Source organism: Lentzea waywayandensis (assembly GCF_900115955.1).
In the GTDB taxonomy this organism is placed as follows: Bacteria; Actinomycetota; Actinomycetes; order Mycobacteriales; family Pseudonocardiaceae; genus Lentzea; species Lentzea waywayandensis.
Genome location: NZ_FOYL01000006.1, coordinates 254,284 through 310,755 on the forward strand (window position 1 = coordinate 254,284; position 56,472 = coordinate 310,755).

Consider the following 56,472-nt stretch of genomic DNA (forward strand, 5'->3'; position numbering starts at 1 on the left):
CGAGCAGCGCGACCGACTCGTAGTCCGTGCTCATCGGCGCGTTCGGCGGCGGCACGTCGAGCGGGGGCACGACGAGGACGCGTTCGCCCGGCACGCCCAGCGTCTCGCGGCTGGTGGCGAGGATCGTCAGGCCCGGCGCGCCGTCGAGCAGGTAGGCGGCCAGCTCCGCGACCGCGTCCCGGAGGTGCTCGCAGTTGTCGAGCACCAGCAGCGTCTTGTGCCCGGCGAGGTGCTCGCGCAGCACCTCGGCGATGTCGCGCGCCGACCTGTCCTCGATCTCCAGCACCTCGGCGATCCGGCGCGCCAGCAGCTCCGGCCGGCCGATCGTCGCCAGTTCCACGAAGACCGTGCCGGCGATCTCGGCGGCGAGCCGGGTCTTGCCCGAGCCGCCCGCGCCGGTCAGCGTCACGAGCCGGTGCTCGGCGATCAGGCCGTGCAGGCCGGCCAGCAGCTTCGTGCGGCCGATGAAGCGGGAGAGCATCTACCCGTTGAACGCGACGCTCGGCACTCCCTGGCCGACGCCCGGCAGCACGAGCACGGAGCCGTTGAGCTGCCGGTCCATCAGCGCCTGGTCGGAGAGACCGGAGCGGGCGGACGTGACGTAGAGGTCGGTGAAGTCCTGGCCGCCGAAGCAGCACGCGGTCGGGTTGTCGACCGGCAGTGCGATCTCCCGGTCGAGCTCACCCCGAGGCGTGTAGCGGCGCACGGCGTGGCCGCCCCACAGCGCGACCCAGACGCACCCGTCGGCGTCCACGGTGAGGCCGTCCGGCCAGCCGTCGGTGTTGCCGACGTGGGTGAGCGGGCGGCGGTTCGCGACGGTGCCGGTGGCGTTGTCGAAGTCGAGGACGTCGATGCGGCGGGTCGGGGTGTCGATGTAGTACATGAGCTTCGCGTCCGGGCTCCAGCCGACGCCGTTGCTCGTGTTCACCTTGTCCACCATGACCTTCGCGGCGCCGTCGCCGGTGATCCTGGCGAGCCAGCCCTCGTCGGCGGCCTGGTCGTAGCGCATCGTGCCGGCCCACAGCCGGCCCGACGGGTCGATGCCGGCGTCGTTGCCGCGCACGCCCTCGCGGGCCCAGTAGACGAGCCAGCTCTTGGCCCCGTCGCGGTCGATCAGCGCGATGCCGTCGCGCAGGTTGCAGACGATCCCGCCCTGCGCGCGCGGCTTGGCGGCACCCACGTGCTGCGGCACCACGAGCACCGCGTCGTCGTCCCGCGCGGGTGCGTACCGGTGCACCTCGGAGGCGAGGATGTCCACCCACAGCAACGTGGAACTGCTGTGGTCCCACGTGGGCCCCTCGCCGAGCTGGGCGGACGCGCGTACGGCTACTTCGATCGACACCCAACCACCCTAATCGGCACGTACCCTGGACGAGTGGACCGCACCGCGCTCGCGAAACGGGTAATACCGCCGCATCCAGTGCTGTCGTTGCTCGTCGTGGCGGGGTTCGTCGGGTTCCTCTACCTCGTCGAGGCCTTCGACGTGGCGACCGGCGGCTCGCTGGAGGACGACGGCGTGCGGCCGCGCGACTTCAGCCAGTGGGACAACCTGCTGTGGATGCCGTTGATCCACGGCGACTGGAGTCACCTCACCGGCAACGCCGTTCCGCTGCTGCTGCTCGGGTTCCTCGCGACCTCGGGCGGCCTGAAGCAGTTCTTCCAGGTCACCGCGGTCATCTGGCTGTCGTCGGCGCTCGGCGTCTGGGTGTTCGGCAGCCCCGGTAGCCACATCGGAGCGTCCGGGCTGGTGTTCGGGTTCCTGGCGTTCCTGCTGGTGCGCGGGATCTTCGCGCGCTCGTGGCTGCAACTGGTGATCGCGGTCGGCGTGTTCGCGCTGTACGGCGCCGCGCTGTGGGGCGTGCTGCCGGGCCAGCCAGGGGTGTCCTGGGAAGGCCACCTGTTCGGCGCAATCGGCGGCGTTTTGGCTGCGTGGGGTGTTTCCCGCGACAACCGCCGCACCAGCACACCGGCTACATTCACGGCGTGACGATCGGGATCATGGACTCGGGCGTCGGCGGCCTGACGGTCGCCCGCGCGATCATGGATCAGTTGCCGGGCGAGTCGATCCACTACATCGGCGACACGGCGAACGGTCCCTACGGGCCGCTACCGATCGCGCAGGCGCGCAAGCACGCGCTGGAGATCTGCGACCGGCTCGTGGACGAAGGCGCGAAGATGCTGGTGATCGCGTGCAACACCGCGTCCGCGGCCTGCTTCCGCGACGCCCGTGAGCGCTACGACGTGCCGGTGGTCGAGGTGATCCTTCCTGCCGTGCGCCGTGCGGTCCGGACGACCCACAGCGGCCGCGTCGGCGTGATCGCGACCGTCGGCACGATCAACTCGCACGCCTACCAGGACGCGTTCCAGGCGGCGCGCGACGTGACGGTGACGGCGGCGGCGTGCCCGCGGTTCGTCGACTTCGTGGAGCGCGGCATCACCTCGGGGCGGCAGGTGCTCGGGCTGGCGCAGGCCTACCTGGAACCGTTGCAGCGCGCCCAGGTCGACACGGTCGTGCTGGGCTGCACGCACTACCCGTTGCTGACCGGCGTGATCCAGATCGTCATGGGCGAGCACGTGACGCTGGTGTCGAGCGCCGAGGAGACGGTGAAGGACGTCGTGCGGCTGCTGACCGAGCGCGACGAGTTCGCCGTGTCCGGCCCGGCCGTGCACCGGGTGACGTGCACCGGACCGCCCGAGCGGTTCGCGAAGCTCGCCGCCCGGTTCCTGCCGACCTTCGAACAGTGGGGCTGATGTGCTGCTGACCGTGCTCGGCTGCTCCGGCAGCATCCCCGGACCCGGCGCGGCGGCGTCGGGCTATCTGCTGGAGGCCGACGGGTTCACGCTGGCGCTGGAGTTCGGCAACGGCGTGCTGTCGCGGTTCCAGGAGGAGCGGCCGCTGTTCTCGATGGACGCGCTGGTGCTCTCGCACCTGCATCCCGATCACTGCGTCGACGTGTCTTCTCTTTACGTGGCACGGAAGTACCATCCTCTGCCGCCCACTGGTCCGTTGCCGGTCCACGCACCGGCTGAGGCGCACTCGCGGTTCATCGCGGCCTATGCGCCCAACGAGGCCGAGCGGTCGTCGCTGGACTTCACCGACGTGTTCTCGTTCCACGGCCTGGGGTCGACGGTCCAGATCGGACCGTTCACTGTGGACTCGGCCGTGGTCGCACATCCTTGCGAGGCCTACGGGTTCCGGATCTCCTGCGGTGGGGTCACGCTGGCCTACACCGGGGACAGCGGGCCGTGTCCCGCGTTGGACTCGCTGGCGTCCGGCGTCGACGTGCTGCTGAGCGAGGCCAGCTGGACGCACGCCCCGGACCGGCAGCCCGACCTGCACCTGTCCGGGCGCGAGGCGGGGGAGCTGGCCGAGCGAGCGGGCGCCGGAAGGCTCCTGATCACGCACGTGCCGCCGTGGACGTCGCGTGAGGACGTGCTGGAGGAGGCGCGGTCCGCGTTCGGCGGGCCGAGTGAGCTGGTCGTGCAGGGCGGCCGGTACGAGGTGGGGGAGCGGACATGATCAACCTGGAGCGCGTCGGCGAGCACGAGTTCGTCGCTTCCAACGGGCGCGGCGCGTCGGTGCGGATCGGCCGCAAGGGCCAGGAGGGCTCGTTCAGTCCGGTGGAGCTGCTCGTCGCGGCCGCCGCGGGCTGCGCGATGGTGACGTCGGAGACGTTGATCCTGCGGCGAACAGGCGGCGATCAGCTGACAGCGGAGGCGGACGCGGTGCAGTCCGAGAGCGGCAACGAGGTGATCTCCATCCCGGTGACGCTCTCGTACGACCTGTCCGCCGTGGACGACCCGGAGGCGCTCGAGACCGTAATCCGGCGCGCCGTGGAGCAGTTCTGCACGGTCACGCGGACGTTGAAGCAGTCGGCGACGGCGCCGCTTCAGCTCCCGGTGCCCCTCCAGACGGCGCCCGACCCGCTGTGACCGGCGCGCACGGTCTGCACCGTCGTCCCGACCGCGAGCAGCACGACCAGCACGGACACCACGACTGAGATCACCCGCCACGTCTTCGTGGTGGGTGCCTCCGCCTGCCGTTCGCGGTCCGCGAGCCGGCCCGCGACCAGCAGCGCGATCACCACGACACCGAACCCGAGCGCGATGGGCAGCAGCATGGTGCCGAGGTCGGCGTGCGTCTGGATGGCCGGGTTCTGCACGCCGTTCTTGGCGAGCGCGGCCTGGAAGTCCTCGCCGGCCTGCTTGGCCATCGGAACCGCCGCGACACCGGCCAGCGTGACCCCGAGAACGGGCCACGCGTACCGGCGCCGCCAGGCCGGGACCAGCGCGATCGCGACCGAACTGAGCGCCGCGAGAGGCAACAGCACGACCACCGCGTGCACCAGCAACGGGTGAAGCGGAATACCGTCGATCGTCAGCATGTCTCTCCCTACGCCATGGCGCTCCGCAGGGTTCATTAGGGTAGGCGCCGTGGTGCGAACCGACGGCCGAAACGACGACGTGTTGCGTGACATCCGGATCACGCGTGGATATCAGACCTGGCCCGCGGGCTCGGTCCTGATCGAGTTCGGGAACACCCGCGTGCTGTGCGCCGCGAGTGTCACCGAAGGTGTCCCCCGGTGGCGCCAGGGCTCCGGCCTCGGCTGGGTGACCGCCGAGTACGCGATGCTCCCCTCGGCCACGCACAGCCGCAGCGACCGCGAGTCCGTGAAGGGCCGCATCGGCGGCCGAACGCACGAGATCTCGCGCCTGATCGGCCGCTCCCTGCGGGCCTGCATCGACCTCGCCGCCCTCGGCGAGAACACCATCGTCATCGACTGCGACGTAATCCAGGCCGACGGCGGCACCCGTACCGCCGCGATCACCGGCGCCTACGTCGCGCTGGCCGACGCGGTGACGTACCTGGGCGCGGCCGGCCGCCTGGCCGACCCGTCACCTCTGTCGTGCGCGGTGTCCGCCATCTCCGTGGGTGTCGTGGACGGCCGGGTCCGCTTGGACCTGCCGTACGAGGAGGACTCGCGCGCGGAGGTCGACATGAACGTCGTCGCCACCGACGCGGGCACCCTGATCGAGGTCCAGGGCACCGGCGAGGGCGCGACGTTCGCCCGCTCCACTTTGGACCGCATGCTCGACATCGCCCTCCAGGGCTGCGCCGAGCTCAACCGCCTCCAGGCCGCCGCCCTGGCCCAGCCCTACCCCGGCATCCTGCCGGAGCCCAAGGCGAGCAAGCGATGAAGCTCTTGCTGGCTTCCCGCAACGCGAAGAAGCTCCGCGAACTCCAGCGCATCGTCGTCTCGGAGTCGCTCGACGGCATCGAGGTGCTGTCGCTGTCGGACGTGCCTTCGTTCCCGGAGGCTCCCGAGACCGCGCCGGACTTCGAGGGCAACGCGCTGGCCAAGGCCCGTGACGCCGCTTTGGCCACCGGTCTTGTGTCCGTGGCGGACGACTCCGGGCTCGCCGTGGATGAGTTGAACGGCATGCCTGGCGTGTTGTCTGCTCGCTGGTCTGGGCGTCATGGGGATGACGCCGCCAACCTGGACCTGCTGCTGGGTCAGCTCGGCGACGTGCCGGACGAGCGCCGTGGTGCGGCGTTCGTGTCGGTGGTGGCTCTTGTTGTGCCTGGCGGTGAAGAGGTTGTCGTTCGTGGGGAGTGGCGTGGCACGTTGCTGCGGGCTCGTCGCGGTACCAACGGGTTCGGGTACGACCCGATCTTCGTGCCTGAGGGGTATGAGGTCACCTCGGCCGAGATGACGGCGGAGGAGAAGGACGCGGAGTCCCACCGGGGCCGCGCCCTCAAGCTCCTGGTCCCGTACCTGCGCAAGCTCGGCTAGTAGGTCCAGCTGATCTTCACGTCGGGGCCGAGTTCCTCGACCCCGACGTAGGACTGCTGGCGTTGCAGCTGCAGCTTCAGCGAAAGATCGCGCAACGGCCGGACGTCGATCTGATCGTCACCGCCGAGTACGAGTCTCTTCAGCTCCGGCAGCTCCGCGAAGATCTCCAGCTCGCGCCAGCTGCGCGTGTGGACCTCCTGCAGTCCCGTCACGTCGGTGAGCGGACTCAGGTCACAACCGGGAGCCACCTCGCTGAGGTGCAGCACCACCACGGACTTGCCTCGCAGGAACTCGATGTCGTGCCAGGGTTCCATCTGGTTCAGCCCGAGGGTGAACAGCTCCTGCGGAAACGCGATGTTCGTGTAGCGCCGAGCACCGGACAGGTAGATCATCCGCGGTGCGGTCGCCGCGAGTTCGCTGAGGTCGATCTCCCCTCTCGTCCACGAGTAGAGGAACCTCAGCGGAGGTAGTTCCGCGATGCCGCGGAGGTCCGGCTGGGCCTCGTCGCGCGACAACCAGACGTCCACGCCCGTCAGGTTCCGGAGCCGGAACAGGTGAGGGAAGAGACGGACCGAGTCGACCTTGGCGATTCCGTCGTCGAGCGGTGCATCAGCGAGGACCTCTTCTGCGTACCGCTGGAGGTCGAAGCTGGGCCAGGCCTCCATCAGCGCTTCCTGCACGAGTTCCCGCGGATCGTGCGCGTATCCGGTGAGCTTGGCCATCGCTTCCGGTGACCCGACCAGCGCGGCACTGCGCACCGTCGCGGCGGCCACCGCCTCGGAGAGTTCGTCGAGCGAGGCCGGAAGGTAGCGGAGCACGCGGTGGCCGATCGTCGCCAGCGACATGGTCTCTCTGGCACTGCGCGGCGGGACCAGTCGATCCCGGATGATCGCGTCGATCCGGTCGCACACGCCGGCATCGACGTCCCGCACGGTTTCCAGGCACGCCGCGGCGAGCAGCCGGAGCCTGCGGGCGTTGCGCGGTTCGCGGTCGGCCCTGGCGAGCACGTCGGTCAGCAGTTCCGTCACCTGGGTGCGCTGACCGTGTCCGCAGGCGAGCACGATGGTCTGCGTCCAGGAGTCCTGATGGGCGTGGGCGACCAGGGTCTCGACCTGGCCGTCCTGCATCGCCTCTTCTCCCGCCAGGTACTCCTGGAAGGTCCGGTGCACGAAGTCGACCCGGCCGGGGACGGGTTCGCGGATGACGCCGCTGCGTTCCAGCAGGTGCGCGACGATCACGCCGGGGTCCTCGTCGACGTTGGGCATCGAGCGGACCTTGCGCGTCACGTGTTCGCGCATCTTGTCCGTCGGCAGTTGTGACAGTCCGCCCAGGGTCAGCCGCCACGCCAGGTCCCGCAGCAGCACGGTCTTGTCCGAGGTGGTCAGGATGCGGGCGATCCCGCGTTCCGCGTCGCGCAGGTCCAGCAGCATCGTGAGAGCTGCTGCGTACAGCTCCATGCGGCTGTGCGGGAGTTCCGAGACCCTGCCGAGGTTCAGCGCGCACAACATCGCGCACAGCAGCGGTGAGGAAGCCAGGCCCTGCAGGTGTTGCCGGCTTTCGAGCTGGACGACGAGCCGCCGGTGCGCCTCCTCAGGTGCCCCGGCTGCCTCGTGCCATCGCTGGAGGAACGCCTTCACATCGCTGGGGCTCATCTGCTCCAGCTCGACGGAGGAGAAGTTCAGCTCCGCCAACCACTTCTCGTCCGTGGCGGCCGGGCGCGCCGTCACCACGACCTGGGCGGAGGGAAAGGCCTGCAGCAGTTCGCGCAACCACTCCCGAACCTTCTGCCGCTTGTCCGGCCGGACCTCGTCGACGCCATCCACGAGCAGAAGTCCTTTGCCTGACTGCAGAACGCGGTGGACCCAGCCGGTCGGCATGATGCCCGTGAGCCATCCCGTGACGAACTCCTCCGGCCTGGTGGGCAGGGGATCGTCGGCGTACGCGCGCAGGCGGATCGGAAACGGCACCAGCCCGTTCCAGTCCTGCAGGTGGCCGGTGAACCCGCTGCGGGCGGCCGTGACTGCGAGCCAGTCCAGCAGCGTCGTCTTGCCGGATCCGGCTTCGCCGCGCACATAGGTCCGGTCGACGAGTGCCGACTCGACGCGCACTCCTGAATGCACGCGCTGGTCGGGTTCGCTGAACCAGGTGCCCTGCTGCCGTTTTCTGCCCGACACGGTGAGGCTCAGGTAGGCGACGCTCAGCGCGAGGCGTGGGCGGTCCTTCATGGACAGGCCGAGGAGTTCCAGATGGTCCAGGTTCGCGCCGATGTAGCGCAGGTACTCGTCTCGGAACTCGTCGTCGTTGTCCGTGCCATGCGGTGCGTAGAGCGAGGTGCGCGGGAGGCGGGCCAGGACCTCGTCCAGCAGCGCCGTCTGGACCGTGGCGCGTGAGAGCACCTCGGCCAGGGCACGCGGTTGGAACGACGGCAGGTGCCTGATGACCTGTACGAGGTAGCGGCAGGACTGGTCAAGGGCGATGTCGTAGAACCGGCCGAGGTCTTGGCGCGGCAGTTCGCGGCGGATGCGCTGGGCCAGGACCTCGGGGTCTGCGTCGTCGGCCAGGAGAGCCTCATCGGAGAGATCGATGGACTGCAGGGCTACCTCGACGGCGGCGAGTGAGGGCTCGATCTCGTCTTCGGGGCAGCGTTGCAGGACCGGTTCGAGTTGCTCTGCGATGGTGTTGCTGATGCTTTGCACCAGGTTGTCGAGCTTGGCTCGTTGGATGGGCTTCGCCAGCTCTGCTGCCGCCAGGTCAGTCAGGGAGGAGGTTCGGGCCTTCTCCTTGTTGCGGCCCGTCAGCCACGACTTGGCGGCCTGGGTCGCGATGGTCTGGCCGAGTCTGGCGGCAGCGATTTCTAAGCCCACCCAAACGAGATTAGACGGCCGCCTGGGCGTGGGAGGCCACCGACACGACGCACACGCCCGCGGCGATCAATGCCATGCCGGCGAGCATGGCCAGGTTCAAAGGGTCCGCGAACAGGACTCGGCTCGTGATGGCTACCAGGGCTATGCCTGCGCCTGCCCAGATGGCATAGGTGATGGCGACGGGCACGCCCATTCTGATCACTAGCGATTCGAGGTAGAGGGCCGTCAGGAAGCCGGTTGCCAGGCCGGCCACCGGCCAGGGTTTTGTGAAGCCGTCGGAGTATTTGAGGCAGAGGGTCGCGAAAACCTCCGCGCCTACGGCGAGGGCCAGCAGGATCCACTTGAGCATTGAATTTTCCCAGCACGAAATGCACGCAGCGCTAGGCGTGCGTGTTGAAGAGAACGGGTGACGGTAGGCGAAAAAGCCTGGTCAGCCGCCGCGCGTGGGGAAGTGGACTCGCAAGATGAAATCAGACGGGATGTCGGGGCCGTTAGGTGCCGTCAAACGACACACGGTGTATCACCCTCACCGGAACAGGGGCGGCTTTGTTGCGCGCCCTCGGGCCCAACATACCTGAAAAAAGGGCCGCCGTCGCAACCAAAGCGACGGCGGCCTCATCGTGGTGAAAGGTCAGGCGGGGAGTTCGCGCAGGAGCTTGGCCACGTGGCCGGTGGCGCGGACGTTGTACATGGCCTTGACGATCTTGCCGTCGGGGCCGACGAGGAACGTCGAGCGGATCACGCCCTGGACGGTTTTGCCGTAGTTCTGCTTTTCGCCGAAGGCGCCCCATTCGGTGAGGACCTTCTTGTCCGGGTCGCCTAGCAGCGGGAAGGTCAGGCCTTCGGCGTCGCGGAACTTCGCGAGCTTCTCCTGCTTGTCCGGCGAGATGCCGACGACCTCGTAGCCGGAGTCGGCGAGGACTCCGAGGTTGTCGCGGAAGTCGCAGGCCTGCTTGGTGCAGCCCGGCGTGCTCGCGGCCGGGTAGAAGTACACGACCACGGACTTGCCGAGGTAGTCGGACAGGGACACCGGCTTGCCCTCGCTGTCGGGCAGCGTGAACGCGGGCGCCGTGTCACCAGGTTCGAGACGACTGGTCATGCCCTGAGCCTATTCGGGGGCCTACGCCTGGCCCTCGAAGACGGTGGGCGCGTCCTGGCCCTGTCCGCCCGGCTGGATCGTCAGCTCCATCCGCACGGCCGACTCCGGTACCGCGAACGCCAGCTGGAGCTGCGTGTCACGGCCTGGCTGGAGCTCGGCGACGGCGGCGGCGAGGCCGTTGAGGCCCTGTACGGAGTCGACGAGCTCGGCGGCGGGCTGGCCGTCAGCCAGTGCGCGTACGGCCAGCTGAGAGGAGCGGTAGGGCGACTTGGAGCCGTTGTAGACGGTGATCGTGAAGACCGCCGTGCGCTTGGCCGGGGGGATCGCCGTCGCGGACGGCGCGAGAGAGCGGGGAGCGGACACGACGACGGACAGACCGGAGGCCCACACGCGTTGTGTGCCGAACGCGGCGGCACCGGACGCGCTGGGCGTCTCGGCTCGCTGCTCGACTGTCAGGTTCTCGTTGGGAGTGACGGCGACACTGGGGCCCGCACATCCCGCCACGGCCAGCAACAGGCACAGGCCCGCGGCCGATTTGGCGAACTTCACGAACTCCCCTTTCCCACCCCGGCGGTGGGTGTGAGCGACTCACGTCAACTGTGACGGTGCCGAAGGGGCAGTGAGAACGAAAGTGGCCTGAAGAAGCGGACCTGGTGCCAGGCCGTGGCCGACTCGTGATGGGCGGCGTGGGCGGCGCCACACAGTGCGCCGGCCCCACGCCGTCCGATGCGACCGAGGTCGCTGGTGATGCTAGGGAGCGCGTCGGGGGGCGTGCGCGCTCATACCGATCATCGCCCACTGTGTGCCCCGCGCTACAAGCGGAGCCGTTTATCACCCGTTCAGACCAGTGCCAGTCGTACGAAACGTGAAGGTCACGCCTGACCGACTCACGTATGTGCGGCTGAACGGCCCAGCGATGGCGTCCGTTCGGCCACCTCGCTGAGGAGTTCGAACGAACGCAGGCGGTCTTCGTGCCCGTGCACGATGGTCGTCACCATGAGCTCGTCGGCCGCCGTCGACTCCATCAACTCGTCGAGCCCCGAACGGACCGTCGAGGGGGACCCGATGATCTGGCTGGACATGCGGTCCTCGATCACCAGCTCGTCGATCTCGGTGTACGGGTAGTCCGCCGCCTCCTGCGGCGTGGCCAGCGGCGCCGGGCTGCCCTGCCGCAGCCGCACGAACGAGAGCGCTCCCGGGCCCGCGATGTACCGGGCGTGCTCGTCGGTGTCGGCGACGATCACCGAGGCGCACACCATCGCGTAGGGCTCCTGGAGGACCTCGGACGGACGGAAGTGCCGCCGGTACAGCTCGAGCGCCGGCAGCGTGTTCTGCGCGCTGAAGTGGTGGGCGAACGCGAACGGCAGACCGAGCAGACCCGCGGCCTGCGCGCTGTAGCCCGACGAGCCGAGCAGCCAGATCGGCGGCTTGTTGCCCGCGGCGGGCACGGCGTTGAGGTCCGCGGTGCCCTCGAAGTACTTGATCAGCTCGGTCAGCTCCTGCGGGAAGTTCTCCGCGGAGAGACCGGCCTCGGTGCGGCGCAGCGCCCGCGCCGTCTTCTGGTCGGTGCCGGGCGCGCGGCCGATGCCGAGGTCGATGCGGCCGGGGTGCAGCGCCTCGAGCATGCCGAACTGCTCGGCGACCACGAGCGGCGCGTGGTTGGGCAGCATGACGCCGCCGGAACCGACGCGGATCGTCGACGTGGCGTCCGCGATGTGCCCGATGAGCACGGCCGGTGCGGACGAGGCGATGCCGGGCATGTTGTGGTGCTCGGCGAACCAGTAACGCCGGTAGCCGAGACGTTCGGCCTGCTGAGCGAGTTCCCGCGAGTTCCGCAGCGCGGTCGTCGCGTCCGACCCCGACGTGATGGGCGCGAGGTCGAGTACGGACAGCGGGATCTCACTCAGACGGCTCATGCATCGATCAACACCGATGCTTGGTCACTTCTTCCGTGAGCTGGGTAACTCGTTTCGCCGCCTTTTCGTAGGTGGTGCCCTCGGGGTGCAGCGTCAGCACCACGACGATGCTGAACAGGCACGTTCCGGACGTGTGCAGGGCCGGCGACTTCGTGTCCAGCTCCCACTGGATGCGCGGGCGCGGCCTGTCGACGCACGGCTTCGCCGGGTCGCCGAACCCCGACCAGCCCTGCTTGAACGCGGGCCTCCACGTGGCGGACGGCAGCCCGAACGACTGGTCGAACCCGTCCGACGCGCACTTCTCGGCTCGCTGCAGGTGCCCCATGATCGTCCGCCGCACCTTCGGCTTCGCGTCTTCCAGCAGGTACCGGTAGATCTTCACGACGTCATAGGCGCTCACGGCCGTGTAACCCCACATGCCGCGCTTCTCCGGCGGCCGCGTGTCCTTGAGCTTCAACCGCTCGGCCGTGCGCACGACCAACTGGTCCCAGCCGTTCTCCACCCACAGTTCGCTCGCCGCGTTGTCGTCGCTGACGCGCAGCATGGGCTCGATGCGCGGGTCGTCGCCGCGCGTCTCCAGCTGTTCGATCGCGATCAGGATCTTCACCAGTGAGGCGGATCTGATCGGCTTGTGCACGTCCCGGCCGGTCAACGTGTGCGTGATCCGGTCGTAGACCGCGTAGGAGGCCGTCGTGGTGGGAACGGGTGCCGCGAGCAACGCCATCGTCAGAAGTAGGTGCACGCTGCCGGAAGCTAGCGGCCGCCCGCACCTTTTGCGCGATGTTTTGTAGCTCACAGGTGAGAAGGACCGGCGACCTCCTTCCGTTGACCGAGATGTGACGGATGTGGTGGTGATCGGCGCGGGACAGGCGGGCCTGTCCGCCTCGTACTTCTTGCAGCGGCGCGGTGTCGAGCACGTGGTGCTGGACGCGAACGACTCGCCCGGCGGTGCCTGGCTGCACCGGTGGCCGAGCCTGCGCATGCGGACCGTGCACGGCATCCACGAACTCCCTGGTATGCCGTTCGAGCAGCCCGCACCCGACGAACGCGCGAACGAGGCCATCCCGTCCTACTTCGCCCGCTACGAACAGCTCTTCGACCTGCCCGTCGTCCGTCCGGTGAACGTCACCCAGGTGGTGAACGACGGCGCGCTGCTCAAGGTCGAGACCTCCGACGGCGTCTGGACCACGCGCGGCCTGATCAACGCGACCGGCACGTGGCGCCGCCCGTTCTGGCCGCACTACCCGGGCCAGGAGACGTTCCAGGGCCGCCAGCTGCACACCGCCGACTACGTGGGCCCCGCCGAGTTCGCCGGTAAGCGCGTCGTGGTCGTGGGTGGTGGCGCCTCGGCCACGCAGTTGCTCATGGAACTCGCTCCCTTCGCGGCGGAGACCCGCTGGGTCACGCGGCACGAACCGGTGTGGCGGGAAGGCCCGTTCACCGAGGACTACGGCCGCTGGGTGGTCGGCATGGTCGAGGAACGCGTGCGGGCCGGCCTGATTCCGCGCAGCGTCGTCAGCGTCACCGGGCTGGCGCTGACCGACCAGACGCGTGCCGCCATCGCGTCCGGGGTGCTGGACCGCAGGCCGATGTTCGAGCGGGTCACGCCCTCCGGCGTCGAGTGGGCTTCCGGGGAGCGCTTCGACGCCGACGTCATCCTGTGGGCCACCGGGTTCCGGCACGATCTGGACCACCTCGCCCCGTTGCGCCTGCGGGCTTCCGGCGGCGGGATCCAGGTGGACGGCACCCGCGTGGTGTCCGATCCGCGGATTCACCTCGTGGGGTACGGGCCGTCGGCCAGCACGATCGGGGCGAACCGGGCCGGCCGCAGTGCTGTTCGTGAGCTGATGGGACACCTGGACGGCCTCACAGCCGCGAAGCAGCCCGCTTCTTCGACAGCCGGGTGACCACGAAGACCACCACGGCCAGCACGGCGAGGCCCAGGACGACCTTCGAGCCGATGCCCACGTACTGCTCGACCAGGTGCCAGTTGTCGCCCAGCAGGTAGCCCGCGAGGATCAGCGCCGTGTTCCACAGCAGGCTGCCCGCGGCGGTGTAGGCGAGGAACGGTGCCAGTCGCATGCGTTCGACGCCGGCCGGGATCGAGATCAGGCTGCGGAAGACCGGGATCATGCGGCCGAAGAAGACCGCGCGGTAGCCGTTGCGCAGGAACCAGGCCTCTGTCCTGTCCACATCGGACACCCGGACCAGCGGCATGCGGGACGCGATGCGGCGCACCCGCTCCCGGCCCAGCGCGGCGCCGATCCAGTACAGCAGGACCGCGCCCGCGACGGACCCGAACGTGGTCCAGAGGATGGCGTCGAGGAGCGACATCTTGCCCTGGGCCGCGGTGAAGCCGGCCAGGGGCAGGAAGACCTCGCTGGGCAGCGGCGGGAACAGGTTCTCCAGCGCGATCGCCAAAGCCGCTCCGGGTGCGCCGGCCGTGTCCATCAGGTCGGTGACCCAGTCGACCAAGTTCATGCAGTCCAAGTTACGGACGCGGCGAGCCGGGGACATTGGGGTGAACCACAAGGTTGGGGTGGGGAAAACCCCACCCCAACCTCAGGGACCAGCCCTTAGACGCAGCGAATCCTTGCGTCCGCCCAGGAAGCGTGGTCGTTCTGCGTGCCGTCACCACCGTCCAGAACCCGCAGGGTGAGAGTCCTCACGCCGGTCACGTCCACGGCCAGGTCGCGGGCCGGGGAACGCACGCCGAGCACGTCCGTGCCGGCCAGCACCACGCCGTCGCCGAGCACCTGGAACGCGACGGTGCCGCCGACGCGCTGGCGGGCCACGTCCAAACCGGCCTCGTCGTCGACGCCGACCGAAGCGGCGAAGGCGGTGCAACGTGCGTCCAGTGCGTAGGTGATCTCGGACGACGCGTGCGTGCCGAGCCCCTTGCCATAGGTCACGCGGCGCAGAGCGATGCCGCGTCCGTCGCCGGCAGCGGCACCACCGTTCGTCAGGTCCTTCTCCACCGGGCCGTCACCGCCGACAGCCGACGTCCACGGCCGGTCCGACACGTACGACCAGCCGTCCGGCAGCGGCCGGACCAGGTGCACCCGCGCGGTCTTCTCCGACTCCACCCCCGAGTTGAACGACGCCACGACCGGGATGTCGAAGTAGCCGTAGGCCGAAGGCGAGGAAGGCGGCACGACGGTCCAGGTGCCGGACAAAGCCTGCCCAGGACGCACAACCCTTGCCGTGACCGGGTTTCCGCTCACCGACCATCCCGCGGGCACGCGCGGCGCCAACGTCACACCGCGCACGTCCGAGCGAGTGGTGAAGAGCCCGGTCACCGTGAACCCACGAGCAGAAGCCGACACCGAGGTCGAAGGCACCGCGGACACCGGCCGTTCACACGTGGAAGACCCGGCCCGGCAGGCAATGGCCGCGAAACCACCGTTGGCAGCCACGTCCAACGTCAGCACTTCCCCGGCGCGCACGGTCCGTGACTCACGCACGAGCCCCGCAGGACCGTCCCGCGTGATCTCCACCAGCCAGCGACCGGCAGGCAACGAGAAAGGTACCGACACCGTTCGCGCCGCACCGGCGTACCCGCCGCCGATGAACCACCGGTCGCCGGACCGCCGCGCGAACACCGAGTGGTCCGCGGGACGCCCGGACAGCAGCCGGGTCTCGTCCCACGCGGTCGGCACCTGGTCGACGAAGCGTTCGGCGACGGGCCGCGCGGCGTAGTCCTCCGGACGCCCGGCGAGGTTCGCGAGACCTGACTCGTAGATCACGGTCAACGCCAGCTCGTGCGCGTCCGACGTGGTGCGGGAAGGACGGTGCCAAGCCAACGGCGTGTAGTCCATGCCTCCGACGACACCGCGCGTGAACGGCAAGGCGGTCAGGTGCTGACCTGTCAGGCCAGAGGACTTCTCGCCGCCGTGCACGGCCTCCATCGTCATTACGTGCGGCCACGTGCGGTGAATGCCGTGCGGGATCGTCGAACCGTGGAAGTTCACGAGTAGACGGTGAGCGGCGGTCTCGGCGAGAATCCGGTCGTACCAGCGGTAGCGGTCCTGGCCGTCGGAGTCCATGAAGTCGATCTTCACGCCCGCGATGCCCCACCGTTCGAACAACGCCAGCCGGGCCGCGCTCTCCGCGGGCGTGTCCAGTTCGTCGTAGTGCACCCAGAGATGGATCTTCACGCCTCGTGCGGCGGCGTAGGAGACCAGCGAGGGGATCCACGAGGTCTGCTCCCACGACGGGTCGTAGTCCCAGTTCGGGTCGAAGTACCAGCCCGCGTCGACCAGTGCGTACGGCCAGCCGTGCGCCGCCGCGTAGTCCACGTACTGCTTCTGCATCGCGAGGCTCTGACCGGCCTCGCGGCCACCGGCGAGCCAGCTCCAGAACACCTTGCCGGGCTTGATCCACGACGTGTCGCGCACCTTCGACCGGGGCGCCAGGTCGTCCACGAGGGTCGACTCCGACACGTCCGCCAGCGAACCGACGACAGCGGTGCGCCACGGCGACTGCCACGGTCCGTCCACCGCGACCTGCTCGTCCCAGTACTTGACCGAGTAGACACCGGAACCGGCCGTGTGCGCGAGACGCGCACCGGAGTGCCTTCCGTCCACAGAGGACTCGGTGAGCAGCGCGTACACACCGTTCGTCTCGAACAGTGCCGGATGCAGGTAGTCGGCGGTCTCCGCGGCCGCCGCGTTCGTCTGCACGAACGGGTTTTCGTAGTCGCGCCGGTACTTCGCGATCCAGGCCGTGGCGGCAGCGGGAATGTGGAACGCCGAAGTCTCGCGCAGCACGTTGCCCAGCCCTGCCGGCAGTTCGTACCGATAGGCCACACCGTCGGCGGCGGTCCGCACGACAAGATCCAAACGGGCCGCTCCGGTGAACGAGTACCGCTCTTCTTTGTGGACCGCTGTGCGCTGTCGTTGCTTCCCGGACGACGCCGTGTAGTGCTCGACCACGCGTCGCTCGGTCCGCCCGGTCAGTCGTAGGCCAGTCGAAAGATCCGCTCTTTCCGTCACCACGCCCAGTGGGCCCGGTTCCAGCACCGTGGTGCCGCCACGGCTCACGGACAGGGTCGGAACGCCGTTCGAGAGCGTCACGACCGCTTTCGGCCACGGATCGGTTTGTGCTGCTGCTGTTGGAGTTGTGACGCTCGCTGTCAGCGCGATGACGAGTGCACCCGCCACATGCCATCGCACGGTGGACAACCGCATGCCAGTCCCCTCAGACGTCGGTCGCGGCGGCGACAGATCCGATGTATACGCGGTCGAGGGCCATTGGTCCACAACTCGCCGGTAAGGCCTTTCCGGCGGTTAATCGTTTGACTACGATGGACTTCGATGGCTGACCAGGTGGGGACGTGTGCGATCTGCGGCACCGCGACCGCCACTTCCCGGCGCAGACACGCGCGGTACTGCTCGAACGCCTGCCGGCAACGGGCCTACCGGCAGCGCGTCAACGAACCCGTGATGGCACTGGACAGTTTCATCGGCCGCGATGCGGAACTGCTCCGTCTCACCGGGTTGACCGACACGCGGATGCTCACGCTCGTCGGAGCGGCCGGGGTCGGGAAGACCAGGCTGATCAAGGAGTTCGTCGGAAGCCGGGCGACGCTGGTCGAGCTGGCCTCGGCGACGGACGTGACACGGGCGTGCGCGGCGGCGCTCGGCGAGCCGATCAGGGAGCCCGTCCTGAGCACGCTGGTGCGCGCGCTCGCCGGCCGCGAGACGTTGCTGGTGCTGGACAACTGCGAGCACGTCGCGGCGGAGTGCGCGGCGCTGCTGGAGCCGTTGCTGCTCGGCTGTCCCGGCCTCACGGTCATCGCGACCAGCCGGGAACCGCTGCGGGTGCCGGGCGAGGTGCTGGTCGCGGTGCCGCCGTTGTCGATCACGAACGCCGTGGAGCTGTTCATCGACCGCGCCAGCGCGAACCAGGTGGGTCTGAGGCTCGGCGACAGGGACGTGCTGGCCGCCCTGTGCGCGCGCCTGGACTGCCTCCCGCTGGCGATCGAGCTCGCGGCACGGCTGGTGACCGTGCTGCCCGTCAAGGAGCTTCTGGCGCGGCTGGACGACCGTCTGGAACTGCTCAACCGCGGCAACCGCACCGCCGCCGAACGCCACCAGAGCCTGCGCGCCGCGATCGGCTGGAGCTACGACCACCTGAGCGCCGACGAGCAGCACGTGTTCCGGTGCATCTCGCAGGGCCCTCGCGGCTTCGGGCTCGACGTCGCGGTCCAGGCCTGCGACCTGCCCTCGGACCGGGTGCTGGTGCTGCTGTCGGCGCTCGTGGCCAAGTCGCTGCTGACGTTCACCGCGGCGGGGCGGTTCGAGCAGCTGGAGTCGGTCCGGCTCTACGGCAGGGAGCGGCTCGCGGAGCAGTTCGCTGGGGATGTACCTGGTGGCGCAGCGGCTAACTTGAAGGTGGTTCGCCGCGGGCCAGCCCCTGCGGCGAACCACTAGAAACGGCTGACCCGGGGTGCGGGGTGTCCCCGCATCAGACCCGATCTGACCTGGGCGAACGTGCTCCGTGAGCACGCTTCGCCCAGGAAGATGGTGAGGTCGGGGGGACTCGAACCCCCACTGGCTGGGACCTAAACCCAGTGCCTCTGCCAATTGGGCTACGACCCCTCGCGTGGAAGCCTATCGGCCTTCCATGGACTCGCTCTCGCGGGTCTGACCAGGGTCACGCGAAGCCACGTCATCGACCGTCCACTACGGTTGCGGGCAGAACCGCTGCTAGGAGGACATGTGGCTCGCGATCCCGAGACCATTCAGCGCGAGATCGAGCAGGCTCGCACCGCGCTGGCCGCCACCCTGGACGAGCTCAGCGAGCGCGCCAACCCGCAGAAGCTCGTCGAGCAGGGCAAGTCGTCCGTGCTCGACGTGCTGAGCCAGCCCAAGGTCAAGTACACGTTGATCGCGGTCGGCGTGGTGGTCGGCTTCGCGCTGGTCCGCAAGCTCTTCCGCTAGAACGCTAGGAAACACGCACCAACGGCAGGAGCACCTGCTCGACGACCTTCTCCACGAACGGCTCGTCGAGCGGGTCCCCGGTCAGCATCAGCCGGTAGATCAGGGCGGCGCCCGCGATCTCGACCGCCATGCCGCGCGGGGCGTCGGCCTTGAGCTCGCCCCGTTCGGCTGCCCGGTCCAGGATGCCGCGCAGCACGTCGCGCTGTGAGATCAGGAAGGTCTCCCGGAACGCCGCTGCCAGCTCCGGCTCGTGCGGGAGTTCGCCCACGAGCGCCTGAGCGGCCTTGCCGATCGGTCCTGAGAGGAACGCGGCGAACGACGAGAGGAACTCGCGCAGGTCTCCGGCCAGCGAGCCGGTGTCCGGTGCCGCGAGGTTCTGCGTGGCGAGCTGGGTGCACGTGTCGATCACCAGATCGAGCTTCGACTCCCACCGCCGGTAGATCGTTGCCTTGCCCGCTCTCGCACGGGCCGCCACCGCGTCCATGGTGAGGGCCCGGTACCCGACCTCGGCCATCACCTCGAGCGCTGCCTGACGTAAAGCGTCGTCCCTGCTGGCGTCGCGAGGACGGCCCCGCTGGGGGACCCTGCCCTCGTTGAACGCCGTGGTCGACACGGCCATGGCCACCTCCTCGTACAGGGCACGGCTCATGCGTGTCCTCCCCGCCCCTTTGGCGGCACATCCTAGGCGTCTTACCCATCTCGCAGGGTGAGCAGCACCCGGTTGTTGCATCGTGTTGCGGTTGGTTGGGTCTTGCGCGATGTGCCCCAGAACTCCTACCTTTCGGGTTGTCTGGACCTGGCTGCCTCGCCGCGCAGCTGAACGTGAGCAGTTGTCATGCGCGGGCGAGGAGCGGGTAATGGTCTTGGGTAGAAGGGGTTTCCTCGGGGGAACCACGGCAGCGGTCCTGCTGTCCGGGTCGGGGGTGGCGACCGGGAAAGGGACCGGGCCATCGGAGGTATTCGAGTGCGACGGCATGTCGGAACGCGACTGGGAAGTTTTCGTCGGCGCGCAGGACCTCCTGTGGAGCAGGCCTCCGACCCAGTACGGGCAGGCGCCGTTCCTCGGTGACGGCCGCCTCGGCAGCGTCGTTTACGCAGAAGGAAACGTCGTCAGGTTCACCGTGCAGCACGCCGACGTGCAGGATCACCGCACAACGGGTGGCAGCCAGTTCGGGGTCTGCCGGCTTCCTGTCGGAAACCTGAAGATGACGGCGGCCGGCACCGTCACGGCCGTCGACTGGCGCCTCGACCTGTGGAACGCGGAGCTGCGTGGAACCGTGACCACGTCGCTCGGCGTGCTCACGTTCGCCGCCTACGTCCACTCCGAACGCTCCGTGCTGTCGCTGAACGTCACCGCGACGGGCGCGGAGAAGCCGGTGCTGGAGTTCGTTCCCGCCCAGGCGATTCCGCCTCGCGCGGACTTCAACCCGCTGCCGGAGGGGTACGTCCTCAACCCGGCCCCGGTGACGGCGGCGGACGGCCGCGAGACGCTGGTGACGCAGGCGCTGAACGCGGGCGGGCAGACGGCAACCGCTTTCCGCTTGATCACCCACGGCCGCACGCAACGGTTGCTGCTGTCGGTCGCGCACACCTACCCCGACGCGGCCGCCGACAAGATCGTGTTGAAGGCCGTGCGGGAGGCCGCGGTGCTCGGCGGGCGGCTGACGATGTCGCACCGCAAGTGGTGGAACGCCTTCTACCGCAAGAGCTTCCTGTCGTTCGGCGAGCAGCGGCTGCAGTCGTTCTACTGGATCCAGCTCTACAAGGTCGCGTCGGGTTCACGCGCCGGTAGCCCGGTGATGGCGACGACCGGTCCGTGGCTCGAGAAGACGCCGTGGGCCGCGGCCTGGTGGAACCTCAACGTGCAGCTGGAGTACTGGCTGATCCACGGCTCGAACCACCTGGAGCTGGACTCGATCGCGAGCACCCTGAAGGACAACCAGGAGCAGCTCGTCCGCAACGTCAAGGAGGCGTATCGGCACGACTCGGCGGGCGTCGGCCGCAGCACCGACCGCACGACGTCGAACGCCGGCACGCTGTACGAACCGGGCACTGGCGGCACCGGCGTGAAGGAGCTCGGCAACCTGACGTGGGCGCTGCACAACGTCTGGCTGTCCTACCGGCACAGCATGGACACCCGGATCCTGTCCGACGTCGTGTTCCCGCTGCTGCGCCGGTCGATCAACTACTACCTGCACTTCCTGAAGAAGGGGAGCGACGGCAAGCTCCACCTCGACGTCACCACCTCGCCCGAGTACGGCGACGCACCCGACTGCAACTACGACCTGCAGCTGATCCGCTGGGGCTGCCAGACGTTGATCGACTCCGCGGCCAAGCTCAAGATCAAGGACCCGCTCGAGCCGAAGTGGCGTGAGGTCCTGCGCGACCTGACGCCGTACCCGGTCGACGCCAACGGGTTCATGATCGGCGCAGGGGTGCCGTTCACCGTGTCGCACCGGCACTTCTCGCACCTGCTCGCCACGTTCCCGCTGATGACGGTGAACTGGGACCAGCAGGAGAACCGCGCGCTGATCGAGAAGTCGTTGCACCACTGGATGTCGCTGGAGCCCGCGCACCGCGGCTACAGCTACTCCGGGTCCGGCTCGATCGCCGCGCGCATGTTCCGCGGCGACGAGGCCTACGCGTACTTCGTGAAGATGTTCGACACCACCAAGCGCTTCCCGGTGCTCGAGAACACCATGTACACCGAGGCCGGCCCGGTCGTGGAGACCCCGCTGTCCGGTGCGCAGACGATCCACGACTTCGTGTGCCAGAGCTGGGGCGGGATCGTCCGGGTGTTCCCCGCCGTGCCGTCCGCGTGGCCCGACGTCATGATCGCCGATCACTCGGCAGAGGGCGGGTTCTCCGTCACCGCGAGGCGTGCGAAGGGCAAGACCGAGTTCGTGCTGGTCCGCAGCCGCGCGGGCGAGCCACTGGTGCTCCGGCACGGCATCGAGGGCCCGGTGTCAGTGGTGGCGCCGGTCCGCTACCACGACCGCGGTGACGGGACGCTGGAGATCCCGTTGCGCCGCGGGCAGGAAGTCCTGGTGCACCCCAGGGGCCGCCGCCCTGACCTGGCCGTCCGGCCGGTCGCCATCACGACCCCCGGCAAGCCCTGGGGTCTTCCCGCGTGATGCTCGGAAAGGAAAGCCCCATGCGCACCATCGCCTTGGCCGTGCTGTCCACAATGGTCAGTGCGGTTCTGGTCGTCCCCGCCGCTCAGGCGTTGCCGGACGGCCTCGCCCTGACCCCGCCGATGGGCTTCAACAACTGGAACACCACCGCCTGCCGCACCGAGTTCAACGAGGCGATGGTCAAGGGCATCGCCGACATCTTCGTCAACAAGGGTCTGAAGGACGCGGGCTACGAGTACGTCAACATCGACGACTGCTGGGCCGAGAAGACCCGCGACTCCGCCGGCAAGCTCGTCCCGAACAAGACGCGTTTCCCCAACGGAATCAAGGCCGTCGCCGACTACGTCCACTCCAAAGGCCTGAAGTTCGGCATCTACACGAGTGCCGGCACCAAGACCTGCAACAAGGACAACGGCTTCCCCGGTGGGCTGAACCACGAGGAGTCCGACGCGCAGCAGTTCGCGAGCTGGGGCGTCGACTACCTGAAGTACGACAACTGCAACAACCAGGGCGTCGACGCGAAGCAGCGCTACCGCAAGATGCGGGACGCGTTGAAGAAGACCGGCCGTCCGATCGTGTTCAGCCTGTGCGAGTGGGGTCAGAACAAGCCGTGGGAGTGGGCGTCTGACACCGGGCACCTCTGGCGCACCACCGGCGACATCAACGACACCTGGCCGCGCACGATGGACATCTACGAGAAGAACGTCGTGCTGGACTCCTACGCCGGACCGGGACACTGGAACGACCCGGACATGCTCGAAGTCGGTAATGGCAAGATGAGCGCCGTGCAGTACCGCAGCCACTTCTCGCTGTGGGCGATCATGGCAGCGCCGCTGCTGATCGGCTCGGACCTGCGCAAGGTCTCCGCCGACACGTTCACGATCCTGGAGAACAAGGACGTCATCGCGGTCGACCAGGACAAGCTCGGCGTGCAGGGCAAGCGGATCCGCACCACCGGCAAGTCCGGCGTCGACGTGATCGTGAAGCCGCTCGCGAACGGCGACAAGGCCGTGGCGCTGTTCAACAAGTCCGGCTCCACGCAGACGATCTCGACCTCGCTGGCGGAGATCGGCATGTCCGGCCCGGCGGTGCTGAAGGACCTCTGGACCAAGTCGTCGCGCACCACGACCGGCACGATCTCGGCCTCGGTGCCCTCGCTCGCCACGGTGATCTACCGCGTCTCGAAGGACGGCCCGCGGCCGACTCCACCGGCCGGCACCACCGACCTGTCCGCGTTCGAGGCGTCGTCCTCGGCCAACGGCTGGGGTCCCGTCGAGATCGACAGGTCCGTCGGCAACCAGGCCGCCGGTGACGGCAAGGCGATCACGATCAACGGTGTCGTGCACCAGAAGGGCTTGGGGGCGCACGCGGCCGGGACGATCGACTTCTACCTGGGCCGCAAGTGTTCCTCGCTGTCGGTGGACGTCGGGGTCGACGACGAAGTGGCCGCGGGCAAGGGATCGGTGATCTTCCAGGTGTTCGCGGACGAGGTGAAGGTCGCCGACTCCGGCAGGCTCACGGGCACCGACGCGGCGAAGAAGCTCACCGCGCCGCTCACCGACGCCGAGAACCTGCGGCTGGTGCTGACCGACGCCGGTGACGGCATCAACTCCGACCACGGCGACTGGGCCTCGCCGCGCATCACCTGCGCGTAGCCACGGCCAGCTGGGTCATGTACCGCTTCACGATCCGGCCGTCGTACCGCGTGTCGATCAGGGACGCGATGTCCGTGATCAGCTGATCGCGGTCCGGCAGCGCGACGGTGCCCGAATACGTGAGGAGCAGGTCCACGTACGCCTCGGTGTCGTAGGCCTGCTCCCACTCGTAGCGGTGGAACTCGGGCTCGTCGAAGAGCGTGCTGTCGTCGAACTCGCAGGGGATGTCCGACGCGGGGGACTGCCGCAGGTTCGGTGGTGTGGAGGGATCCCAGCGCTCGTAGCACTCCTGCACGTCCACGAAGAACTGCCGGGTCCCGCCGGCGATGTGGTGCGTCGAGATCACGGCCAGCACACCACCGGGACGCAACGCGGCGGCGCACCGGGCCATGCGGGTGTGCGGATCGAGCCAGTGGAACGCCGTCGCGCACACCACGAGGTCGAACGGCGTGGCGGGCAACGGCCACTCGTCGAAGTCCGCCACGACCACGTGGGCGCCGGGCGCGTGGGAACGGGCGACGTCGGCCAGGTCAGGGCTCAGCTCGACCGCCGTCACGTCGCCCAACGCGGTCAGCGGCAGCGTGGCCTGGCCCGTGCCTGGGGCGATCTCCAGGATTCGCGGGCCGTTCAGGCGTTCGAACAGCTGCGGGGGATAGGCGGGACGGGCCCGGTGGTAGCGGGCCGCGTCCTTTCCGAACGTGGTGCGCAAGTGCTCGCGGTCGGTCACCCGCCGAATTCAAGCGAGCGGGCCGGCAGCGCGTCCATCCCGTTTCGCGCGAAGCCCGCCCACGTGCTCCGGATGGTCTTCGCCAGTTCGGCGTCCGGCTCCTGCCCGGCCAGCATGCCCGCGCCGGCCCAGCCGTCCGGGTCGAACAGGAACGGCAGCTCCATGCAGTGGCACGAGCCCATGGGGGCGTCGGCGGGCGCCCACCGGAAGTTGTAGGTCGCGGCCTGACCGCCCGCCGCCGTCCAGTCCCGCGCCAGCTCACGGGCCCCGAGGGCGAAGATCAGCTCGGTCACCGCCGCCCAGTGCTCACGGCTCGGCACGTACGGGCTGCCGTCGTCGGCCGTGTGCCCGACGAGCAGCTCGACGCGGGACGCCGCCGCGGCGAGGTCGATCTCGTCCAGCACCGGGGCGAACGGCATGCCGCCGGACGGGGCGAACCGCGGCCCCATCTCGACGATCGCGGCGGCCTGGGCCGCCAGCACGTCGTCCACGGGGGTCGTGGCGTCGACCGAGATCGACGCACGCAGCGCGGCCGTCATCTCCGCACGTTCGGGACTGCGGGTGCCCAGCGGCGCGCTCTGCAGGATCGCCCGGTGGAACAGGTTCTCGGTATCGGTGAGCATCAGCGCGTAGACGGAGTCGGCGCCCGCGGACTGCCCGAACGCCGTCACGTTCGCGGCATCGCCGCCGAACGCGGCGATGTTGTCCCGCACCCAGCGCAACGCCGTGAGCTGGTCGAGCAGGCCCAGGTTGTCGTGCAGATAACCGAAAACGCCGAGGCGATAGCTGACGCTGACCACCACGACGCCTTCGGAGGCCAGCAACGAGGCGTCGTACTTCGTCGACTCGCCGCTGCCGGTCACGTAGGCGCCGCCGTGGAACCAGACCATCACCGGCAGGCCGGACGCGCCGGCGGGGGCGGTGACCGAAAGAACCTGGCAGTGCTCGTCGAACGACAGTCCCTCGACCGAGCTGCCGACCAGTGCGGCCAACGAGGACGGCGGCTGCGGGCAGGCAGGGCCACGTTCTCCGGCGTCGATCACACCGTCCCATTTGTACGGCTCGGGCGCGGCGAACCGGGAAGCTGTCGCATATCGGACACCACGCGCTCGCACGAGACCTTCGGTGATCGGCACGGTCCCGATCCTAGGCGCGTAACCAATTGCACAGCGTCTCGATTCGGCGGGAACGGCCACTTAGGAGGACCATGTAACGGTTGAGCAACGAGACAAGAGGAGGGCTCCAGGTGCGGGCTACGACGATCTACGGCACCCGGGACATTCGCGTTGAGGAGGTGCCGGACGCGGCGATCAAGGAGGCCACCGATGTCGTCGTCCGGGTCGAGCTCGCGTGCATCTGCGGCAGCGACCTGTGGGCGTACCGCGGCGTGGCCAAGCGCGCGGACGGGCAGCGGATCGGGCACGAGTTCCTCGGCATCGTCGAGGAGGTCGGCGGGGACGTGAAGAGCGTCCAGGTCGGCGACCGGGTCATCGCGCCGTTCGTGTGGAGCGACGGCACGTGCGCGTACTGCCAGGCCGGACTGCAGACGTCGTGCCGCGCCGGTGGGTTCTGGGGCAGCAAGGGCAGCGACGGCGGTCAGGGTGAGGCCGTGCGCGTGCCGCAGGCCGACGGCACGCTCGTCAGGGTCCCCGCGGACGCGCCGGCGTCGCTGCTGCCCGCGTTCCTGAGCCTGTCCGACGTCATGGGCACCGGTCATCACGCGGCCATGGGCGCGGGCGTCGGTCCCGGCAGCACGGTCGCGGTCGTCGGTGACGGCGCGGTGGGCCTGTGCGGCGTGCTCGCGGCCAAGCGGCTCGGTGCCGAGCGGATCATCGCGATGGGCCGCCACGAGGACCGGGCGAAGATCGCGTCGCTCTTCGGCGCCACGGACCAGGTCGCCGAACGCGGTGAGGCCGCGATCGAGCGCATCAAGGAGATGACCGGCGGCCTCGGGGCGTCGGCCGTGCTGGAGTGCGTCGGCACCGAGCAGTCGTGGGGGACCGCGATGGGCATCGTGCGCGACGGCGGCCGGATCGGCTACGTCGGTGTGCCGCACGAGATGCCGGGCCTGCCGCTGGGCAAGCTGTTCGGCCGCAACATCGCCATCGGCGGCGGTGTCGCGCCCGTGCGGGCGTACCTGCCGGAGCTGCTGGCCGACGTGCTCGCCGGACGGATCGACCCCGGTCCCGTGTTCGACCGGACGGTCTCGCTCGACGACGTCGCGCTGGGCTACCAGGCGATGGACGAGCGGACCGCCCTCAAGGTCATCGTGCAGCCCCAGATCGCGGGCTAGTCGTCAGGACGTAGTCCTCGGCGCGCACGCGCTTGGTCCGCATCCAGTACCGCCAGGTGAATCCCGGCCACACGGTGCGGTTCACGCCCTGCGCGTCGAGGTACCAGCTCTTGCAGCCACCCTGGGTCCAGACGCCCTTGGTGAGCTTCCGCTGGATCTCCTCGTTGAACTCCTGCTGGGCCTCCAGCCGTACGTCCAGCTCCGCTGCGCGGTGTTTGTCGAGGAGCTGGAGGCACTGCGAGATGTACCGGATCTGCGACTCGATCATGAACACGACCGAGTTGTGGCCGAGCCCGGTGTTGGGGCCCAGCAGGAAGAACAGGTTGGGGAACCCCGAGACCGTGATGCCGTAGTAGGTCTCGATGCCCTCCTGACGCCACTGCTTCGCGAGGTCGACGCCGTCCTTGCCCTGGATGTCCAGGTAGTCGAACGAGTCGACGACGTGGAACCCGGTGCCGTAGATGATGACGTCGACCTCGTGCTCGACGCCCGCACTGTCCACGATGGACTTCTCGCGCACCTCGGAGACCTTGTCCGTCACCAGGTCGACGTTCGGGTAGCCCAGCGCCGGGTAGAAGTCGTTGGAGATCAGCACCCGCTTGCAGCCCATGGTGTAGTCGGGCTTCAGCTGCCTGCGCAGCTTCGGGTCCGGCACCTGCTTCTTCATGTGCCGCAACGCGATTCCCTGCGCGAACTGCATGATCTTCGGGTTGACCGCGAATCCCAGCGCACTCGACTCCCGCGTCCAGTAGACGAAGTCGCGGTAGAGCCGTTGGGTGAAGGGCAAGGCGCGGAACAGCTTCTGCTCCCAGCCGTTGATCTCGCGGTCGGCCTTGGGCATGATCCACGGCGGCGTGCGCTGGAAGATCTTCATCGAACCGACCTGGCCCGCGATCTTCGGCACGAACTGGATCGCGGACGCGCCCGTGCCGATGACGGCGACGCGCTTCCCGGTCAGGTCGTAGTCGTGGTCCCACTGCGCGCTGTGGAACGCCTTGCCGCTGAAGTTCTCGATGCCCGGCAGCTCGGGGACGTTCGGGATGTGCAACGCGCCGACGCCCGCGACCAGCGCCTGGGCCGTGTAGGTGTCGCCCTGCTCGGTCGTGACGTTCCAGCGCTTGGTCTCGTCGTCCCACTGCGCACCGGAGACCTTGGTGTTGAAGCGGATGTGCGGCCGCAGCCGGTACTTGTCGGCGACCCGCTGCAGGTAGTCGAAGATCTCGCCCTGCTGGGCGAACATCCGCGACCACCTGGGGTTCATCTCGAACGAGAACGAGTACATGTGCGACGGCACGTCACACGCGCAGCCGGGGTAGGAGTTGTCGCGCCAGGTGCCACCGAGGTCGGCGGCCTTCTCCAGCACCACGAAGTCGTGCTCACCGCGGCGCTTCAGCTCGATGGCCATGCCCAGGCCGGAGAAGCCGGTGCCGATGACGAGCACTTTCGTCTCTCGGTGCATGGGGAAGTCCCTCCGCTCGCGGTAGCTACTTCTCGGTAGGTTACCCCGAGTAAGTTACGAGCGGTAGACTCCATTCGTGACAGCCCCTCGGCGCCGAATGCCCAAAGCCCAGCGCATGGCTCAGATGCTCACCGTCGCTGAGGAGATCTTCGCCGAGCAGGGCTATCTCGCCACTTCGATGGACGAGATCGCCGAACGCGTGGGCGTCTCGAAGCCGATGCTCTACGAGTACTTCGGCTCGAAGGAAGGCCTGCTCATCGGCTGCATCCACCGGGCGCGCACGGAGCTGCGGGAGAAGACCGCGGCGGCGATCGCGGGTGCCGGGAGCCCCGAGGAGTTCCTCCGGCGGGGGCTGCTCGCGTTCTTCGAGTTCATCGACGAGCACCGCAGGTCGTGGGCGCTGTTGCGGCAGGAGGCGGCCGTGGCGGTGCCGTCGGCGCAGGAGGAAGTGGAAGGCATCCGTCAGCAGCAGACGGACATGATCGGGGCCGTGCTGGCGTCGTTCACGCCGGAGATGGACCCGCTGGAGGCGGAGGCGTTCGCCGAGATCGTCGTCGGCGCGACGGAACGCCTCGCGGTGTGGATGGAGCGCAGGCCCACGGTGGGGCCCGCGCTCGCAACCGACTACGTGATGGCCGTGATCTGGCCGGGTGTCTCAGCCAGACTCATGAAGCAGCCTTTACCCGCTCAGCCCGCATAGCGCTGACGGCCGGGAGGTCCAGCGGAGCGAGCTTGGTGCCCGTGGCCCACTCGATCAGCAGGTCCGCGAGCTGCGGGTTGCGCGGCAGCACCGGGCCGTGCAGGTAGGTGCACAGGATCCGGCCCTGGACGGCGCCCTCGACGCTGCCGTCGTTGCCGGTGCCGACCTTGACGTGTGCGAGCGGCCGGGCGGCCGGGCCGAGCACGGTGCGGCCCTGGTGGTTCTCGAAGCCGGTCAGCACGCCCTCGAACAGGCCGTCCGCCGGCTCGGCGAGGACCTCGCCGATCGCGCGGCTGCCGCCTGCGTGCGAGGTCGAGTCGATCAGGCCCATGCCGGGGTGGGTGATGTTGTCGGCACGGGTGAAGCTCTCGCCGAAGATCTGGATGCCGGCGCAGACGCCCAGCACCACCGCGTTCTTCGTGACGGCGCGCTGGAGGCCGGGGTGCTCGCGCAGGTGCTTCACCGCCAGCGTCTGCGCGGTGTCCTCACCGCCGCCGACGACGTAGATGTCGCACGAGTCCGGCACCGGCTGGCCGTAGTTGATCGGCACGATCTCGGCTTTGATGCCGCGCCACGTCATGCGCTTCTCGAGGACCACGGCGTTGCCGAAGTCGCCGTACGTGCCGAGGAGATCCGGCAGCACGAGCGCGATCTGGATTGTCGACTCACTCATCAGCGGCAGCCCTGGCATTCAAGTCGCGGAACGCGGTGTAGTTGGCGATGACCTCGACTGCTCCCGGCGGCATCTGGTCGATGGCCTTCAGCGGGTCGGGCACGATCGTGTGCTGGACCTCGGCGTAGGTCAGGCGGACGGCGAGATCGGTCGCGCGCTCGCCGGACGCGATGACCGTGCGGCCCTGCAGGCGTTCGAAGGGGACGTCCCACAACCACGAGAGGTCGCGGCCGTCGGCCTCGTTGGCGTTGATCACCAGGACGGCCGGGTGGTTGGCCTCCTTGACGACCGTGAGGGTCTCGCTCCAGCCCGCCGGGTTCTTGCTGAGCAACAGACGCGCGCTGCGGCCGTTGCGCTGGATCGTGCGGTAGCGGCCGCTCACGTTCGAGACGCCGCGCAGACGGCGGACCGCCTCCTCCGCGGGCACACCCATCGCGTGGGCGGCCGCGGACGCCATGACGGCGTTGGCCTGGTTGAACTTGCCCGGCAGCGTGAGGCGCAGCTCGAGCTTCTGGTGCTCCGGGGTGATCATCGACTCGTCGGCGGTGATCCAGTTCGGGTGCGGACGCGCGAGGTCGCAGCCCGTGCAGTGCCAGTGCTCGCCCTGCCAGCTGATCGGGTTGCCGCAGCGGGGGCAGCTCGCCGAGTCGTGGTGCCAGCCGGTGCCGGTGGCGACCCAGACGACCTTGGAGGCGTTCCAAGCCGCGCTCGTCACCATCACGTCGTCGCAGTTCGCGACGATCGTGCAGTTCTGGAGCTTGTTGACGGCGTCACGCAGCGAGCGCTCGATCGTGCGGACCTCGCCGACGCGGTCGAGCTGGTCGCGCGAGAGGTTCAGGATCACCGCGACGGACGGGTTGCTGGCGCCCGCGACGGCGGGGAAGTAGCCCTCGTCGCACTCCAGCACCGCGTACGGGGCGTCCGGCTGCTTCGAGAGCGCCGTGACGTGACCATCGGGCATGTTCGCGCCGCTGTGGTTCGTGGCGACCTCGCCCAGCGCGCCCACGGCCCTCGCCAGCATCATCGTGCTGGTCGTCTTGCCGTTGGTGCCCGTCACGACGGCGACGTTGCGGCCCTGGGTGAGGCGGTTGAGGGCCTGCGGGTCGAGCTTCAGCGCAACCCGGCCGCCGATCATGCCGCCGGCGCCGAGGCCCATCTTCTGCGACAGCGTGGAGCTCAGGTTGCCCAGCTTCACGGCGGCTGCGGTGCGCAGAGGGAGGCGGGCGGGGGAATCGTTCACCCCGGCGATGTTACCGGCGTTGCTCTTTGCCCCTTTTCGGACGGTCGTTGCGTTGGTGTGAACGGGGTTCGGTACAACTGATCGCTCAGCTAACGACTGAGGGCGCGCAAGATCCGGATGAGCTCCACCGTGGGCAGCTGGCACAGCTGCGCCATGTTCTCCAGGGCGGGCAGGTCGAGGTGCACGTCGGGTGAGGCACCTGGCGGCAGCGCGTGCAGCCGTCCGGCCGCCCACCGTTTGAGTGGCAGGATCCGCGGGTTGTCGGTGGCGGCGATCGAGGTGAGGCTCAGCGTCAGGTGGCCGGCGGGGGTGTCGCCGAAGAAGCGTTCGTGCACGCGGGCGAGGACCTCGTGCGCCGGAACGTCGAGGGCGTGACAGATCTCCACGAGACGCACGACGGAACACTGCCGCGTGCCGAGCTCGTAGGTCGCCAGCGTCTGCAGCGAGATCTCCGTCTGCAGCCGCTTGTTGAGCTCCTTGCGGGTCCATCCGCGCTGCTTGCGAAGGCTGCGGATCTCATCACCGAGCACGCGCTGGTACGCCACTGTGTCGATTTGGCCGTTCGCAGTTTGCACCCTGGTCCTCCACCCCGTGAGCGGGTCTCACGGTGATGGAAGGCGCCAGTGCTTCGTCGCTTACGCAACTTACTGGGAGAATCCCCCGAACGGGCTATACATCTCTACTCTGAGTATCAGTTTACGCAGCGCACGCCGTCTGCGGAGATGGGCGGAGGGGCCGCGGGGTCAGCCGGTTGCTGACGCGCACCGTCCAGGGCGAGTACTCCGGATCCGGTGAAACCCTGCGCGCCGGGACCCGAGTAGTCCGCTCCGAGGAAGACGCGGGCGGCCCCGGCGGGCACGTTCACGTCCTCTTCGATCTTCAGGCCGCCGAGCGCCTCCTGGACCGCGTTCGCGCCCGCCTCGCCGCCCTTGCCGTAGCGGACGACGGACTTCGCCAAGGCCTCGGCGTTGCCCGCCTGGCCCTCCTTGAAGCCCTTCGCGACGAGCGACTGGAGCACCTTGCCCGCGAGGCCGGGCTGACCGGAGGCGTTGCGGACGTCGACGGTCACTGCGGACTTGTCGAACTTGGGGTCCGCCGGGTTCGACGTCGCCGGGGCCTTGCCGAGGTTCTTCACGAACGTGCGCACCTCGGACTCGGTCACCTCGACCGCCGAGCCGTCCTCCGGCGTCTGGAGGTCCGGGTTGCCGGTCGGGATCGTCTGGAACGTCATGTTGCCGCCCGTCATGTCCTTCATCTGGAGGGCGAACTTGGTGATGTCCCAGCCGTCGTCGAGCACGATCGCGCCGCTGACGGCCTTGATCATGTCGCTGCGCTTGGTGCTGTCGGTGAGCACGCCCGCGGACAGCATCTTCTTCGCGAGGCCCGCCATGAAGACCTGCTGGCGCACGACGCGGTCGAGGTCGCCCATCGGCAGGCCGTGCCGCTGGCGGACGAACGCGAGCGCGTTCTTGCCCTCGATGGTCTGCTGGCCGGCGGGGAAGTTCGCGCCGGAGAAGCTGTCGCGGACCTTGTTGTTGAGACAGACGTCGATGCCGCCGACGGCCTTGGTGATGTCGTAGAAGCCGACCAGGTTGACCTCGGCGTAGTGGTCGATCGTCGCGCCGGTCAGGGTCTGGATGGTCTCGATGAGGTTCTTCGCGCCGGCCTTGCGCGACTCCATCTCGATCTCGGGTGCGCCCTTGCCGCTGCCCTGGAGCTTCTCGGCGGCTTGACCCTTGGCGTAACCGTAGGCAGAGTTGATCTTGTGTCGCCCGAACCCGCCCGCGATCTTCACGTAGGAGTCGCGCGGGAACGACACGGCGTAGGCCTTGCCGCTGTCGTTCGGGATGTGCAGCAGGATCAGCGTGTCGGTGTTGAACCCGCCGTCGTCGCTGCCGCCCGCCTGGAGCTCGTTGAGGATGTTCTGCGGCAGCGGGTTGCCCTTGGAGTCGGTGCGGCTGTCCATGCCGACCAGCAGGATGTCGATGGCGCCGTCGGCGGGCTTCTCGCCCGCGTCGGCGAGGTTCAGATCCTGTTTGGTCAGACCGTCGGTCAGCGCCGTCAGGTTCTGCCACGCGATGCCGGTGACCAGCAGGATCGTCGCGGACAGCATGCTGAGGAAGATCTTGGCGCCGGTGGACGCGCCGCGCTGGGCCGTGCTCGGCCTGCGGGCGGCGGCGGGCCTGGGCCTCGGCCGGGGCGCCGGAGCGGCGGTCTTGGCCTTCGCGGGGGTGGTGCGGACCGTCGGGCGGTCGGCGACCGGACGCGGGCGCGGGGCCGACGACGAGGCCCGGCCCGGCTCACGGGAGCGCGGGGGCTCGCGGCGCGGGGGTTCGGCGCGACTGGCCGACTCCCGGCGGGGCGGTTCGGCGCGGCTGGCCGGCTCCCGGCGCGGAGGTTCGCGGCGGGGCGGTTCGGTGCGGCTCACCGGCTCGCGGCGCGGCGGCTCGGAGCGTTTCGGGGGCTCGGAGCGCTTCGGGGGTTCGACCCGGCCCGGCTGCCTGCGCGGGGGCTCTGAGCTGCGCGGCGGCACCGGGGGACGGCGGGGCTGACCCGCCTGGGGACGCGGGGTGGCAGAGGGTCGCCTGGGATTCCCGTTCGGGTCTCCCGGCCGCGGCGGCCGGTTGTCCACACCCACTCCTCTCAGCACATTCGGGTACACCAAGTAGACGTGCGGGGCCGCCACTCGGTTGTGCACAGGGTGACACAGTGGCGCAGACCACCCGATCAAGGCCCCCTGACCAGCGGTTTTGCCTGCTTCGTAGACTCGTCGCCGTGTTGACGATGCAGGACGCGCTGCTCGCGCTGACCAAGTACTGGACCGACCGAGGCTGCATCGTGGTGCAGCCGTTCAACACCGAGGTCGGGGCGGGAACGCTGAACCCGGCCACCGTGCTGCGGGTGCTGGGTCCCGAGCCGTGGCGCGTCGCCTACGTGGAGCCGTCCGTGCGGCCCGACGACGCCCGCTACGGCGAGAACCCGAACCGGCTGCAGACCCACACCCAGTTCCAGGTGATCCTCAAGCCCGACCCGGGCGACCCGCAGGAGCTCTACCTCGGTTCGCTGGAGGCGCTGGGCATCGACGTGCGCGGGCACGACGTCCGGTTCGTCGAGGACAACTGGGCATCGCCGGCACTCGGCGCCTGGGGCCTCGGCTGGGAGGTCTGGCTCGACGGCCTGGAGATCACCCAGTTCACCTACTTCCAGCAGGCCGGCGGCATGACGCTCGACCCGGTGTCGGTGGAGATCACCTACGGCATCGAGCGGATCATGATGGCGCTGCAGGGCGTCGACCACTTCAAGAAGATCGCCTACGCGCCCGGCATCTCCTACGGCGAGGCGTTCGGCCAGGCCGAGTACGAGATGTCGCGGTACTACCTCGACGACGCGGACGTGGAGGCGAACAAGCGCCTCTTCGAGGAGTTCGCGGCCGAGGCCCGGCGCATGCTCGACGCCCGCCTGCCCGTTCCGGCGCACAGCTTCGTGCTGAAGTGCTCGCACATCTTCAACGTGCTGGACGCGCGCGGGTCGATCTCCACGACCGAGCGCGCCCGTGCGTTCGGCCGGATGCGCGGCCTGGCGCGGGAAGTCGCTGCCTTGTGGGCCGAGCGTCGTGCCGAGCTCGGGCATCCGCTTGGTGTGGCTGAACTTCCCGGGGTCGTGGCCGCGCCTTCGTCCTTTGAGGACGTTGCGGCGCCGGCGACCCTGCTGTTCGAGATCGGTACCGAGGAACTGCCGCCGGCCGAGGTGCTGCGGACCGTGGACGCGGTGCGTGCGGCTGTTGGTTCCAAGCTGGACGCCACTCGGTTGACGCACGGCGCGGTGACCGTGCACGGCACGCCGCGCCGGATCGTCGTGCTGGTGCCCGCTGTTTCCCCGCGCGAGCCGGATGCCGAACGCACTGTTCGCGGTCCGCGCGTTTCCGCCGCGTTCGATGCGGATGGGAACCCGACCAAGGCCGTGCAGGGCTTCGCTCGTGGCCAGGGCGTTGAGGTTTCATCGCTGGGGCGTGTGGTCGAGAACGACGTCGAGTTCGTGGCGTTGACGAAGACCGATGCCGGTCGTGGCGCTGTCGAGGTGCTGAGCGGCCTCCTGGCGGAGGTCGTCGCGGACCTGCGGTCCGAGAAGAACATGAAGTGGAACGACCCGAAGCTGTCGTTCACCCGGCCGATCCGCTGGCTGCTCGCGTTGCTGGGGGAGACGCCGGTGCCGGTCGCGGTGTCGTCGCTGGCCTCCGGGACGGTGACTCGGGTGCACCGGACTGCCGCGGAGCCGGTGATCTCGGTGTCCCAAGCGGACGGTTACCTGGAGTTCCTCGAGTCGCACGGCATTCAGGTCGATGCCGCTGCTCGTTCTGCCGCGATCGTGTCGGCCGCGCAGGAACTGGCGGCGTCGGTCGGCGGTGTCGTGGAAGTCGACGGGTTGCTGGACGAGGTCACGAACCTGGTCGAGTGGCCTACGCCGATCCTCGGTTCGTTCGAGGAGCGGTACCTGGAGCTGCCTGGTCAGATCCTCACGACCGTGATGCGCAAGCACCAGCGCTACCTGCCGGTGCGGTCGGCTGATGGCACGCTGTTGCCGCACTTCGTGGCTGTGGCCAACGGTTCCGTTGACGCCGACCTGGTGCGCGCGGGCAACGAGGCCGTGCTGCGGGCGCGGTACGAGGACGCGGCGTTCTTCTGGCGCGCGGACCTCAAGACGCCGTTGGAGGAGATGAAGTCCGGACTCGCGAAGCTCACGTTCGCGGACAAGCTCGGTTCGATGGCTGATCGGGCCGGCCGCATCGCTTCGCTCGCCGGTCGGTTCGCTTCGGTGGTCGACGTCGACCGCGAGACGTTGGATCGTGCCGGCGCGCTGGCCAAGTTCGACCTCGGCTCGCAGATGGTGATCGAGCTATCGTCGTTGGCCGGTGTGATGGCTCGGGAGTACGCGGTGCGGGCGGGGGAGACGTCCGAGGTCGCGGTGGCGTTGTGGGAGATGGAACTTCCCCGGTCGGCCGGTGACGCGCTGCCGTCGTCGGTGCCCGGGGCGTTGCTGTCGCTGGCGGACCGCTTCGACCTGCTGGCCGGGTTGTTCGGGATCGGTGCCCAGCCGACCGGTTCGTCCGACCCGTTCGGGCTGCGGCGGGCGGCTCTTGGCGCGGTTACCGTGCTGCGGGCGTTCCCGGACCTGCGCGCGATCACGCTGCCGGTGGCGCTTTCCCTTGCCGCCGAGGGGCTTGAGGTGTCCGCCGAGGCGTTGGAGACCGCGCGCGAGTTCGCGGTCCGGCGTTATGAGCAGGCGCTGCTCGATGCTGGGCATGAGCACCGGTTCGTGCAGGCGGTGCTGCCGTTGGCCGACTCGCCGGTGCTGGCCGACGAGACGCTGGCGCAGCTGGAGTCGTTGGCGGGCAACGAGTCCTTTGACGCGTTGGCTGCGGCGTTGCAGCGGGTGCGGCGGATCGTGCCTGCGGCTGTTGAGGGGTCCTACGACGCCTCGGTGCTGTCGGAGCCTGCGGAAGTGGCGCTGCACAAGGCGTTCGACGGGGTTTCGCGGGATGTTGTCGGGTTGGCGGCGTTCTTTGGCGCTGCCGAAGGGCTTACCGCACCGATCAACACGTTCTTCGACGAGGTGCTCGTGATGGCCGAGGACGAGAAGGTGAAGGCTGCGCGGCTTGGGCTGCTGGCGTCGATCCGTGATTTTGCGGCGCCGGTGCTGGACTGGACCCAGCTGTAGGTCGGGTTGCGTCGCGTTCCTGCGGGGTGGGTCGCGTTTTGTTGGCGGCTCACCCCGCGAGGGTGCTCTCGCGGGTCGTGACGAAGTGCGGGGTTGCGATTGGGGCTCACCGCTACCCGGCGCCCTGGGTTCAGACGGCTCGCTTCGCATCGCCACGCCAGTCCTCGTACGTGGTTGCTTTGCGAGGGCGGGCGCCGGGTGGCACCGCGCCGGGGCGGGTTGCGAGGGCCCGTTCCTGTTCCCGCGGGTGCCCTGCGGCTACTTGATTTCGAAGCTCTGGCCGTAGACCTTCCACTTCAGCGGGGTGTTCAGGTCCAGGTTGCCTGCTTTGAGCCACACGCGTTGTGCCGTGTCGACGCGGCTCGTGTTCTCGTGTGCGGGCTCCTGCTTCATGGTCCACACGCGGGCGTCCATGAAGGCGTTGAGCCACGTGGTCTCGTTGCCGCCTTGCGACGGGGGCTTTGCCTTGGCCAGTGCGCGTTTGCGGATGCCGGAGAAGTCCAGGTTGCCCCAGCCGTCGCCGTGCATGACGATCGCGTCGTAGTACGCGAACTGGCCGAGTGCGCGCACGCCGTCCGCCTTGGCTTGGCGTACTGCCGGGTTGAAGTAGACGCGGTCGCGTTCGGACTCCTGGGCCGCCTTGAAGACGGAGTCCTTGGCCGCGGTCTTCCAGTCCTTGGTGTAGTTGGGATCCAGGCCCGCGTGGGAGTCGGTGCCGTTCACCCTGCGCAGCGCGGGGAGGTACTTCTCCAGCACGTTGCCGGGTTTGCGCTGCTTGTAGAGCTCGACGAGGTCGAGCATGTCGCCGGTGCCGCTGCAGAAGCCGATGATGCCGGCGGTGTAGCCGCGGCCGTCGTCGATGTCCTCGATGTAGCCGAACTGGGCCTTCCAGTTCGTGGACGAGTTCTCTGCGCTGGACACGATCTGCATCGCGATGTCCTTCATGCGCGGGTCGTTCAGGTCTGCCGCTTGGGCTGTGCCCGTGGTCGCGGTGGCGAGCGCGACGCACATCAGAACTGCGGCCAGCGTGCGGCCTGGGATCTTCACGCGTTCCTCCCGGGGTGTCCCGGGCGGCGGTCCGGCAACGGTAAGGGGTTCGGACCTTCGTCGGCAAGAGTGTTCATTCGATTACGAACTTGTTGTCACACATGAGAAAGAGGGGCGTCCCTGCTGGGGCGCCCCTCTTTCTCATGTGTGAAACGGCGGAGCTAGTTGATCGTGAAGCTGTCGCCGTAGACCTTCCACTTCAGTGGCGTCTTCAGGTCGAAGTTGCCGGCCTTCAGCCACACGCGCTGCGCGGTCTCGATGCGGGAGACGTCCTCGTGGGCCGCTTCCTGCTTCATGGCCCACACGCGGGCGTCCATGAAGGCGTTGAGCCACGTGGTCTCGTTGCCACCCTGCGACGGGGGCTTCGCCTTGCCGAGCGCGCGCTTGCGGATGTTGCTGAAGCTGGTCTTGTCGCCGCCGTCGCCGTGCACGACGATCGCGTCGTAGTAGGCGAACTGGCCCAGGGCGCGCACGCCGTCGGCCTTGCCCTGCTTCACCGCCGGGTTGAAGTAGACGCGGTCGCGTTCGGACTCCTGGGCCGCCTTGAAGACGGAGTCCTTGGCCGCGGTCTTCCAGTCCCTGGTGTAGTTGGGGTCCAGGCCAGAGTGGGACTCGGTGCCGTTCACCCTGCGCAGCGCGGGAAGGTACTTCTCCAGCACGTTGCCGGGCTTCTTCGTCTTGTACAGCTCGACGAGGTCGAGCATGTCGCCGGTGCCGCTGCAGAAACCGATGATGCCCGCGGTGTAGCCGCGGCCGTCGTCGATGTCCTCGATGTAGCCGAACTGGGCCTTCCAGTCCGTGGACGAGTTCTCCGCGCTGGACACGATCTGCATCGCGATGTCCTTGAGGCGCGGTTCGTCGAGGTTGGCCGCAGAGGCGGTGCCAACCGTCGTGGTGAAGAGAGCGGCGCACGTCAGCAGCGCAGCCGCGATACGGCCAGTGATTTTCACGAATTTCCCTCCGGGGCAGGGATGTCGGGGTCCCGGGCGGCGTGGGAGCAACGGTAAGGGGTCCATACCTTTATTGGCAAGAGCCTTTACTAATTCGCGAAACGGACATTCGCCGCCAGTCGGCGCATTCCGGCGGAAACGCTTGCCTCGCAAACGTTTCCGCCGGAAGGTCGGGTCACCCGATCTCGTAGGCGTCCCCGTAGACGTGCCACTGGAGGGGGCGTTCGAGGTTGAGCTTGCCCTCGTTGAGGAACCGGCGCTGCGCCGTGTCGACCCTGCTGGTGTCCTCGTGCGCGGGCTCCTGCTTCATCGTCCACACCCGTGCGTCGAGGAACGCGTGCAGCCACTGCACCTCGTCGCCGCCCTGGGCCGGCGGGCGCGCGCCGGTGTTGAGCGCGCGCTGGCGGATGCTGGAGAAGTCCAGGTCACCCCAGCCGTCGCCGTGCATCACGATCGCGTCGTAGTAGGCGAACTGACCGAGCGCCTGCACGCCGTCCTGCTTCGCGCGGTTGACCGCCGGGTCGAAGTAGACGCGGTCGCGTTCGTGCTCCTGTGCGCCCTGGAACGTGCCGTCCTGGGCCGCCGACTGCCAGTCTCCCTGGAAGTTCGGGTCCAGGCCGTCGTGCGACGGCGTGCCGTTCACCCGTTCCAACGCGGGCAGGTACTTCTCCAGGGCGTTGCCCGGCTTCCAGTCGCGGTAGAGGCGGACGAGGTCGAGCATGTCGCCGGTGCCGCTGCAGAAGCCGATGATGCCGGCGGTGTAGCCGCGGCCGTCGTCGATGTCCTGGATGTAGCCGAACTGTGCGCGCCAGTCCAAAGAGGAGTTCTCCGCGCTGGACACCAGCTGCATCGCGATGTCCTTGAGCTGCGGGTCGTTCAGGTCCGCCGCCTGGGCGGTGCCGGGCGTGACGAGGGCCGCCGCGCAGAGAACCGTTGCCGCGAGCCGTGTAAACGTCTTCATGCCGCTCCGTTCCACAGTGGAATCGGCGGCGACGATGGAGCGACCGTAGCGTGGGAGCGCGCGCACGACAAGGGCCGGCTCACCCTGTCGGGCGAGCCGGCCTCCTGGAGTCAGCCAGTTTCAGCTGCGCACTTGACGTCGTTCGGACGTTGTCCGCCGAGCAGGTACTCGGTCACCTTGTCGTTGGCGCACTTGTTCTTGCCGATCAGGTAGGCACCGTGCCCGCCCTGGTCGACGGTGATCATCGCGGCCCTGTCGCCGAACGCGCGGCGCGTCGACTGGGCGCCGACCAGCGGCGTCGCGGGGTCGCGCTCGTTCTGCACCAGCAGCACGTTGCGCGGGCCTCGTTCGGACGGCAGGACCTGCCTCTCCACCGGCTTCGGCCAGAAAGCGCACGGCTGGATGCTCGCGGCGGCCGCGCCGAACATCGGGTGGCGGATGCGGTCGATCTCCACGTTGCGCTCGTACGTGCGTACCGACGACGGCCAGGCCGAGTCGCCGCACATCACGTTCAGGCGGCCCGCCAGCAGGGCCTGGACGCGGGGGGTCTCCGGGAACTCCTGCGGCGGCTGCGGCTGGCCGGTGTCGTAGGCCTTCCAGGAGGCGGCGAGGCCCGAGAAGGCCGCGTCGCCGGTGACGTAGAGGGCGAAGAAGGTTCCGAAGCGGAACAGCCTGCCGTCGGTGCCCTCCACCGACGGCTTCTTGTCGAGCCGTGCGGCCAGGTCGAAGAACTTGGCGCGCACCTGCTGTGGCGTCGTGCCCAGGTTGTACTCGGGGTGCGCCGCCGCCCACTTGGCGAAGTCGGGGAACGTGTCCTCGACGCCGCGGCCCATCAGCCGGCCGCCTTCGACGTCCCAGCCGCCCTTCGGCAGGTTGCTGTCGATCACGACGCGATCGGAGGTCTTCGGGAACAGGGTGGCGTACACCGAACCCAGGTACGAGCCGTAGGAGTACCCGAGGAAGGAGGCCTTCTTCTCGCCCAGCGCCGCACGGACCGAGTCCAGGTCACGCGCGATGTTCGCGGTCGTGTTGTAAGGCAGTTCGCCGGCCGAGGACGACCTGAGGCACTGCTCGGCGATCTTCTTGACCTCGTCGGCGCGCTGGCGCACCTCGGCGGAGTTGTTGGCGTACGGAGGCACGCTGCCGTCCGCCATCTGCTCCTCGGTCATGTCACATGTGGACGGTGAGCTGTAGCCAAGGCCTCGCGGGTCCATGCCGATCACGTCGTACGCGTCCAGCACGCTCTGCGGCATGCCCAGCGCCTTCAGGTAGAACGGGAACGTCAGGCCCTCGGCCGGACCACCAGGGTTGGTCAGCAGGATCCCCTTGCGCTTCTCCGGGCTCTTGCTGGCCAGTCGCGAGATCGTCACCTCGGTCCGGCGACCCTCTGGTTTGCGGTAGTCGAGCGGCAGCTGGAGCTTTCCGCATTCCAGACCGGGAAGCGCCACGTCGGTGGGACAGGCGACCCACTGCACCTCGGGCTTCGGCGCGGCGGCGGCCGACACCCCCGGCGCCGCCACCAGCCCTGCGGCGGCGGTCACGACCGCGGCCAGAGACAACGTTTTTCGCATTAGCAAATACCTCCCCGACGGCGCGCCCGTCCGGCGCGCCAGAACTGATGAGTGTCAGCCCCTCATGCGGACGAGAACGTCCAGCTGGGCTTTGTTGTAGAGCTCGACCAGCACCTTGATGACCGTGCGCTTCGCGTGCTCCACACCGCGCGGCGCGTCGCTGTACAGGCCTGCCGCGTCCGGGAACGCGGCGCGTATCTCGGCCATGTACGGCATGGCGCGCATGCGTTCGGCGAGGCTCTGCCGGGTCTGCTCGTCCGCGTCCTCGGGCAGCGCGTCGAACTCCACCACCGCGGGATCTTTCGAGTAGTCCTTCAGCGTCTCGGCGTACCTGGCCAGCGTTTCCGGCGAGAGCAGCTGTGCCAGCACGACGGTGAACGAGCGGTCCTGCGGTGACAGGTTCGCCTCCGCGATCATCGCCGCCACGTCGGGAGGCAGATCGGTCGGCGCCTCCTGGCGCAGGATCAACGCCAGGTCGGTGCGGATCCGTTGCAGCCGTTCGATCGTCGCGGCCAGTTCCGCGTCGAGCTCGCGCAACGCATCGCCGGGATGTTCGTCCTCGTCACCGAGGTTCGCGATCTGCGTGAGCGACAGGCCGAGATCGGTGAGCCGCTTGATCCTCATCACCCGCACCAGATGGGGCACGCCGTAGCGCTTGTAGCCGTTGGCACGGCGTTCGGGCTCGGCGAGCAGGCCCACCTCGTGGTAGTGCCGGATCGTGCGCACCGTCGTGCCGGCGAGATCGGCCAGCTGGCTGGTGCTCCACCCCACGACGTCTCCCTCTTCGTCCGGCCCTGACACGACCCAGTTGAAACTATGCCGCTACGGCACGGTCAAGGCAGGGCGGATCTTTCAGACGAAGGTGGCGGGGAGAGTCCACTTTCGTCGCAAGCGAAAGGCCCCCGTCAAGAACCCGGGGGCCTTTCGTTGTCCTACAAGGACTTACAGGAACTGACCACCGCGGGTGACGGCGCCGTAGGCGTCCACGATGCCGTGACCGTAGAAGCCGTTGAACTTCGAGTCACCTTCACAGGTGGCGTCGAACTCCGGCGAGCGGCCCACGTTGACGTACGAGACAGTGCGCGGGTTCGGGCAGGCGCGCTGCGTCGCGGTCTTGTAGAGCACCTTCTCGACCTTGTCGGGGTCGAGGGTCAGACCGGGGTTCTTCTTGTCCTTCTTGCCGTACTGGCTGACGATCAGCGCGGCGACACCAGCGGCGTGCGGGGCGGCCATCGAGGTGCCCTGCAGGAACTGGTAGTAGCCGACCTTGTCGCCCTGCGCGGCCTTCTTCACACCCGCGGCCAGACCGGCCTCGGTGATGTTGCCGGCCTCGTCGATCGCGCCTTCGGCGAGAGCGACGTTGCGCGGGTAGGTCGACAGGATCAGGTTCTCGTTGGTGCGGTACCACGGCGTGCCGAGGCCGTCGCGGAAGTAACCACCGGGAGCCGAGATCGCCGTCTGCTCAACGCCGTAGTTCGAGTAGTCGGCCTTGGAGGTCGACGGGCCGAGAGACGACACCGAGATGACGTGGTTGCCCTCGGTCGGCAGGTTCAGGCAGGTCGCGTTGTCGACCGGACGCGGACGGTTGTGACCCGGCGGGTAGTTCGGGCTCACGGTGTCCTGGCGCGGCTTGCCCAGGTCCTCGTGGTTGTTGCCACCGGCACCGATCAGCGTGACACCCTTGCGGTGCGCGTAGTTCAGCGCGCGCTGCACGGTCGCGATGATCGTGCGCTGCTCCAGCTGCTCCTCGGCCGAGGCCGTGGGGTCGTTGGCGCAGTTCATGTACCAGGGGTCGACGTAGAACGACATGTTGATGACGTCCAGGCCGATGTCGGCGCCGTAGGTCAGGGCGTCGACGACGGGCGTCAGGAAGAACGACCCCGCGTCCTGGCCGCCGCGGATGTTGACCAGCGACACGTTCGGCGCGACACCGGAGATGCCGAAACCGTTGGCAGCGGCGCCGATGGTGCCGGCGACGTGCGTGCCGTGGCCGCCGTCGTCCCAGTTGGCCGGGTCGACGCAACCGCGGAACTCACACGGGCCGTCGAACACGCCACCGTCGGAGTCGTTCGGGATGTCGACGGTGAAGTTGCGCGAGAGCTCGTTGTTGAAGTTCGGCGCGATGTCCGGGTGGGAACCGTCCACACCGGTGTCGAGAATGCCGACGTACACGCGCTTGTCGCCGGCCTGCTTGGCCCGCGCGATGTTGGAGCGAACGAGGTTCAGGCCCCACAGGTCGCCGTCGAGCGGGTCCATGCCCGCCGTCGACTTCGACGGAGCAGGAGCCTTGTTCGCCTGCTCGGTCTTGTTCTCCTTCTCGACGTTCTCCCGCTTGACCTTCTCGGCCTTCGCCGCGGGCGCGTGCCCGATCGGCTTGGTCCGAGCGGCGCCGACGATCGCGCTCGAAGCGGAAACCTTCTCCGCGAAGCCGTTCGCGGGCGCCTTGACCGTCAGCAGGCCGACGGCGTCGTTGCTCCGCACGACCTCGCCGCCCGCCGCTTCCACGGCGTCGATCGCGAAGTCGCGGTTTCCGGGTTCTTCCAGAAGGACGGTGTACTCCGTGGTCGGCCCTGTGGTGGCCGGCGCGGCCCCCGCAGCCGAAGTGCCCGCGGCGATCAGCGACACCGTTGCCGCCACCGCCATCACGGTTCTGCGCGTTCTCACCTAGCTGTCTCCTCACACCCGGTCAGGGCTGGATCCAACAACACGGTGCGGCCCCCGATTGCCGCCCAAGTTGGACACACTGACACGAAAATTCGCCGCGCATCAGCGCCTTTCGTACGGAATCGAACTGTAGCCGATCGGCAGCGGAGCGTGATGTTATGAGAAGAAATCTTGACTTAACAAGATTCAAGGACTGGACTCCGCGTTTATGCGAAGACGGGTAATGGCATCGTCGGCGTGCCTGCTCTTTCTCCTGTCAGCCTGTGGTGAAGCAGGTCAGGGGTCTCCGACGCTGCCTACGCGTGGTCCCAAACCAATCGTCGGGGTAATCCTTCCCGACCGAACGACATCCACGCGTTGGGAAGAGCAGGATCGTCCCCTGCTCACACAGGCGTTCAACTACGCGGACATCGAACCGTTCATGGAGAACGCCGAAGGCGACGAGGCGAAGTTCGCGCAGATCGCCGACGAGATGATCCGCCGCAAGGTGAAGGTCCTGATGATCACGCCGTTGTCGGCGGCGGGCGGCCTCGCGGTGCAGAAGAAGGCGAAAGCCGCGAACATCCCGGTGATCGACTACGACCGGGTCACGCTCGGCGGTCAGGCGGAGTACCACGTCGGTTTCGACAGCGTGAACGTCGGCCAGCTCCAGGCGGACGGCCTGCTGGGCTGCCTCGGCGACAAGCCGGGCGCCAGCATCATCGAGATCGAGGGCGCTCCGACGGACCACAACGCCACGCTCTTCACCCAGGGTCAGAAATCGCGGCTGTCCTCGAAGTACGACAGCGGCGCGCTCAAGCTCGTGAAGTCGCAGCCGGTCGCCGACTGGAACAACGACCTCGGCGGGCAGCTGTTCGAGCAGATCCTGAACGAGAACCAGGGCAAGGTCGACGGCGTGGTCGCGGCCAACGACGGCCTGGCGGGCGCGGTCATCACCGTGCTCAAGAAGAAGAACCTCGCGGGCAAGGTCCCGGTCACCGGCCAGGACGCCACTGTGGACGGCCTGCGGGCCGTGCTGCGCGGCGACCAGTGCATCACCGTCTACAAGCCGGTGCGCGACGAGGCCGAGGCCGCGTCCAGGCTGGCGATCGCCATCGCCCGAGGAGACCTGGAGGGTGCCGATGACCTCGCCACCGGCAACCTGCGGGATCCCGTCGCGCGGCGTGACATCAAGTCGGTGCTGCTCGGCGCGACGCTGATCAAGAAGGAGAACGTCCGGACGCTGGTCACCGAGGGCATCATCAAGCCCGCGGAGTTGTGCGCCGGCGACCTCGCCCAGGCGTGCGCCCAGCAGGACATCGTCGGAAACTAGTCCGGGAAGATCACGGCCTGTCCTGATCAGGCAGGTCGTGACGTCCCGAGATGAACTCCTGCACGGCGATCTTCACGCGGATGATCGGTTGCCGGATCCGCGCCTCCCGGCGGTAGGCGCGGGAGAGCTTGCGCGAGCCCTCCGGGTAACGCCAGCGCGCCCACGGTGAGCCGGGCCTGGCCAGCCGCACGGCGCCCACGGCGGGCACCACCGGCACGAGCAGGCCGAGCAGCCCGGTCCAGATCTTGCCCTTGAGCAGCGCGACGATCGCGAAGCACAGGTTCACCGAGATGGCGATCAGCCGGAGGGTGAACGTGGACGCCGGCGTCGTCTCCGGGTTGAGCTGCAACACCTCGTCGTAGCCGAACGGGCGTGCGCCGAGCAGGAACGTCCCGGTGAGACCGACGGCGAGGAACACGGCGTCCACGGACAGCCGGCCGGCCTTCGTCCAGTACACGTCCCTCAGGTGCAGGATCAGCGCGAACTCGTCCAGCACCAGCGCCGCGCCCACACCGAGAACGGCTGCGGCGGCCAGTCTGGCGCCGTGCATGTCGTCCGGGATGACGAGGCTCGTGACGCTCGACAACAGCAACAGCACGGTGCCGAACACGACGTGATGCACGTGCGTGTCGCCGTGCACGAAGTTGCCCGGCCACCAGCGGACCTTCGCCCTGATCAAACGCACGCTGATTCGGATGAACACGAATGTGGTCACCAAGCCGATGAAGAAGAAGAGCAGTCTGTCGCTGCCGGTCAAGCCGCGGCCCCCTGGGTCAACGACCCTCCAGGTTACCGGTCCCGGTAGTTGACGTTGCCCTCTACGTTCCCGATCTGGAACAGGGTGCCGTGCACGGTGCCGCGGTGCTCGTTGACGACGGACCTACGGCTCTCGTCGCGATCTTTCCGCTTGAGCTCTCGCACGGCGCTGGCCAGGAGATTCTGGACTAGCGCGGACAGCCCGGCCGCGATCTGCGGTGCCACCTCGACCTTGATCGACAGCGTCATCTGCTCGGGCACGAGTACCTCCGCGGAGTCATTTGGGATCTCACGGTATCAGTGAGATCGATGGCTCGACTGAGAGCGGTGGGGCGTGGTTGACTGTCGATGGTCGTACGTTGCGTGTTCGTGGATTACCCCGCTCGCGGAACGAGGTCGCGAGTGTGTGGTTTCTCCAGGTTCCGGAGAAGGCGCCGTTGTGACCTGACCCGGTGGTCGCGAGCGCGATCCGGCACCTGTTAGAGGAGAAGTAGCAAGATGGCAGTACAGGGCACCGTCAAGTGGTTCAACGCGGAGAAGGGCTTCGGCTTCATCTCCCCTGACAACGGTGGCGCCGACGTGTTCGTCCACTACTCCGAGATCCAGATGAACGGCTACAAGGCTCTCGAAGAGAACCAGCGGGTCGAGTTCGAGATCGGTCAGGGCCAGAAGGGCCCGCAGGCCCAGGGCGTTCGCGCCGTCTGAGTCTGACCGGTCAGCACATCTGATCGGAATCTGACAAGCCGCCTGTCCACTATCGGACAAGCGGCTTTGTCGTATCTTGTGCCCGATTGATCGCGCTCAGTAGCGTCGCGGCATGGGGAGACTGTTCGTAGCCGCCGTGTTGCTCTTCGTGGCCGGATGCGCCGGTGGTGAAGGTGCGGTGCCAGGCGGGAGCAAGATCGACGCCCTGCTGGCCAAAGCACCCGTCTACGCAGGTCAGGTGACCCCCGGGTCAGCCGTCGACCGCATCAAGAAACGCGGCGAGCTGATCATCGGCGGCTCCCAGGACGCCCCCTTGCTCTCGCAGCTCGACCCGATCAGCGGCGAGCTCACCGGCTTCGACGCCTACCTGGGCAAGCTGCTCGCGCAGTACATCGTCGGCAAGCCCTCGACGGAGCTGCTCTCCGCGACGTCCGAGACCCGCGAACCGTTGCTGGCCAACGGCACCGTCGACGTGATCATCCAGACCTACACGATCACCCCGCAGCGGGCCGAGCGCGTGGCGTTCGCCGGGCCCTACTACCAGTCGGGGCAGTCCATCGCGGTGCGCAAGGGCACGTCCGGCATCGGCAAGCCCGCCGATCTGGCGGGCAGGACCGTCATCGTCGGCGCGAACACCCCTGGGGTGAAGGCGGTTCAGGACGCGGCGCCCACCGCGAAGATCCTCGAGTTCGGCTCCGACCCCGAGTGCCTGACGGCGCTGAAGCAGGGCCGCGGCGAGGCCTACGTGCAGGACCAGGCGATTCTCGTGGCCGACGCGTCGAAGGACAGCGAGCTCCAGCTCGTCGGCGAGCCTTTCACCGAGGACCCGTACGGCATCGGCATCAAGCATGGCGACGCCGAGTTCACGAAGTTCGTGAACGACTGGCTGCGCGAGATCGGCAAGTCGGGGCTGTGGCAGGAGGTCTGGAAGCAGACGATCGGCACCGTGGTCACCGGCGACGCGCCGGCGCCACCCGCGATCGCCTCATGAGCCTGGTCCTCGAAGGCTTTCTGAACACCGTCGCCCTGACCCTGCTGTCGTTCGCCGGCGCGTTGCTCGTCGGATTGCTGGTGGCTGTCCTGAGGGTCGTGCCGGTGCCGTTGCTGCGAGGCGTCGGCGCGGTCTACGTCGAGGTGTGGCGGAACATCCCGCTGCTCGCGTGGCTGGTGCTGTTCGTGTTCGGGCTGCCCGAGGTGGGCGTGAAGATGCCGTTGTTCTGGACGGCTTTCACGGCGATCGCGCTGTACGAGGCGGCTTTCGTGGCGGAGGCGCTGCGGTCGGGTGTGAACTCGGTGGCGTCCGGGCAGGGCGAGGCCGCACGGGCGCTGGGGCTCTCGTTCCGGCAGTCGTTGCGGCACGTGATCCTGCCGCAGGCCTCGAAACGCGTCGTGCAGCCGTTGGCGAACATCGCGATCGCGTTGACGATGGCCACGGCGCTGGCCGGAGTCGTCGGCGTGGTGGACATGACCCGTGCGGCGCAACGGATCAACCTGGAGCTCGCGCAGCCGTTGCTGGTCTTCACCGGCGTCGGGCTCTGTTATCTGGTGATGGCCGCCGGCATCGGGTTCGGTGCGCGGGTGCTGGAACGGCGGCTGGCCTGATGTTCGACGCTCCCGGACCACGGTCGCGCCGCCGGATCTTCTGGGTCTCCGCGGTGTCCGTTCTGGTGCTGGCCGGACTGGTCGCGCTGGGGTTGCGGCAGTTCGCGGCCGGTGGCCAGCTGGACGCGGACCGGTGGAGGCCGTACCTGACCTGGCCCGTCTGGCGCTATCTGCTCGGCGGCCTGTGGTCGACGGTGGTGGCGGCGTGTGCGACGGGAGTGCTGGCGATGGCGGGCGGGTTGCTGCTCGCGTTGCGGCCCAACCGGTTCACCCGCGCCTACGCCGAGGTCATGCGCACGGTTCCGGTGCTGCTGCTCGTGTACGTGATGCTGTTCGTGCTGCCGTCGTTCGGGGTGAACCTGCCGCTGTTCTGGAAGCTCGTGGTGCCGCTCGCGTTGTCGCACGCGGCCTCCTACGCGGTGATCTTCCGGGCGGGCGTCTCGGCGGTCGATCCCGGCCAGCGCGAGGCGGGGTTGTCGTTGGGCATGCCGGACGGTGTGGTGACGCGGTTCGTGGTGCTGCCACAGGCCGTGCGGCACATGACGCCGTTGCTCGTGACCCAGGCTGCCAGTCTGTTGAAGGACACCTCGCTGGGATATGTCGTGTCCTACACGGAGTTGTTGTTCAACGGGCGGGTGCTTGCGAACTACAACGGTCTGCTGATCCAGACCTTCATCGTCGTCGCGTTCGTCTACCTCGTGGTCAACCTGGCGCTGTCCAGGCTGGCCCATCGGCTGGAGGCTGCCCGTGCCCGCACTGCTCGCTGAGGTCACCCGGTCCGGGTTCGTGGAGAGCCTGCACCACGGCAGCGTCGTCGGCCTGCTGCCGTCCGGTGACGTGGGCGTTTCCGTTGGCGCGGTGGAGGACCCGGTGCTGCCGCGGTCGTGCATGAAGCCGTTCCAGGCGCTGGCGTGCCTGTCCGCCGGAGCACCGCTCGCGGGGCCCGCGCTGGCGATCGCGGCCGGGTCGCACACGGGGGAGGACCGGCACGTCGAGCTGGTGACGCGGCTGCTCGGCGAGTTGCCGGTGGGGTCGTTGCGGTGCCCGCCGTCGTGGCCGGAGGACGAGGAGACCCGCCAACGCGTGCCGGAACCCTCGCGGGTGCGGATGAACTGCTCCGGCAAGCACGCGGCGATGCTGGCGGCGTGCGTGGCGGCGCGGTGGCCGGTCGAGACCTACCTGGGGCCTTCGCATCCGTTGCAGCAACTGGTGATGCGGACAGTCGAGGAGCTTTCGGGCGAGTCGGTCGCGCACACGGCGATCGACGGCTGTGGTGCGCCGGTGTACGGGCTGTCGTTGCACGGCCTGGCGCGCGCGATGCAGGGGTTGGTGCGCACGCCCGTCGCCGATGCCATGCGCGGGTTTCCCGAGTACGTCGGCGGAACCGGGCACGTGAACACCGTGGTCATGCAGCTGCTGCCGGGCGTGGTGGCCAAGGGCGGCGCGGAGGGCGTGCTGGTGCTGGCGACCAGTGCCGGCCACGCGGTCGCGGTGAAGGTGCTCGACGGGAATCCCCGCGCCACGACCGCGATCGGGCTCACGGCGCTGGCGGCTCTGGGGTTTGACGTGTCGCCCGCCAAGGAATACCTGTCCGTGCCGGTGCTCGGTGGCGGACAGGTGGTCGGGGAGGTACGCGTGGTCTTCTAGAACTTCTCGGGGACGTCGAGCATGCCGAGCTGGCTCATGACCGTCGCCGTGTCGCCGTAGACCCGTTCGCAGACAAGAACGTCCTTGTCGAAGAGGAAGAAACCGACCATCCTGACCTTGAACGACCGTCCGGTGACTTCCTCACCGGTGAGGCTGCCGAGATGCGTGCCCTGAAGCTCGAACTCGAGGATCACCGCGTCGTCCGCGTGGTGGACGTCGATGACCTTGTTGCGCTGGTCGGGGAACGCGGCGCGAGTGCGTTGCCAGTAGTCGCGAACCGCGTCCACGCCTTCGAGGACCTGGCCGGACGCCATGATCTCGTAGCGGGGGTGCGGAAACGTGTTCAGGGAGGTGTCGAAGTCGTGTTCGTTCTGCGACTCCATGTGCTCCAAGACGATCGCTTCGCGCAGCGCTCTGAGCGCCTTGGACTCGGTCATGCCGGCTGACCCTCCTACGTACGCCGTACGTCGCAGGGAAGTTACTCCACGTCGTATGGTCTCCGCCAGTGTCCTCATCTCGTGAACCGTTGACCCGTGCGCGCATCGTGGATGCGGCAGTGCGGTTGATCGAACGCGAGGGCGTCGAGGCCGTCTCGATGCGACGCCTCGCCGCCGAGCTGGGCGCGGGCACGATGTCGTTGTACAACCACGTGCCGAACAAGGCGCTGCTGGTGGATCTCGCGGCCGAGCGGATCATGGCCGACGCGCAGCCGTACACGGTGGACAGCGACGACTGGCGTGACCACATCCGGGCGCACGCCCGTGCGGTGCGGGAGCTGGCGCGCCGGCACCCCCGCGCGTTCGTGATGCTGGCGACGCGGCGGCTGAGCACCGAGGCGGGGTTCCGGACGATCGAGTCGGCGCTGATGAACTTCGACCGCGCGGGCTTCCGGGGCGAGATCGCCGTCGGGATGATGCGGGCGATGGTGTCCTACCTGCTGGGCACGTTGATGAGGGAGGTCGCGACCTCGCCGGAGCTCGGCGGGATCGCGCTGTCTCCCTACGTCGACGTCGACATGGCGGCGTTTCCGTTGTCCGCCGGGGTTCTCGACGAGCTGGGGACCTACGACCACGACCACGAGTTCGAGTTCGGGCTCGAACTCATGATCGCGGCTCTGGAGCGGTACCAGTCGGATTAGCAGGTGATCCTGAGATCGGCCCAGTCGGCGTGGTCGTAGGACTTGCCGTTGCCGCCGTCCTTGACGATCAGCCGGGTGACCGTGGCGCCGGAGACGTCGGCCTCCAGCGACTTCGCGGCGTCGGTGCCGGTGACCGGGCCGCTGTCGTGGACCAGCCGGTTGTCGGCCCAGACCTCGTAGCTGACGAGGCTGAGCGGGTTGACCTTCTTGTCGTCGATGCCGATGGTCGCGGTGAGCTTGGTGCAGTTGCCGCCCGTGTAGTACTCGACGTGGGCGGGTGCGTGCGTGCCGAGACCCTTCGCGAACACCTTGCCGCGGATCGTGATCGGGCCGCCGTCGCCCTGCTTGGCCTCGCCGTTGGTGGTGTCTGTTTCGACCGGGCCGTGGCCGTTCGCCGACCGCAGCCACTTCAGGTCGCTCACGAAGAGTTCGCCCTTCGGGGCCGCGCCGGGTACCAGTGCCTCGGTGGAGTACTGCCTGGTCACCGGGTTGTTCTCGTGCGGGCTGTGGAAGGTGAAGCTCGCGTTGACCGGGAACCGGCCGGCCTGGGCGTTCTGCGGCACGGTGACCTGCCAGGTGGTCCGGAAGCTCTTCTCGCCGGGCAGGATCGCCTTGAAGCTGGTCGTCGTGGCTTTCGCGGACCAGCCCTGGGGAACTTGCAGCGTGGCCTGGACCAGGGCGATCGGCAGGCGACCGGCGTTGGTGACGGACGTCGTGTAGGTGACCGTCCTGCCGGGCTGGACGATCGGAAGTGCGCCTGGGTACAGGACTTCGCCGTTCGCGGCCGTGGTGACCGTGGGCGGGTATCGGTACCAGTCGTCGGCTTTGCTGACGCGGAACATCGCCGAGCCGTGTGGCGGGAGTGCGGCGCTGATCGCGTTCGCGGTGTGCGTGGTGGTCTTGGCCCAGAGGTCGCGGACCTTGTAGCCGGATGCCTGGCTCAGGCCGAGCTCTGATGCCGTGGCGGACATGGTGGCCGCGCTGTCGTTCTCGTTGAACAGGAGGACGGCCTTGTCGCCGTTGCTGAGCGGCTTGACGAGGACGTGGTTGCCGCCCTCGTTGCGGATCACCTTGCCCTGCAACCCGAGTTTGTCCTGGTTGACGGCGATGACCTCGCGGTTCTCCAGGATCTCGAACGTCTCCGGGGTGACCTTGCGCAGGTCCGCGCCGATCAGCAGCGGGGCGGCCATGATCGACCAGAGGCTGAAGTGGCTGCGGTACTCGAGGTCCGTCATGCCGCCGTTGCCGACCTCCAGCATGTCCGGGTCGTTCCAGTGGCCGGGGCCCGCGAAGTCGGCGAGTTCCATGTTGCGCTTGGCGATCGACACCATGGAGTTCCAGTTGTCGCTGATGTCCCCGGTGGTGCGCCACAGGTGGCCGACGTCCTTCGCCCACTCCCACGGCTTGTTCTGGCCCCACTCGCAGAGGCTGAACACGATCTTCCGTCCGGTGGCGTTCAGGGCGTCGCGCATCCTGGTGTAGCGGAGTTTCGCGTCTACGCCCTGGTTGTTGCAGTTGTCGTACTTGAGGTAGTCGACGCCCCAGCTCGCGAACAGCTTCGCGTCCTGCACCTCGTGGTCGAGGCCGCCCGGGAAACCGCCTTCCTTGTTGCAGGTCTTGGTTCCCGCGCTCGTGTAGATGCCGAACTTGAGGCCTTTGGAGTGCACGTAGTCGGCGACTGCCTTGATGCCGTTGGGGAAGCGGACCGGGTGGGGGACGAGGTCGCCGTTCGCATCGCGTTCGGGGAGTGCCCAGCAGTCGTCGATGTTGACGTACTCGTAGCCCGCGTCCTTCAGGCCCTTGGTGACGAAGATGTCGGCGATGCCCTTGACCATGTCTTCGTTGAAGTCGTTGCGGCAGTGCGTGCTGTTCCAGTTGTTGAAGCCCATCGGCGGTGTCAGCGCCAGGTCTGGTTTCTGCGCGTGTGCCTGGGGCGTGACGAGGGTGCCTGCGGCGATGAGGGTGGCGACTGCGGCTGTGCGCCATCTGCGGAGATCCACTTGCGCGCGCTCCAATCTGCGGAGTGCGGCGGCAGGGCTTCATGTAAACGTTTGTGTAACGCGCGCGTCAAGGGGGCGGAACCTGTCGGCTCCGCCCCCTTGCGTCTCGTTCGGTGCTTACGGGCGCATCTCGTACCGGCCGGACAGCGCCTCGACCTGCTGCCAGACGGCGTCGAAACGGGCCTGGTCGACGTGCGGCTTGCGGATCTGCGCGACGGCCCACTGCTGCTGGGCCTCGGTGCTGCTGGCCTTGCCGTGCAGGGCGGTCGCGTAGCCGGCGAAGTCGCGGACCAGGACGTCGAAGATCTGGTCGAGGACGTTCTGGTCGGTGCCCGTGATCTTGGCCTGTTCCAGGACCAGCTGGCCGTAGACGACCAGGGTGAACAGGTGGCCGAGGTTGAGCAGGAAGTCGAGGTCCTTCTGCTGGTCCGCGTCCGGCGCGGCGGTGGTGAGCAGCGTCTTGATGGCGTTCGCCTGCTCGTGGAACAGCGCCACGTTGGGCAGGTGGGCGTGCTCGGTGTAGATCGGCTCCCAGTCGTGGAACTGGATCTTGCCGAGGCCGCGCGCGGGGCCCTGGTGCCAGAAGAAGTCGTCGTCGGTCGCGTCGTGCCGCGTCGGGACCTCGTCGTAGGCCTTGGGGTTGAAGAGGTAGTTCGGCATGAACTTGAGCACCAGGGCCAGGTTCACGTGCACGGTGCCTTCGAGCTTGGGCAGCGCGCGGATGTCGGCCGTGGCGCGGGTGAAGTAGGTGTCCTTCTCGAAACCCTTGGCGGCGATGACGTCCCAGAGCAGGTCGATGACGTTCTCGCCCTCGCTTGTCACCTTCATCTTGGTGATGGGGTTGAAGAGGAGGTAGCGGCGGTCGTTCTCGTCGGCGCTGCGGAAGTAGTCGACTGACCTGTCCGCGAAGAGCTTCATCGCGGACAGGCGCGCGTAGGCGTCCACGAAGTTCTGGCGCACGTGCGGGAAGTTCGTGACCGGGTTGCCGTAGAGGATCCGGTTGTGGGCGTGGGTGATCGCCTCGTAGAAGGAGTGCTCGCAGATGCCGATGCTGGCCGTGCAGAGGTTGAACTTGCCGACGTTCACGGTGTTGAGCGCCGCGCTGAACGCGTCGGGGCCGCGGTGCAGGACGTCCGCGTCGGTGATCGGGTAGTCGTCGAGGCGGAACTCGCTGACGAACATCTGGCTGTCCACGACGTTCTTGACCAGCTTGAAGTTCTCGTGCTGGCTGTCGACGGCGAAGAAGACGTACTCGTCGGAGTCCGCGAGCTTGCCGAAGACGCTGACCATGCCGGCGACGTTGCCGTTGCCGATGTAGTACTTGCTGCCGCTGGCCCGGTAGCCGTCATCGGTCTTCGTGACGATCATGTCGGTGCTGTAGACGTCGGCGCCGTGCTCCTTCTCGGAGAGGCCGAACGCGAAGACCGCGCCGCTGTCGAGGAGGGCCGCCGCCTTCTGCTTGGCCTCCTCGTTGCCGCTCATCCAGATGGGGCCGAGGCCGAGAACCGTGACCTGCCAGGCGTACCAGTACTGGAGGCCGTAGAAGCCGAGCACCTCGCTGAACGCGGCGTTGCGGGCGGCGTCCCAGCGCTTCGTGCCGTCGACGCTCGCGGGCGTGCAGAAGGTGGCGAAGAGCTTCTCACGCTTCACGAAGTCGAGGAACTCGGTGTACCAGACCTTGTCCTGCGCGTCCGCGATGAGCTGCCGCTTGCCGCGGGCCTCGAACCAGTCGACGGTCGCCCTGAGCAGGCGCCGCGTCTCGTCGTCGAGGTGGGCGGGGTCGTAGTGGTTCGGGTCGAGCAGCACTGGCGCCTCCTTGCGTCTCTTCTTTTGGACGCTACCAGTGAGTAACTTGTGGGTCTACGTGGGGTTTCCCTCGCGCTCAGAAATTGTCAGACCCCCGGCGTAACGTGCTCCGCATCACATCTTCTGACTGGGAGGCTGCGTTGCGATGACGGTGGTCGTGGCGATCGGTACGCGCAAAGGACTGTGGCTCGCCCGCAGTGAGGATCGGGTCACGTGGCAGGTCGACGGGCCGCACCACGCGATGCAGGAGGTGTACGCGGTCGCGTTCGACTCTCGTGAGGGTCTTCGCCTGATGGCGGGTGTGTCCTCACCGCACTTCGGTCCCGGCGTGTCCATTTCGGACGACCTGGGCGCCACCTGGGAGGAGTCCTCCACGCCGCCGATCGCGTTCCCGGTGGACGACGCGGCTCTGGAACGCGTCTGGCAGCTTCAGCCCGCTCCGGCCTCGCAACCGGGCGTGGTCTACGCGGGCACCCAGCCCTCGGCCCTGTTCAGGTCGTCGGACGGCGGCCGCTCGTTCGAGTTCGTCGAGGGCCTCTGGAACCACCCGCACCGCCCGGAGTGGGAGGCGGGCTTCGGCGGCCAGGCCGTCCACACGATCGTGCCCGACCCGGTCGACCCGGACCGGATGCTGGTGGCGATGTCGACCGGCGGCGTCTACCGCACGGCCGACGGCGGCAAGTCCTGGGAGGCCCGCAACAAGGGCATCAAGGCGTACTTCTTCCCAGACCCGTGGCCGGAGTTCGGCCAATGCGTCCACAAGGTCGCACAACACCCTGCTCTGGCTTCGCGCTTCTACGCCCAGAACCACCACGGCGTCTACCGCAGCGACGACGGCGGCGACACCTGGCAGTCCATCGCCGAGGGCCTCCCGACGGACTTCGGCTTCGCGATGGTCGTCCACCCCCACGACCCGGACACGATCTTCACGTTCCCGATCGAGGCGGACGGTCGCCGCTTTCCACCGGAAGGCAAGTGCCGCGTCTACCGCTCCCGCGACGCCGGCTCGTCCTGGGAGGCTCTGGGCGAAGGCCTCCCTGACGCCTTCTGGACAGCCGTGATGCGCGACGCCATGTGCACCGACGACGCCGCGGTCCCCGGCGTCTACTTCGGCTCCCGCTCAGGCGAGGTCTACGCCAGCCCGGACGAGGGCGACACCTGGCACCAGGTAGCCGCCCACCTCCCGGACGTGATGTCGGTCCGAGCCACGGTGATCCCGACGTGAAGGTCACCGTCCTGATCCCAGGCGTCCTGCGCAACGCCACCGACGGCGCCGCCCACCTGGACGTGGACGTCCCAGACCCAGCCACCCTGGGAGCCGCCCTGGACGTGCTGGCAGACACCTACCCAGCCCTCGACCGCCGCTTGCGAGACGAACAGTCCACCCTCCGCCGCTACGTGAACTTCTACGTCAACGGCGAGGAGTGCCGCCGCCTCTCCGGCCCAGCGACCCCACTGTCGGCAGGCGCCGAGATCCAGATCCTGCCCTCGGTAGCGGGAGGCTGACGCCAGGCCGAGCCGGGGTGCGCCGTACCGGGGATGGCGGCGCACCCCGGCCGGGTGCCTGGCCACGCCTCGTGCGCGGGGCCGGCCGGCGCCGCGGCTGCTGGTGGACGCGGCTGCTGGTGGACGCGGCCGGTGGTGGACGCGGCCGGTGGTGCACGCGGCTGGCGTTATCGGCCACCCGCCAAGCGGCCTCGACTCGGCGGCCTCGACTCGGCGGCCTCGACCCGGCGGCCTCGACCCGGCGGCCTCGACCCGGCGCTCCTGGACCGGCGCCCCGACCCTTCGGCCCTGGATCGGCGGCCCTGGACCGGTGCTCTCCGACCTGGTGCCCTCCGACCTGGCGCCTCCGACCTGGCGCCTCCGACCTGGCGCCTCCGACCTGGCGCCTCCGACCTGGCGCCTCCGACCTGGCGCCCCCGACCTGGCGCCCCCGACCTGGCGCCCCCGAACCGGTGCCCCCCGAACCGGTGCCCCCGAACCGGTGCCCCCCGAACCGGCGCCGCTGGACCGGCCAGCTCTCGATCGGCTCCCCTGAACCAACCAGCCTTCGGTAGGTTCCCCCGAGCGAGCCCGCCCCCGTGAGCCGAAGCGGC

At 68.4% G+C, this 56,472-nt stretch carries 55 protein-coding genes and 1 tRNA gene (2 of these 56 cut by a window edge); 24 read left to right on the forward strand and 32 right to left on the reverse strand.

Features of this window, described 5'->3' with window-relative positions; genetic code table 11:
* Positions 1-481 carry the 5' end (the start) of a helix-turn-helix transcriptional regulator gene (locus tag BM417_RS24415; RefSeq protein WP_093598713.1) on the reverse strand. It extends 1,613 nt beyond the left edge of the window, so only the first 481 of its 2,094 coding nucleotides appear in the window; its start codon is at positions 479-481; its stop codon lies beyond the left edge, outside the window.
* On the reverse strand, positions 482-1,342 hold the full coding sequence (locus BM417_RS24420; RefSeq protein ID WP_093598716.1) for an SMP-30/gluconolactonase/LRE family protein: 861 nt from the start codon (positions 1,340-1,342) through the stop codon (positions 482-484). It lies immediately after the preceding gene.
* Positions 1,343-1,375: 33 nt separating this feature from the next.
* On the opposite strand from BM417_RS24420, the gene BM417_RS24425 reads away from it, so the two are divergent.
* From BM417_RS24425 to BM417_RS24440, 4 genes are read left to right on the forward strand one after another with little or no spacing between them, the layout of a single operon-like run.
* Positions 1,376-1,987, forward strand: coding sequence for a rhomboid family intramembrane serine protease (locus BM417_RS24425; RefSeq protein ID WP_245822132.1), 612 nt, complete (start codon positions 1,376-1,378; stop codon positions 1,985-1,987).
* 11 nt (positions 1,988-1,998) lie between these two features.
* Complete coding sequence (gene murI / locus BM417_RS24430; RefSeq protein WP_093599332.1) at positions 1,999-2,751, forward strand: glutamate racemase; 753 nt, start codon at positions 1,999-2,001, stop codon at positions 2,749-2,751.
* Position 2,752: 1 nt separating this feature from the next.
* On the forward strand, positions 2,753-3,520 hold the full coding sequence (locus tag BM417_RS24435) for an MBL fold metallo-hydrolase (protein ID WP_093598719.1): 768 nt from the start codon (positions 2,753-2,755) through the stop codon (positions 3,518-3,520).
* The gene (locus BM417_RS24440) at positions 3,517-3,933 is read left to right on the forward strand and encodes an OsmC family protein (protein WP_093598722.1); all 417 of its coding nucleotides are present in this window, start codon (positions 3,517-3,519) and stop codon (positions 3,931-3,933) included. The genes BM417_RS24435 and BM417_RS24440 overlap by 4 nt, the downstream gene beginning before the upstream one ends.
* On the opposite strand, the gene BM417_RS24445 is transcribed toward BM417_RS24440, so the two are convergent.
* A complete protein-coding gene (locus BM417_RS24445) occupies positions 3,891-4,385 on the reverse strand; it encodes a DUF2231 domain-containing protein (RefSeq protein ID WP_093598725.1) in 495 nt (164 codons plus the stop codon). The genes BM417_RS24440 and BM417_RS24445 overlap by 43 nt on opposite strands.
* Positions 4,386-4,434: 49 nt before the next feature.
* Between BM417_RS24445 and rph the strand changes: the two genes are divergently transcribed.
* Together rph and rdgB are read left to right on the forward strand one after the other, a co-directional pair.
* A complete protein-coding gene (rph, locus tag BM417_RS24450; RefSeq protein WP_093598728.1) occupies positions 4,435-5,199 on the forward strand; it encodes a ribonuclease PH in 765 nt (254 codons plus the stop codon).
* Positions 5,196-5,795, forward strand: coding sequence for an RdgB/HAM1 family non-canonical purine NTP pyrophosphatase (gene rdgB, locus BM417_RS24455; RefSeq protein ID WP_093598731.1), 600 nt, complete (start codon positions 5,196-5,198; stop codon positions 5,793-5,795). Before rph ends, rdgB begins: the two co-directional genes overlap by 4 nt.
* Here the strand turns inward: rdgB and BM417_RS24460 are convergent.
* The 6 genes from BM417_RS24460 to BM417_RS24485 form a co-directional block, all read right to left on the reverse strand.
* The gene (locus tag BM417_RS24460) at positions 5,792-8,659 is read right to left on the reverse strand and encodes an NACHT domain-containing protein (protein ID WP_093598734.1); all 2,868 of its coding nucleotides are present in this window, start codon (positions 8,657-8,659) and stop codon (positions 5,792-5,794) included. The genes rdgB and BM417_RS24460 overlap by 4 nt on opposite strands.
* Positions 8,660-8,669: 10 nt before the next feature.
* Positions 8,670-9,008 (reverse strand): DMT family transporter, encoded by a 339-nt coding sequence (locus tag BM417_RS24465; protein WP_093598737.1) that lies wholly within the window; start codon positions 9,006-9,008, stop codon positions 8,670-8,672.
* Positions 9,009-9,290: 282 nt separating this feature from the next.
* Positions 9,291-9,758: a thioredoxin-dependent thiol peroxidase gene (bcp, locus tag BM417_RS24470; RefSeq protein WP_093598740.1), complete on the reverse strand. Its 468-nt coding sequence runs from the start codon at positions 9,756-9,758 to the stop codon at positions 9,291-9,293.
* 21 nt (positions 9,759-9,779) lie between these two features.
* Positions 9,780-10,307 (reverse strand): hypothetical protein, encoded by a 528-nt coding sequence (locus BM417_RS24475; RefSeq protein ID WP_093598743.1) that lies wholly within the window; start codon positions 10,305-10,307, stop codon positions 9,780-9,782.
* 338 nt (positions 10,308-10,645) lie between these two features.
* Positions 10,646-11,674 (reverse strand): LLM class flavin-dependent oxidoreductase, encoded by a 1,029-nt coding sequence (locus BM417_RS24480; protein ID WP_093598746.1) that lies wholly within the window; start codon positions 11,672-11,674, stop codon positions 10,646-10,648.
* Positions 11,675-11,681: 7 nt separating this feature from the next.
* On the reverse strand, positions 11,682-12,416 hold the full coding sequence (locus BM417_RS24485) for a hypothetical protein (protein ID WP_245822133.1): 735 nt from the start codon (positions 12,414-12,416) through the stop codon (positions 11,682-11,684).
* A 94-nt stretch (positions 12,417-12,510) separates the two neighbouring features.
* Between BM417_RS24485 and BM417_RS24490 the strand changes: the two genes are divergently transcribed.
* The gene (locus BM417_RS24490; protein ID WP_093598749.1) at positions 12,511-13,581 is read left to right on the forward strand and encodes an FAD-dependent oxidoreductase; all 1,071 of its coding nucleotides are present in this window, start codon (positions 12,511-12,513) and stop codon (positions 13,579-13,581) included.
* Here the strand turns inward: BM417_RS24490 and BM417_RS24495 are convergent.
* Together BM417_RS24495 and BM417_RS24500 are read right to left on the reverse strand one after the other, a co-directional pair.
* Positions 13,541-14,155, reverse strand: coding sequence for a DedA family protein (locus BM417_RS24495; protein WP_245822134.1), 615 nt, complete (start codon positions 14,153-14,155; stop codon positions 13,541-13,543). The two genes, BM417_RS24490 and BM417_RS24495, sit on opposite strands and share 41 nt — an antisense overlap.
* Before the next feature lie 95 nt (positions 14,156-14,250).
* The gene (locus tag BM417_RS24500; RefSeq protein WP_093598755.1) at positions 14,251-16,863 is read right to left on the reverse strand and encodes a glycoside hydrolase family 97 catalytic domain-containing protein; all 2,613 of its coding nucleotides are present in this window, start codon (positions 16,861-16,863) and stop codon (positions 14,251-14,253) included.
* 126 nt (positions 16,864-16,989) lie between these two features.
* Here BM417_RS24500 and BM417_RS24505 point away from each other — a divergent pair, with 126 nt between their 5' ends.
* Positions 16,990-18,108: an ATP-binding protein gene (locus tag BM417_RS24505; protein WP_093598758.1), complete on the forward strand. Its 1,119-nt coding sequence runs from the start codon at positions 16,990-16,992 to the stop codon at positions 18,106-18,108.
* A 91-nt stretch (positions 18,109-18,199) separates the two neighbouring features.
* Here BM417_RS24505 and BM417_RS24510 read toward each other — a convergent pair.
* A tRNA-Leu gene (locus tag BM417_RS24510) sits at positions 18,200-18,276 on the reverse strand.
* Positions 18,277-18,396: 120 nt separating this feature from the next.
* On the opposite strand from BM417_RS24510, the gene BM417_RS24515 reads away from it, so the two are divergent.
* Positions 18,397-18,618 (forward strand): DUF3618 domain-containing protein, encoded by a 222-nt coding sequence (locus BM417_RS24515; protein WP_093598761.1) that lies wholly within the window; start codon positions 18,397-18,399, stop codon positions 18,616-18,618.
* Between the two features lie 4 nt (positions 18,619-18,622).
* Here the strand turns inward: BM417_RS24515 and BM417_RS24520 are convergent, their stop codons facing one another.
* Entirely contained in the window at positions 18,623-19,267 is a 645-nt protein-coding gene (locus BM417_RS24520; RefSeq protein ID WP_245822135.1) for a TetR/AcrR family transcriptional regulator, read from the reverse strand.
* 325 nt (positions 19,268-19,592) lie between these two features.
* Between BM417_RS24520 and BM417_RS24525 the strand changes: the two genes are divergently transcribed.
* Both BM417_RS24525 and BM417_RS24530 read left to right on the forward strand, forming a co-directional pair.
* On the forward strand, positions 19,593-21,752 hold the full coding sequence (locus BM417_RS24525) for a glycosyl hydrolase family 95 catalytic domain-containing protein (RefSeq protein WP_093598763.1): 2,160 nt from the start codon (positions 19,593-19,595) through the stop codon (positions 21,750-21,752).
* A gap of 20 nt (positions 21,753-21,772) precedes the next feature.
* Positions 21,773-23,407 (forward strand): NPCBM/NEW2 domain-containing protein, encoded by a 1,635-nt coding sequence (locus BM417_RS24530; protein ID WP_218164544.1) that lies wholly within the window; start codon positions 21,773-21,775, stop codon positions 23,405-23,407.
* Here BM417_RS24530 and BM417_RS24535 read toward each other — a convergent pair.
* Positions 23,394-24,134: a class I SAM-dependent methyltransferase gene (locus BM417_RS24535; RefSeq protein ID WP_093598766.1), complete on the reverse strand. Its 741-nt coding sequence runs from the start codon at positions 24,132-24,134 to the stop codon at positions 23,394-23,396. The genes BM417_RS24530 and BM417_RS24535 overlap by 14 nt on opposite strands.
* Positions 24,131-25,270 (reverse strand): carboxylesterase family protein, encoded by a 1,140-nt coding sequence (locus BM417_RS24540; RefSeq protein ID WP_218164545.1) that lies wholly within the window; start codon positions 25,268-25,270, stop codon positions 24,131-24,133. The genes BM417_RS24535 and BM417_RS24540 overlap by 4 nt, the downstream gene beginning before the upstream one ends.
* Before the next feature lie 110 nt (positions 25,271-25,380).
* Here BM417_RS24540 and BM417_RS24545 point away from each other — a divergent pair, with 110 nt between their 5' ends.
* A complete protein-coding gene (locus tag BM417_RS24545) occupies positions 25,381-26,427 on the forward strand; it encodes a zinc-dependent alcohol dehydrogenase family protein (RefSeq protein WP_093598769.1) in 1,047 nt (348 codons plus the stop codon).
* On the opposite strand, the gene BM417_RS24550 is transcribed toward BM417_RS24545, so the two are convergent.
* Positions 26,399-27,886, reverse strand: coding sequence for a flavin-containing monooxygenase (locus tag BM417_RS24550; protein WP_093598772.1), 1,488 nt, complete (start codon positions 27,884-27,886; stop codon positions 26,399-26,401). The genes BM417_RS24545 and BM417_RS24550 overlap by 29 nt on opposite strands.
* Positions 27,887-28,001: 115 nt before the next feature.
* Here BM417_RS24550 and BM417_RS24555 point away from each other — a divergent pair, with 115 nt between their 5' ends.
* A complete protein-coding gene (locus BM417_RS24555) occupies positions 28,002-28,586 on the forward strand; it encodes a TetR/AcrR family transcriptional regulator (protein WP_093598774.1) in 585 nt (194 codons plus the stop codon).
* Here the strand turns inward: BM417_RS24555 and BM417_RS24560 are convergent.
* The 4 genes from BM417_RS24560 to BM417_RS24575 form a co-directional block, all read right to left on the reverse strand.
* Positions 28,552-29,259: a type 1 glutamine amidotransferase gene (locus BM417_RS24560; protein WP_093599347.1), complete on the reverse strand. Its 708-nt coding sequence runs from the start codon at positions 29,257-29,259 to the stop codon at positions 28,552-28,554. The two genes, BM417_RS24555 and BM417_RS24560, sit on opposite strands and share 35 nt — an antisense overlap.
* Positions 29,252-30,499 (reverse strand): MurT ligase domain-containing protein, encoded by a 1,248-nt coding sequence (locus tag BM417_RS24565; protein WP_245822136.1) that lies wholly within the window; start codon positions 30,497-30,499, stop codon positions 29,252-29,254. Before BM417_RS24565 ends, BM417_RS24560 begins: the two co-directional genes overlap by 8 nt.
* Before the next feature lie 89 nt (positions 30,500-30,588).
* Positions 30,589-31,053 (reverse strand): helix-turn-helix domain-containing protein, encoded by a 465-nt coding sequence (locus BM417_RS24570; RefSeq protein ID WP_093599353.1) that lies wholly within the window; start codon positions 31,051-31,053, stop codon positions 30,589-30,591.
* A 137-nt stretch (positions 31,054-31,190) separates the two neighbouring features.
* Positions 31,191-32,612 carry an LCP family protein gene (locus tag BM417_RS24575; protein ID WP_093598777.1) on the reverse strand — a complete coding sequence of 474 codons (1,422 nt, stop codon included), beginning with the start codon at positions 32,610-32,612 and terminating at the stop codon, positions 31,191-31,193.
* Between BM417_RS24575 and BM417_RS24580 the strand changes: the two genes are divergently transcribed.
* The gene (locus BM417_RS24580) at positions 32,611-33,051 is read left to right on the forward strand and encodes a hypothetical protein (protein ID WP_093598780.1); all 441 of its coding nucleotides are present in this window, start codon (positions 32,611-32,613) and stop codon (positions 33,049-33,051) included. The genes BM417_RS24575 and BM417_RS24580 overlap by 2 nt on opposite strands.
* A gap of 232 nt (positions 33,052-33,283) precedes the next feature.
* Entirely contained in the window at positions 33,284-36,214 is a 2,931-nt protein-coding gene (locus tag BM417_RS24585) for a glycine--tRNA ligase (protein WP_093599356.1), read from the forward strand.
* 258 nt (positions 36,215-36,472) lie between these two features.
* Here BM417_RS24585 and BM417_RS24590 read toward each other — a convergent pair whose 3' ends face one another.
* The 6 genes from BM417_RS24590 to BM417_RS24615 form a co-directional block, all read right to left on the reverse strand.
* The gene (locus tag BM417_RS24590; protein ID WP_093599359.1) at positions 36,473-37,225 is read right to left on the reverse strand and encodes a chitosanase; all 753 of its coding nucleotides are present in this window, start codon (positions 37,223-37,225) and stop codon (positions 36,473-36,475) included.
* Between the two features lie 197 nt (positions 37,226-37,422).
* A complete protein-coding gene (locus tag BM417_RS24595) occupies positions 37,423-38,211 on the reverse strand; it encodes a chitosanase (protein WP_407656172.1) in 789 nt (262 codons plus the stop codon).
* A gap of 175 nt (positions 38,212-38,386) precedes the next feature.
* Complete coding sequence (locus BM417_RS24600) at positions 38,387-39,172, reverse strand: chitosanase (RefSeq protein ID WP_093599362.1); 786 nt, start codon at positions 39,170-39,172, stop codon at positions 38,387-38,389.
* Between the two features lie 110 nt (positions 39,173-39,282).
* Positions 39,283-40,743: an alpha/beta hydrolase gene (locus BM417_RS24605; protein ID WP_093598786.1), complete on the reverse strand. Its 1,461-nt coding sequence runs from the start codon at positions 40,741-40,743 to the stop codon at positions 39,283-39,285.
* A 54-nt stretch (positions 40,744-40,797) separates the two neighbouring features.
* Positions 40,798-41,514: a MerR family transcriptional regulator gene (locus tag BM417_RS24610; RefSeq protein ID WP_093598788.1), complete on the reverse strand. Its 717-nt coding sequence runs from the start codon at positions 41,512-41,514 to the stop codon at positions 40,798-40,800.
* Between the two features lie 171 nt (positions 41,515-41,685).
* Complete coding sequence (locus BM417_RS24615) at positions 41,686-43,386, reverse strand: S8 family serine peptidase (RefSeq protein ID WP_093598791.1); 1,701 nt, start codon at positions 43,384-43,386, stop codon at positions 41,686-41,688.
* Between the two features lie 244 nt (positions 43,387-43,630).
* On the opposite strand from BM417_RS24615, the gene BM417_RS24620 reads away from it, so the two are divergent.
* Positions 43,631-44,719 (forward strand): sugar ABC transporter substrate-binding protein, encoded by a 1,089-nt coding sequence (locus BM417_RS24620; protein WP_245822137.1) that lies wholly within the window; start codon positions 43,631-43,633, stop codon positions 44,717-44,719.
* A 10-nt stretch (positions 44,720-44,729) separates the two neighbouring features.
* Here BM417_RS24620 and BM417_RS24625 read toward each other — a convergent pair whose 3' ends face one another.
* Together BM417_RS24625 and BM417_RS24630 are read right to left on the reverse strand one after the other, a co-directional pair.
* Positions 44,730-45,434, reverse strand: coding sequence for a hypothetical protein (locus tag BM417_RS24625; protein ID WP_245822138.1), 705 nt, complete (start codon positions 45,432-45,434; stop codon positions 44,730-44,732).
* Positions 45,435-45,508: 74 nt separating this feature from the next.
* Positions 45,509-45,736: a hypothetical protein gene (locus tag BM417_RS24630; RefSeq protein WP_093598799.1), complete on the reverse strand. Its 228-nt coding sequence runs from the start codon at positions 45,734-45,736 to the stop codon at positions 45,509-45,511.
* 237 nt (positions 45,737-45,973) lie between these two features.
* On the opposite strand from BM417_RS24630, the gene BM417_RS24635 reads away from it, so the two are divergent.
* The 5 genes from BM417_RS24635 (at position 45,974) to BM417_RS24655 (ending at position 49,429) form a co-directional block, all read left to right on the forward strand.
* The gene (locus BM417_RS24635) at positions 45,974-46,180 is read left to right on the forward strand and encodes a cold-shock protein (RefSeq protein ID WP_030468404.1); all 207 of its coding nucleotides are present in this window, start codon (positions 45,974-45,976) and stop codon (positions 46,178-46,180) included.
* Between the two features lie 112 nt (positions 46,181-46,292).
* A complete protein-coding gene (locus BM417_RS24640) occupies positions 46,293-47,171 on the forward strand; it encodes a glutamate ABC transporter substrate-binding protein (RefSeq protein WP_093598802.1) in 879 nt (292 codons plus the stop codon).
* Complete coding sequence (locus BM417_RS24645; RefSeq protein WP_093598805.1) at positions 47,168-47,782, forward strand: amino acid ABC transporter permease; 615 nt, start codon at positions 47,168-47,170, stop codon at positions 47,780-47,782. Before BM417_RS24640 ends, BM417_RS24645 begins: the two co-directional genes overlap by 4 nt.
* Positions 47,782-48,549, forward strand: a complete 768-nt coding sequence (locus BM417_RS24650; protein ID WP_093598808.1) for an amino acid ABC transporter permease — start codon at positions 47,782-47,784, stop codon at positions 48,547-48,549. Before BM417_RS24645 ends, BM417_RS24650 begins: the two co-directional genes overlap by 1 nt.
* On the forward strand, positions 48,530-49,429 hold the full coding sequence (locus BM417_RS24655) for an asparaginase (RefSeq protein WP_245822139.1): 900 nt from the start codon (positions 48,530-48,532) through the stop codon (positions 49,427-49,429). Before BM417_RS24650 ends, BM417_RS24655 begins: the two co-directional genes overlap by 20 nt.
* Here the strand turns inward: BM417_RS24655 and BM417_RS24660 are convergent.
* Positions 49,426-49,866 carry an ester cyclase gene (locus BM417_RS24660; protein WP_218164547.1) on the reverse strand — a complete coding sequence of 147 codons (441 nt, stop codon included), beginning with the start codon at positions 49,864-49,866 and terminating at the stop codon, positions 49,426-49,428. The two genes, BM417_RS24655 and BM417_RS24660, sit on opposite strands and share 4 nt — an antisense overlap.
* 68 nt (positions 49,867-49,934) lie before the next feature.
* On the opposite strand from BM417_RS24660, the gene BM417_RS24665 reads away from it, so the two are divergent.
* Positions 49,935-50,567, forward strand: a complete 633-nt coding sequence (locus tag BM417_RS24665; RefSeq protein ID WP_093598816.1) for a TetR/AcrR family transcriptional regulator C-terminal domain-containing protein — start codon at positions 49,935-49,937, stop codon at positions 50,565-50,567.
* Here BM417_RS24665 and BM417_RS24670 read toward each other — a convergent pair.
* The gene (locus BM417_RS24670; protein ID WP_218164548.1) at positions 50,564-52,567 is read right to left on the reverse strand and encodes an NPCBM/NEW2 domain-containing protein; all 2,004 of its coding nucleotides are present in this window, start codon (positions 52,565-52,567) and stop codon (positions 50,564-50,566) included. The genes BM417_RS24665 and BM417_RS24670 overlap by 4 nt on opposite strands.
* 117 nt (positions 52,568-52,684) lie before the next feature.
* A complete protein-coding gene (locus BM417_RS24675; protein ID WP_093598819.1) occupies positions 52,685-54,373 on the reverse strand; it encodes an acyl-CoA dehydrogenase in 1,689 nt (562 codons plus the stop codon).
* A gap of 145 nt (positions 54,374-54,518) precedes the next feature.
* Between BM417_RS24675 and BM417_RS24680 the strand changes: the two genes are divergently transcribed.
* Entirely contained in the window at positions 54,519-55,598 is a 1,080-nt protein-coding gene (locus BM417_RS24680) for a WD40/YVTN/BNR-like repeat-containing protein (protein ID WP_093598821.1), read from the forward strand.
* Positions 55,595-55,879 carry a ubiquitin-like small modifier protein 1 gene (locus BM417_RS24685; protein WP_093598824.1) on the forward strand — a complete coding sequence of 95 codons (285 nt, stop codon included), beginning with the start codon at positions 55,595-55,597 and terminating at the stop codon, positions 55,877-55,879. Before BM417_RS24680 ends, BM417_RS24685 begins: the two co-directional genes overlap by 4 nt.
* A gap of 592 nt (positions 55,880-56,471) precedes the next feature.
* Here the strand turns inward: BM417_RS24685 and BM417_RS24690 are convergent.
* Position 56,472, reverse strand: partial view of a zinc-binding dehydrogenase gene (locus BM417_RS24690; RefSeq protein ID WP_093599370.1) — a 1-nt sliver only. 959 nt of this gene lie beyond the right edge of the window; a 1-nt sliver of its 960-nt coding sequence is all that appears in the window; its start codon lies off the right edge, out of view — the gene reads right to left on this strand; the stop codon is cut by the window's right edge — 1 of its three bases falls inside, at position 56,472.

Excerpts from the sequence above, each read along its gene's own strand:
- murI (WP_093599332.1), top strand. The coding sequence starts at position 1,999 with ATGGACTCGGGCGTCGGCGGCCTGACGGTCGCCCGCGCGATCATGGAT.
- BM417_RS24440 (WP_093598722.1), top strand. The coding sequence starts at position 3,517 with ATGATCAACCTGGAGCGCGTCGGCGAGCACGAGTTCGTCGCTTCCAAC.
- BM417_RS24445 (WP_093598725.1), bottom strand. The coding sequence starts at position 4,385 with ATGCTGACGATCGACGGTATTCCGCTTCACCCGTTGCTGGTGCACGCG.
- rdgB (WP_093598731.1), top strand. The coding sequence starts at position 5,196 with ATGAAGCTCTTGCTGGCTTCCCGCAACGCGAAGAAGCTCCGCGAACTC.
- BM417_RS24465 (WP_093598737.1), bottom strand. The coding sequence starts at position 9,008 with ATGCTCAAGTGGATCCTGCTGGCCCTCGCCGTAGGCGCGGAGGTTTTC.
- bcp (WP_093598740.1), bottom strand. The coding sequence starts at position 9,758 with ATGACCAGTCGTCTCGAACCTGGTGACACGGCGCCCGCGTTCACGCTG.
- BM417_RS24480 (WP_093598746.1), bottom strand. The coding sequence starts at position 11,674 with ATGAGCCGTCTGAGTGAGATCCCGCTGTCCGTACTCGACCTCGCGCCC.
- BM417_RS24495 (WP_245822134.1), bottom strand. The coding sequence starts at position 14,155 with ATGAACTTGGTCGACTGGGTCACCGACCTGATGGACACGGCCGGCGCA.
- BM417_RS24500 (WP_093598755.1), bottom strand. The coding sequence starts at position 16,863 with ATGCGGTTGTCCACCGTGCGATGGCATGTGGCGGGTGCACTCGTCATC.
- BM417_RS24505 (WP_093598758.1), top strand. The coding sequence starts at position 16,990 with ATGGCTGACCAGGTGGGGACGTGTGCGATCTGCGGCACCGCGACCGCC.
- BM417_RS24520 (WP_245822135.1), bottom strand. The coding sequence starts at position 19,267 with ATGAGCCGTGCCCTGTACGAGGAGGTGGCCATGGCCGTGTCGACCACG.
- BM417_RS24525 (WP_093598763.1), top strand. The coding sequence starts at position 19,593 with ATGTCGGAACGCGACTGGGAAGTTTTCGTCGGCGCGCAGGACCTCCTG.
- BM417_RS24530 (WP_218164544.1), top strand. The coding sequence starts at position 21,773 with ATGCGCACCATCGCCTTGGCCGTGCTGTCCACAATGGTCAGTGCGGTT.
- BM417_RS24550 (WP_093598772.1), bottom strand. The coding sequence starts at position 27,886 with ATGCACCGAGAGACGAAAGTGCTCGTCATCGGCACCGGCTTCTCCGGC.
- BM417_RS24555 (WP_093598774.1), top strand. The coding sequence starts at position 28,002 with ATGGCTCAGATGCTCACCGTCGCTGAGGAGATCTTCGCCGAGCAGGGC.
- BM417_RS24560 (WP_093599347.1), bottom strand. The coding sequence starts at position 29,259 with ATGAGTGAGTCGACAATCCAGATCGCGCTCGTGCTGCCGGATCTCCTC.
- BM417_RS24580 (WP_093598780.1), top strand. The coding sequence starts at position 32,611 with ATGCTGAGGAAGATCTTGGCGCCGGTGGACGCGCCGCGCTGGGCCGTG.
- BM417_RS24575 (WP_093598777.1), bottom strand. The coding sequence starts at position 32,612 with ATGCTGTCCGCGACGATCCTGCTGGTCACCGGCATCGCGTGGCAGAAC.
- BM417_RS24585 (WP_093599356.1), top strand. The coding sequence starts at position 33,284 with ATGCAGGACGCGCTGCTCGCGCTGACCAAGTACTGGACCGACCGAGGC.
- BM417_RS24590 (WP_093599359.1), bottom strand. The coding sequence starts at position 37,225 with ATGTGCGTCGCGCTCGCCACCGCGACCACGGGCACAGCCCAAGCGGCA.
- BM417_RS24600 (WP_093599362.1), bottom strand. The coding sequence starts at position 39,172 with ATGAAGACGTTTACACGGCTCGCGGCAACGGTTCTCTGCGCGGCGGCC.
- BM417_RS24605 (WP_093598786.1), bottom strand. The coding sequence starts at position 40,743 with ATGCGAAAAACGTTGTCTCTGGCCGCGGTCGTGACCGCCGCCGCAGGG.
- BM417_RS24615 (WP_093598791.1), bottom strand. The coding sequence starts at position 43,386 with ATGGCGGTGGCGGCAACGGTGTCGCTGATCGCCGCGGGCACTTCGGCT.
- BM417_RS24620 (WP_245822137.1), top strand. The coding sequence starts at position 43,631 with ATGGCATCGTCGGCGTGCCTGCTCTTTCTCCTGTCAGCCTGTGGTGAA.
- BM417_RS24635 (WP_030468404.1), top strand. The coding sequence starts at position 45,974 with ATGGCAGTACAGGGCACCGTCAAGTGGTTCAACGCGGAGAAGGGCTTC.
- BM417_RS24640 (WP_093598802.1), top strand. The coding sequence starts at position 46,293 with ATGGGGAGACTGTTCGTAGCCGCCGTGTTGCTCTTCGTGGCCGGATGC.
- BM417_RS24645 (WP_093598805.1), top strand. The coding sequence starts at position 47,168 with ATGAGCCTGGTCCTCGAAGGCTTTCTGAACACCGTCGCCCTGACCCTG.
- BM417_RS24650 (WP_093598808.1), top strand. The coding sequence starts at position 47,782 with ATGTTCGACGCTCCCGGACCACGGTCGCGCCGCCGGATCTTCTGGGTC.
- BM417_RS24660 (WP_218164547.1), bottom strand. The coding sequence starts at position 49,866 with ATGACCGAGTCCAAGGCGCTCAGAGCGCTGCGCGAAGCGATCGTCTTG.
- BM417_RS24680 (WP_093598821.1), top strand. The coding sequence starts at position 54,519 with ATGACGGTGGTCGTGGCGATCGGTACGCGCAAAGGACTGTGGCTCGCC.